At 44.9% G+C, this 57671-nt stretch carries 56 protein-coding genes and 2 riboswitches (2 of these 58 cut by a window edge); of the genes, 21 read left to right on the top strand and 35 right to left on the bottom strand.

The genetic code is table 11. The annotated features are described in order from the left end of the window. A protein-coding gene (gene nadA, locus HNP76_RS12710) for a quinolinate synthase NadA (protein WP_184661118.1) crosses the window boundary here: on the bottom strand, window positions 1-916 show its 5' portion. The gene continues 8 nt to the left of window position 1, outside the view; the window shows 916 of its 924 coding nt (coding positions 1-916); its start codon is at window positions 914-916; the stop codon falls past the left edge of the window. A gap of 280 nt (window positions 917-1196) precedes the next feature. Between nadA and HNP76_RS12705 the strand changes: the two genes are divergently transcribed. Further along, the gene (locus HNP76_RS12705) at window positions 1197-2192 is read left to right on the top strand and encodes a cobalt-precorrin 5A hydrolase (protein WP_184661116.1); all 996 of its coding nucleotides are present in this window, start codon (window positions 1197-1199) and stop codon (window positions 2190-2192) included. Window position 2193: 1 nt separating this feature from the next. Here HNP76_RS12705 and HNP76_RS12700 read toward each other — a convergent pair whose 3' ends face one another. Beyond that, entirely contained in the window at window positions 2194-2904 is a 711-nt protein-coding gene (locus HNP76_RS12700; protein ID WP_184661115.1) for a histidine phosphatase family protein, read from the bottom strand. Window positions 2905-2993: 89 nt separating this feature from the next. Between HNP76_RS12700 and cobJ the strand changes: the two genes are divergently transcribed. The 9 genes from cobJ (at window position 2994) to cbiB (ending at window position 12332) form a co-directional block, all read left to right on the top strand. After that, on the top strand, window positions 2994-3773 hold the full coding sequence (gene cobJ / locus HNP76_RS12695) for a precorrin-3B C(17)-methyltransferase (RefSeq protein ID WP_184661113.1): 780 nt from the start codon (window positions 2994-2996) through the stop codon (window positions 3771-3773). Further along, window positions 3770-4570, top strand: a complete 801-nt coding sequence (cobK, locus tag HNP76_RS12690; RefSeq protein ID WP_184661111.1) for a precorrin-6A reductase — start codon at window positions 3770-3772, stop codon at window positions 4568-4570. Before cobJ ends, cobK begins: the two co-directional genes overlap by 4 nt. Next, entirely contained in the window at window positions 4567-5853 is a 1287-nt protein-coding gene (gene cbiT / locus HNP76_RS12685; RefSeq protein ID WP_184661109.1) for a precorrin-6Y C5,15-methyltransferase (decarboxylating) subunit CbiT, read from the top strand. The genes cobK and cbiT overlap by 4 nt, the downstream gene beginning before the upstream one ends. Continuing rightward, window positions 5853-7343: a cobyrinic acid a,c-diamide synthase CobB gene (locus HNP76_RS12680; RefSeq protein WP_184661107.1), complete on the top strand. Its 1491-nt coding sequence runs from the start codon at window positions 5853-5855 to the stop codon at window positions 7341-7343. Before cbiT ends, HNP76_RS12680 begins: the two co-directional genes overlap by 1 nt. Then, window positions 7340-8653: an aminotransferase class I/II-fold pyridoxal phosphate-dependent enzyme gene (locus tag HNP76_RS12675; protein WP_184661105.1), complete on the top strand. Its 1314-nt coding sequence runs from the start codon at window positions 7340-7342 to the stop codon at window positions 8651-8653. Before HNP76_RS12680 ends, HNP76_RS12675 begins: the two co-directional genes overlap by 4 nt. 80 nt (window positions 8654-8733) lie before the next feature. Then, on the top strand, window positions 8734-9198 hold the full coding sequence (locus HNP76_RS12670) for a chemotaxis protein CheX (RefSeq protein WP_260309241.1): 465 nt from the start codon (window positions 8734-8736) through the stop codon (window positions 9196-9198). 23 nt (window positions 9199-9221) lie between these two features. Next, entirely contained in the window at window positions 9222-10298 is a 1077-nt protein-coding gene (gene cobT, locus HNP76_RS12665) for a nicotinate-nucleotide--dimethylbenzimidazole phosphoribosyltransferase (RefSeq protein WP_221301085.1), read from the top strand. After that, window positions 10295-11296: a bifunctional adenosylcobinamide kinase/adenosylcobinamide-phosphate guanylyltransferase gene (locus HNP76_RS12660; RefSeq protein ID WP_184661102.1), complete on the top strand. Its 1002-nt coding sequence runs from the start codon at window positions 10295-10297 to the stop codon at window positions 11294-11296. Before cobT ends, HNP76_RS12660 begins: the two co-directional genes overlap by 4 nt. Before the next feature lie 46 nt (window positions 11297-11342). Then, entirely contained in the window at window positions 11343-12332 is a 990-nt protein-coding gene (gene cbiB / locus HNP76_RS12655) for an adenosylcobinamide-phosphate synthase CbiB (RefSeq protein WP_184661100.1), read from the top strand. Window positions 12333-12400: 68 nt separating this feature from the next. On the opposite strand, the gene HNP76_RS12650 is transcribed toward cbiB, so the two are convergent. The 4 genes from HNP76_RS12650 to HNP76_RS12635 all read right to left on the bottom strand — a co-directional run bounded on the left by HNP76_RS12650 (window position 12401) and on the right by HNP76_RS12635 (window position 16719). Further along, window positions 12401-14374 carry an EAL domain-containing protein gene (locus tag HNP76_RS12650; protein WP_184661098.1) on the bottom strand — a complete coding sequence of 658 codons (1974 nt, stop codon included), beginning with the start codon at window positions 14372-14374 and terminating at the stop codon, window positions 12401-12403. 56 nt (window positions 14375-14430) lie between these two features. Further along, window positions 14431-14904, bottom strand: a complete 474-nt coding sequence (gene ribH, locus HNP76_RS12645; RefSeq protein ID WP_184661095.1) for a 6,7-dimethyl-8-ribityllumazine synthase — start codon at window positions 14902-14904, stop codon at window positions 14431-14433. 2 nt (window positions 14905-14906) lie between these two features. Continuing rightward, on the bottom strand, window positions 14907-16115 hold the full coding sequence (locus HNP76_RS12640; protein ID WP_184661093.1) for a bifunctional 3,4-dihydroxy-2-butanone-4-phosphate synthase/GTP cyclohydrolase II: 1209 nt from the start codon (window positions 16113-16115) through the stop codon (window positions 14907-14909). Window positions 16116-16176: 61 nt separating this feature from the next. After that, window positions 16177-16320, bottom strand: a riboswitch (FMN riboswitch). 60 nt (window positions 16321-16380) lie between these two features. Beyond that, window positions 16381-16719: a response regulator transcription factor gene (locus tag HNP76_RS12635; RefSeq protein WP_184661090.1), complete on the bottom strand. Its 339-nt coding sequence runs from the start codon at window positions 16717-16719 to the stop codon at window positions 16381-16383. 285 nt (window positions 16720-17004) lie between these two features. Between HNP76_RS12635 and HNP76_RS12630 the strand changes: the two genes are divergently transcribed. The 6 genes from HNP76_RS12630 to urtE all read left to right on the top strand — a co-directional run bounded on the left by HNP76_RS12630 (window position 17005) and on the right by urtE (window position 22732). Continuing rightward, window positions 17005-17373, top strand: a complete 369-nt coding sequence (locus tag HNP76_RS12630; protein WP_260309240.1) for a hypothetical protein — start codon at window positions 17005-17007, stop codon at window positions 17371-17373. Next, window positions 17364-17642: a hypothetical protein gene (locus tag HNP76_RS12625; RefSeq protein WP_184661087.1), complete on the top strand. Its 279-nt coding sequence runs from the start codon at window positions 17364-17366 to the stop codon at window positions 17640-17642. Before HNP76_RS12630 ends, HNP76_RS12625 begins: the two co-directional genes overlap by 10 nt. Before the next feature lie 132 nt (window positions 17643-17774). Beyond that, window positions 17775-18983, top strand: a complete 1209-nt coding sequence (urtA, locus tag HNP76_RS12620) for an urea ABC transporter substrate-binding protein (RefSeq protein WP_184661086.1) — start codon at window positions 17775-17777, stop codon at window positions 18981-18983. Window positions 18984-19204: 221 nt separating this feature from the next. Then, entirely contained in the window at window positions 19205-21193 is a 1989-nt protein-coding gene (gene urtC, locus HNP76_RS14280; RefSeq protein ID WP_221301084.1) for an urea ABC transporter permease subunit UrtC, read from the top strand. Further along, the gene (gene urtD / locus HNP76_RS12605; RefSeq protein ID WP_184661084.1) at window positions 21180-21995 is read left to right on the top strand and encodes an urea ABC transporter ATP-binding protein UrtD; all 816 of its coding nucleotides are present in this window, start codon (window positions 21180-21182) and stop codon (window positions 21993-21995) included. The genes urtC and urtD overlap by 14 nt, the downstream gene beginning before the upstream one ends. 41 nt (window positions 21996-22036) lie before the next feature. Then, window positions 22037-22732: an urea ABC transporter ATP-binding subunit UrtE gene (urtE, locus tag HNP76_RS12600; RefSeq protein WP_184661082.1), complete on the top strand. Its 696-nt coding sequence runs from the start codon at window positions 22037-22039 to the stop codon at window positions 22730-22732. Window positions 22733-22775: 43 nt separating this feature from the next. Here the strand turns inward: urtE and HNP76_RS12595 are convergent, their stop codons facing one another. The 7 genes from HNP76_RS12595 to ureA form a co-directional block, all read right to left on the bottom strand. Continuing rightward, on the bottom strand, window positions 22776-23621 hold the full coding sequence (locus tag HNP76_RS12595; RefSeq protein WP_184661080.1) for an urease accessory protein UreD: 846 nt from the start codon (window positions 23619-23621) through the stop codon (window positions 22776-22778). Between the two features lie 3 nt (window positions 23622-23624). Then, a complete protein-coding gene (ureG, locus tag HNP76_RS12590) occupies window positions 23625-24236 on the bottom strand; it encodes an urease accessory protein UreG (RefSeq protein ID WP_184661078.1) in 612 nt (203 codons plus the stop codon). Window positions 24237-24339: 103 nt separating this feature from the next. Next, window positions 24340-25017, bottom strand: a complete 678-nt coding sequence (locus HNP76_RS12585) for an urease accessory protein UreF (protein ID WP_184661076.1) — start codon at window positions 25015-25017, stop codon at window positions 24340-24342. Beyond that, window positions 25007-25531 (bottom strand): urease accessory protein UreE, encoded by a 525-nt coding sequence (locus tag HNP76_RS12580; RefSeq protein WP_184661074.1) that lies wholly within the window; start codon window positions 25529-25531, stop codon window positions 25007-25009. Before HNP76_RS12580 ends, HNP76_RS12585 begins: the two co-directional genes overlap by 11 nt. 9 nt (window positions 25532-25540) lie before the next feature. Continuing rightward, on the bottom strand, window positions 25541-27292 hold the full coding sequence (ureC, locus tag HNP76_RS12575; protein WP_184661072.1) for an urease subunit alpha: 1752 nt from the start codon (window positions 27290-27292) through the stop codon (window positions 25541-25543). Beyond that, window positions 27276-27611: an urease subunit beta gene (gene ureB / locus HNP76_RS12570; protein WP_184661070.1), complete on the bottom strand. Its 336-nt coding sequence runs from the start codon at window positions 27609-27611 to the stop codon at window positions 27276-27278. The genes ureC and ureB overlap by 17 nt, the downstream gene beginning before the upstream one ends. A 13-nt stretch (window positions 27612-27624) precedes the next feature. Then, window positions 27625-27936: an urease subunit gamma gene (gene ureA, locus HNP76_RS12565; RefSeq protein ID WP_184661068.1), complete on the bottom strand. Its 312-nt coding sequence runs from the start codon at window positions 27934-27936 to the stop codon at window positions 27625-27627. A 183-nt stretch (window positions 27937-28119) separates the two neighbouring features. On the opposite strand from ureA, the gene HNP76_RS12560 reads away from it, so the two are divergent. After that, window positions 28120-28782 (top strand): DUF6198 family protein, encoded by a 663-nt coding sequence (locus HNP76_RS12560; RefSeq protein ID WP_184661066.1) that lies wholly within the window; start codon window positions 28120-28122, stop codon window positions 28780-28782. Here HNP76_RS12560 and HNP76_RS12555 read toward each other — a convergent pair. The 13 genes from HNP76_RS12555 to HNP76_RS12495 all read right to left on the bottom strand — a co-directional run bounded on the left by HNP76_RS12555 (window position 28745) and on the right by HNP76_RS12495 (window position 44654). After that, window positions 28745-31408, bottom strand: a complete 2664-nt coding sequence (locus HNP76_RS12555; RefSeq protein WP_184661064.1) for a cobyric acid synthase — start codon at window positions 31406-31408, stop codon at window positions 28745-28747. The genes HNP76_RS12560 and HNP76_RS12555 overlap by 38 nt on opposite strands. Window positions 31409-31417: 9 nt before the next feature. Further along, complete coding sequence (locus HNP76_RS12550) at window positions 31418-31804, bottom strand: hypothetical protein (RefSeq protein ID WP_184661062.1); 387 nt, start codon at window positions 31802-31804, stop codon at window positions 31418-31420. A gap of 76 nt (window positions 31805-31880) precedes the next feature. Next, on the bottom strand, window positions 31881-32819 hold the full coding sequence (locus HNP76_RS12545; protein ID WP_184661060.1) for an ABC transporter permease: 939 nt from the start codon (window positions 32817-32819) through the stop codon (window positions 31881-31883). Continuing rightward, a complete protein-coding gene (locus tag HNP76_RS12540; RefSeq protein ID WP_184661058.1) occupies window positions 32810-33907 on the bottom strand; it encodes an ABC transporter permease in 1098 nt (365 codons plus the stop codon). The genes HNP76_RS12545 and HNP76_RS12540 overlap by 10 nt, the downstream gene beginning before the upstream one ends. Further along, the gene (locus HNP76_RS12535) at window positions 33907-35460 is read right to left on the bottom strand and encodes an ABC transporter ATP-binding protein (protein WP_184661056.1); all 1554 of its coding nucleotides are present in this window, start codon (window positions 35458-35460) and stop codon (window positions 33907-33909) included. Before HNP76_RS12535 ends, HNP76_RS12540 begins: the two co-directional genes overlap by 1 nt. A gap of 222 nt (window positions 35461-35682) precedes the next feature. Continuing rightward, entirely contained in the window at window positions 35683-36786 is a 1104-nt protein-coding gene (locus HNP76_RS12530) for a BMP family lipoprotein (protein WP_184661054.1), read from the bottom strand. 75 nt (window positions 36787-36861) lie between these two features. After that, complete coding sequence (locus HNP76_RS12525) at window positions 36862-37893, bottom strand: FecCD family ABC transporter permease (RefSeq protein WP_184661053.1); 1032 nt, start codon at window positions 37891-37893, stop codon at window positions 36862-36864. A 7-nt stretch (window positions 37894-37900) separates the two neighbouring features. Then, window positions 37901-39061, bottom strand: a complete 1161-nt coding sequence (locus tag HNP76_RS12520; protein WP_184661051.1) for an ABC transporter substrate-binding protein — start codon at window positions 39059-39061, stop codon at window positions 37901-37903. 10 nt (window positions 39062-39071) lie between these two features. Beyond that, the gene (locus HNP76_RS12515; RefSeq protein WP_184661049.1) at window positions 39072-40007 is read right to left on the bottom strand and encodes a carbohydrate kinase family protein; all 936 of its coding nucleotides are present in this window, start codon (window positions 40005-40007) and stop codon (window positions 39072-39074) included. A gap of 37 nt (window positions 40008-40044) precedes the next feature. After that, window positions 40045-40914 (bottom strand): hypothetical protein, encoded by an 870-nt coding sequence (locus HNP76_RS12510; RefSeq protein ID WP_184661047.1) that lies wholly within the window; start codon window positions 40912-40914, stop codon window positions 40045-40047. 17 nt (window positions 40915-40931) lie between these two features. After that, window positions 40932-41816 (bottom strand): sirohydrochlorin cobaltochelatase, encoded by an 885-nt coding sequence (locus HNP76_RS12505; protein WP_184661045.1) that lies wholly within the window; start codon window positions 41814-41816, stop codon window positions 40932-40934. 26 nt (window positions 41817-41842) lie between these two features. Then, a riboswitch (cobalamin riboswitch) is annotated at window positions 41843-42003 on the bottom strand. Window positions 42004-42054: 51 nt separating this feature from the next. Next, on the bottom strand, window positions 42055-42981 hold the full coding sequence (locus HNP76_RS12500) for a DUF2156 domain-containing protein (protein ID WP_184661043.1): 927 nt from the start codon (window positions 42979-42981) through the stop codon (window positions 42055-42057). 113 nt (window positions 42982-43094) lie between these two features. After that, entirely contained in the window at window positions 43095-44654 is a 1560-nt protein-coding gene (locus HNP76_RS12495) for an ATP-binding cassette domain-containing protein (protein ID WP_184661041.1), read from the bottom strand. A gap of 685 nt (window positions 44655-45339) precedes the next feature. Between HNP76_RS12495 and HNP76_RS12490 the strand changes: the two genes are divergently transcribed. Further along, window positions 45340-46950, top strand: a complete 1611-nt coding sequence (locus tag HNP76_RS12490) for a GGDEF domain-containing protein (RefSeq protein WP_260309239.1) — start codon at window positions 45340-45342, stop codon at window positions 46948-46950. Window positions 46951-47000: 50 nt separating this feature from the next. Here the strand turns inward: HNP76_RS12490 and HNP76_RS12485 are convergent, their stop codons facing one another. The 9 genes from HNP76_RS12485 to HNP76_RS12445 form a co-directional block, all read right to left on the bottom strand. After that, window positions 47001-47342 carry a putative quinol monooxygenase gene (locus tag HNP76_RS12485; RefSeq protein WP_184661037.1) on the bottom strand — a complete coding sequence of 114 codons (342 nt, stop codon included), beginning with the start codon at window positions 47340-47342 and terminating at the stop codon, window positions 47001-47003. After that, window positions 47343-48002 (bottom strand): DUF4405 domain-containing protein, encoded by a 660-nt coding sequence (locus HNP76_RS12480; RefSeq protein WP_184661035.1) that lies wholly within the window; start codon window positions 48000-48002, stop codon window positions 47343-47345. Between the two features lie 41 nt (window positions 48003-48043). Beyond that, entirely contained in the window at window positions 48044-48595 is a 552-nt protein-coding gene (locus HNP76_RS12475) for a flavodoxin (RefSeq protein WP_184661033.1), read from the bottom strand. Window positions 48596-48612: 17 nt separating this feature from the next. Continuing rightward, entirely contained in the window at window positions 48613-48942 is a 330-nt protein-coding gene (locus HNP76_RS12470) for a carboxymuconolactone decarboxylase family protein (protein ID WP_184661031.1), read from the bottom strand. A gap of 17 nt (window positions 48943-48959) precedes the next feature. Next, a complete protein-coding gene (locus HNP76_RS12465; RefSeq protein ID WP_184661029.1) occupies window positions 48960-50714 on the bottom strand; it encodes a 1-deoxy-D-xylulose-5-phosphate synthase in 1755 nt (584 codons plus the stop codon). 24 nt (window positions 50715-50738) lie between these two features. After that, entirely contained in the window at window positions 50739-51566 is an 828-nt protein-coding gene (locus HNP76_RS12460; RefSeq protein WP_260309238.1) for an aldo/keto reductase, read from the bottom strand. A gap of 81 nt (window positions 51567-51647) precedes the next feature. Beyond that, entirely contained in the window at window positions 51648-52124 is a 477-nt protein-coding gene (locus HNP76_RS12455) for a cyclophilin-like fold protein (RefSeq protein WP_260309237.1), read from the bottom strand. A 17-nt stretch (window positions 52125-52141) separates the two neighbouring features. Next, window positions 52142-53074 (bottom strand): DUF3737 family protein, encoded by a 933-nt coding sequence (locus tag HNP76_RS12450; RefSeq protein WP_260309236.1) that lies wholly within the window; start codon window positions 53072-53074, stop codon window positions 52142-52144. Further along, window positions 53032-54039, bottom strand: a complete 1008-nt coding sequence (locus HNP76_RS12445; protein ID WP_184661025.1) for an alpha/beta hydrolase — start codon at window positions 54037-54039, stop codon at window positions 53032-53034. The genes HNP76_RS12450 and HNP76_RS12445 overlap by 43 nt, the downstream gene beginning before the upstream one ends. 158 nt (window positions 54040-54197) lie before the next feature. Between HNP76_RS12445 and HNP76_RS12440 the strand changes: the two genes are divergently transcribed. The 3 genes from HNP76_RS12440 to HNP76_RS12430 all read left to right on the top strand — a co-directional run. Next, window positions 54198-55082 carry a LysR family transcriptional regulator gene (locus HNP76_RS12440; RefSeq protein WP_184661023.1) on the top strand — a complete coding sequence of 295 codons (885 nt, stop codon included), beginning with the start codon at window positions 54198-54200 and terminating at the stop codon, window positions 55080-55082. A 162-nt stretch (window positions 55083-55244) separates the two neighbouring features. Then, entirely contained in the window at window positions 55245-55739 is a 495-nt protein-coding gene (locus HNP76_RS12435) for a TRAP transporter small permease (protein ID WP_184661021.1), read from the top strand. Then, window positions 55736-57671 carry the 5' portion of a TRAP transporter large permease subunit gene (locus HNP76_RS12430; protein ID WP_184661019.1) on the top strand. It continues 392 nt past the right edge of the window, so the window shows 1936 of its 2328 coding nt (coding positions 1-1936); its start codon is at window positions 55736-55738; its stop codon lies off the right edge, out of view. Before HNP76_RS12435 ends, HNP76_RS12430 begins: the two co-directional genes overlap by 4 nt.

The raw sequence follows: 57671 nt of genomic DNA, 5'->3' as shown, positions 1-57671 counted from the left end.
CTATCTCCAACATTCTGGCCAGAGGCTTGCATGATTTTTCACGCAGTTCATCGGAACAGTGGGCCTGGGGCGTATTGTTTTTTAGACAATCTCTTATATTTTCAAGTGTAATTCTCTTCATGTTAGGACAAACCTGCTTTGCACCGACGAAGTAGAACTTCTTTTGAGGAGCGACTTTCTGCATTTCATGAAGGACTCCGCTTTCAGTGCAGACGATATATTCCTCTGCATCATCACTTTTGACGAATTCAATCAGTTCTTTTGTACTTCCGACGTAATCAGAGAGGTCAACGACTTCCTTCATGCATTCCGGATGAGAGATGACTTTTGCAGCCTGGTGCTCATGGAAGCATTTTTCAATTTCGGCAGCCGTGATGCTTGTGTGGACGTGACAGAAGCCCTTATTTAGAATCACGTTCTTTTCAGGAATCTGCTGGGCAACGTAGCGGCCGAGATTTCCGTCCGGGATAAAGAAAATATTTTTGTTTGGAAGTGATTTTACGATTTTAAGTGCGTTTGAAGACGTTACGATGACGTCAGAAAGAGCCTTGATTTCGGCAGTTGAATTGATGTAGCAGACTACCGCAAGGTCGTCATATTTCTGGCGCATTTCTGCGATTGTTTCCGGGTCGGCCATGAGGGCCATAGGGCAGACGGCGTTTGTATTTGGAACAAGGACTGTTTTGTCAGGATTGAGGATGCAGGCGCTTTCTCCCATAAAAGTAACGCCGCAAAATACGATTGTCTTGCGCGGGTCGTTTTTTGCGATTTTTGCAAGTGCGTAGGAATCTCCGACATAATCCGCAATTTCCTGAATCTGTCCGTCAACATAATAGTGAGCAAGAATTACAGCATCCCGCTCCGCCGCAAGTTTTTTAATCTCAGCCGTGATTTCGTTTGTGGCAGGATTTGTCATTTTGTACCTCTAAAGGCTCCGCAAGTCTGATTGGCGAAAACCGTGTAAAGAAAGATACCACTTTTCTTTACACCTGACAAGACACCTGTAAAAATTAGTGTAAGAATTTATCGACACCCCTGAAAAAACGGTTTCCCGCCGAGGACACGTCACCAAACATCGCAGTGAGCAAAGCTCAGGCGAGTTTGTGCCGTAACCTCGGCTCCAACCGTTTTTTCTGAATATCCGGCTACTTTTACACTGATTTTTACATTTAGAATATGATATAATCGGAATTAACATGCGATTACATATTATTTCCTTCACACAGGCGGGGTTTTCTCTTTCTGAGCGGATTCGGGATTCGCTGTCCCATGGCGATTCGGACGAAATTTCGCTTGCTTTTGGAGGGAAGATTGCGGATAGGGATTTGGCTTCTTTTGCCGTGACGCTTTCTGAATGGGTTCAATCTGGTTTTCACAGCGGAAACGCCCTTGTTTTTGTCGGAGCTGCCGGGATTGCTGTCCGATCGATTGCTCCATTCGTCAATGACAAAAAAACTGACCCAGCCGTGCTTGTGATAGACGAGAAGGGCGGATTTGTGATTCCGATTCTCTCAGGCCATATCGGCGGAGCCAATGAACTTGCACGCAAAATTGCGGATGCAATCGGGGCCCTTCCTGTAATCACTACGGCCAGCGACGTGAACAATCTGCCTGCAATCGATGTTTTTGCTGCCAAAAATAATCTTTCCATAAACGACATGAAGCTTGCAAAGGACTTTGCGGCAAAAATGCTGGCTTACAAGGACAAAAATGAAAATGACAGGCCGCAGTTTACACTTTCGGTATATATCAAAAATGATATACTTTCTCTGATTCCAAAATGCGTGATACTGGGAATTGGCTGCAAAAAAGGAAAATCCGCAAAAGAATTGGAAAATTTCGTAAAAGAAAATCTCGAATTATATAAAATAGACTACCGTTCGTTAGAATCTGTAAATTCCGTCGACCAGAAGAAAGATGAAAATGCGCTTATCTCGCTGGCAAACAGCTTGAAACTACCCTTCGTTACTTTTTCAGCTGAAGAATTAAACAAAATCACTCAAAAAGTCAGCCATTCGGACTTTGTAGAAAAAACTCTGGGCACGGACAATGTCTGCGAAAGATCTGTTTTCGCGGCCGGGGCGGATGAACTTGTCCTGCCAAAGATTTCCCGGGACGGCATGACCCTTGCCGTCGGAATCAGAAAGGCCGACCTGAAAATCCCGGAAGATCTTAAAAACTTTTTGATTTAGCCTATTTTTCAAAATGAAGTTTTTCCAGCTTGAAGGAATCGATGTGATTCATGTCGTTGAAAAGCTCCAGCCGTGGAATCGTTGTTTTTCCTTCTTCGCCTTCAAAATTGATGATTGAAACCGAGCAGACGCCGTAAGGCAGGGTTGTAAATGCAACCGGAAGGGGAAGATTTAAAAGATGTGAAAACATTATTCCGCCTGAACCTCCGTGGGCAAAAAGGGCAATCGTGTCTTCGCAGGCTTTTTCGCAGAAATAAAGGCCATTTTTTCTGATCAAGCCAAATTTTTCAAGGAATGAATCGAATCCCGTGGAAATTTTGTTGTAGTATTCCATGCAGATATTGTCCCTGAAGTAAGGATGACTTTGCCACTTGCCGTTTTCCGCATATTCCGGGTGCTCAGCCAGCAGTTCAACGCTCAATGTCCATGGATGTCCCTCGTAAGGTAATTTTCTTTCCTTTTCAGAAGGGCTTTTTGCGTCTCCCCAGTTGATTTCATGCATAAAATCAAGAATTTGAATATCATCAATGCCCTGTTCTTTTGCCGTATATGAAGCGGTTTCCCTGGCCCTGCCCATTGGGGATGAAAATATTGCCGAAATCTTTTCTTTTTTAAGCCGCTGGGCCGTGCTTTTTGCCTGAATTATTCCGTTTTCAGTAAGGCAGTCATTTTCGTAATCAGGTTCTCCGTGGCGGACAAATATAAGTCTCATTTTAACTCCAGAAAATACGTTTTATGATGTTCAAATTCTACATTAAAATTTGCGATGTCTCAATCAGAATTTTATGATATAATGGGCATATGAACGAAATTAAGGGCGGCAGTCTGACCGTCGCAGGCATTGGCTCAGGAAAGTTTTCTCAGATAACAGGTGAAGTCCTCGAAGCGTTGAAAATTTGTGACTGTATCGCAGGCTACGAAGTTTACATCAACCTTGTAAAAGACCATTTTCCCGGCAAGGAATTTCTTTCCACACCCATGCGAAAGGAAGAAGAACGCTGTCGACTCGCCCTTGAAAAAGCAAGTCAGGGTAAAAATGTCGTATTCATCTGCTCTGGAGACGCCGGCGTTTACGGCATGAGCGGCTTGATTTACGAAGTTTCAAAAGAATTTCCGGGCGTCCAAATCAATGTCCTGCCTGGAATTACAGCTGCCCTCAGCGGTTCGGCTCTTTTGGGTGCCCCTTTGATTCATGATTTTGCCGTAATCAGCCTCAGCGATCTTATGACTCCCTGGGAAAAGATTGCAAAAAGACTGGAATATGCCTCTGCCGCTGATTTATGTATTGTCCTTTACAATCCGATGAGCCACAAGCGTAAGGATTATCTTTTAAAAGCCTGTCAGATTCTCCTTAAAAACCTGCCCGAAGACAGGCCATGCGGTTATGTCAGGAATATCGGCCGGGAAGGCGAAGAGTGCAAAATCCTCACTTTAAAAGAACTTTCGACTGCTGAGCTTGATATGTTCACCACTGTTTTCATCGGGAATGAATCAACAAAAGTCCTTGAAACTGCAAATGGAAAAAAACTCGTCACTCCGCGCGGATATCAATTCGAAAAATCAGCTCTGGATGATAAATGAAGCGGATTTTCATTTTTGCCGGCACAACAGAAGGCCGCGAACTTTCCGACCGTCTCTCAAAATCCGGCTTTGAAGTAAGTGCCAGCGTTGCCACTGAATACGGAGCCCAGCTTCTCCCCAAATCAGAAAACTTGAAGGTTCTGCAAGGACGGCTGGATTCCGCTCAAATGATTTCTCTCCTTTCGCAGGCGGACTACGCCTATGTCATCGATGCCACCCATCCCTTTGCCACGGAAGTTTCAAAAGAAATAAAAAAAGCATGTAATTGCACGAAAATTCCCTATCTAAGACTGGCAAGAAATACTGAAAGCGAAGAAGAAGATGTCCCGGCTCAAAGCCAAAATCTCCTTTATTTCGATGATATTGCCCAGGCTTCAGAATGGCTCGAATCCCAGGGCGGAAAGATTTTTGTCACCACAGGCAGCAAGGAACTGAGCCAAATCTGCCGGAAAATCACTGACAAGTCCAGGCTCTTCGTGCGGGTTCTTCCGTCTCAGGAAAGCCTTGAAATTTGCCGGAACTGCGGAATTGCAGAAAGCCAAATCATAGCCATGCAGGGACCTTTTTCTCTGGAAAGCAATTTAAGTCATTTTAGGGAAGGGGGCGCAGAAATTCTTCTTACAAAGGAAAGCGGCTCAAAGGGCGGATATTTTGAAAAGATAAGTGCGGCTCAGGAACTTGGAATGAAAATCGCCGTGATTAAAAATCCCGAAAAAGCCCGGCAGAATGACGTCCAAACGGATCAAATTTTTCACTCAGTCGAAGAGATTTGTGATAAACTAGAATTTGAAAAATGAAAAGCTTGAATCTTATCGGACTTGGAACAGGAAGCGAAAATTTTCTCACAGACGAAGCAAAATCAGCTCTTTGCCAGTCGGAAATTATTTTCGGCGCAGAAAGAATGCTCGAAGCGGCAGAAAAAATCAATCCGTCCGCCAGACGAGAGTCCCTTTACAATGCCCGGGAAATCCTCGGCTTTTTGCAGGAAAATCCTCAATATCAAAAGATTTCCGTAGTTTTTTCAGGCGACCTGGGATTTTTCAGCGGTGCAAAGTCTTTTTATGAAGAATCAAAAAATCTGTCCGGATACGAGATAAACTCAATTCCAGGAATTTCTTCGGCCGTCTATTTTGCGGCAAAATTACATAAATCATGGCAAAAGTGGAAGTTTCTTTCGCTTCACGGCACAAAATGCAATGCAATCGAGCAGATTCGTAAAAATCCAGCCTGTTTTTTCATTCTTTCAGGCGGAGATGATTATAATTCTCTGGCAGAAAAAATCGAATCGGCCATCAACAGGGGCCTTCTTTCTTCCGTAAAGTGTTATGCAGGCAAAAATCTTTCATATGAAGATGAAGAAATCCGTCAAATTTCCTGCATGGAAGTGCTTAAAAGTGATGAGTGTCAGGCTTCCCAGTCACGAAAGGATTTATACGTTCTTCTCGTCGAAAACGAAAATGCCAAATCAGAAAGAGTGCTTTCCTTCCTTGATGACAAATTTTTTAGCCGTGACGAAAAAACTCCCATGACCAAAAAAGAAGTCCGTGCTCTTTCAATTGCAGCCCTGGGCCTTTCAGAATCTTCCGTCCTCTACGACATTGGAAGCGGAAGCGGCTCGGTAACAGTTGAAGCGGCCAGAATCGCAACAGACGGTCATATTGTCGCGGTTGACTGCAAGGAAGAAGCAATAAGCCTCACCCTCGCAAATGTCAGCAAGTTTCTCCTTGAAAACGTCACTTTGCTAATGGGGACTGCTCCAGCATGTTTAGAAAACTTGGATTCAGAGGGCAAACTCCCGCTTCCAAGCCACATTTTTATCGGTGGCAGCAAGGGAAATCTCGCTGAAATAGTAGAATATGCCCTCAAAAAAAATCCCCGCGTAAGAATAGTGGCAAATTTCGTAAGCCTTGAAAATCTCTGCGAAATGCAAAATCTTTTGAAAGCGCTCGAAGCACATAATAGAATCGAAAATGTTGAAATCACGCAGCTTGCCGTGAGCCGGGCAGAAAAGGTTGGCGATTTCCACCTGATGAAAGCCCAGAATCCTGTATACATCGTAAGTTTTTCAGGGAGAGGCTGATGTCAGAATCCTGTGGAGTCAAAAAGTCACAAATTTTCAACGCCCCGAGAATTATGATAGCCGCGCCCAAAAGCGGAAGCGGAAAGACCAGCATTACCTGTGCTCTTTTGCAGCTGCTTAAAAATCACGGTAAAAACCCGGTCGCCTTTAAATGCGGGCCAGACTACATCGATCCCATGTTTCACAGGCAGGTTTTGGGAATCAATTCGACAAATCTGGACAGTTTTTTTTGCGATGACCGGCTTTTAAAAGAAATTTTCCGGCAAAATACCGGAAGTCAGGAAAATTTTGCCGTGATTGAAGGAGTCATGGGGCTTTTCGACGGTCTGGGCGGCACTTCGGTCAAGGCTTCAAGTTACGACATAGCCCGGATCACAAGAACTCCGATTATTCTCCTGATTGATGCAGAAGGGGCAAGCCGCTCAATTCTCCCGCTGATAAAGGGCTTTCTGGACTACGACAGCGAAAATCTCATCAAGGGTATCTTTCTGAATAAGGTTTCAAAATCAACTTATCTGGTAGTAAAACCCCTTATTGAAGAAGAATTAAAGATCCCGCTTATAGGCTTTTTCCCAAAAGATTCAGAAAATGTCCTCAAGAGCCGCCATCTTGGGCTTGTCCTTCCAAATGAAATTAAAGACCTCAAGGAGCAAATTCAAAAATCCGCCGAAGTCCTGGAAAGCGGCCTGGATTTTAAAATGCTGGAAAATATCAGTAGGGGAGACGTCCTTGAACTTAAACGAAGGCCATTGACCTATATGAACGTGGGAATCTTAAAAGACGGCAACGGCGGCGAAAATGACAGGCAAAGTGACATCTCAGATGACAATTCTTATGACAGAATAAAAATCGCAGTCGCTTTTGACGAGGCTTTCTGCTTTTACTATCAGGAAAACCTAAAGCTTTTGGAATCTTACGGCGCAAAAATCGAATATTTTTCACCCCTGCACGATAAATCCCTTCCGGACGGAGCTAAAGGGATCTTGCTGGGTGGCGGCTATCCTGAACTCTACGCAGAAGAGCTTGAAGCAAATCTTTCCATGAGGAATTCAATCAATGGCGTCGTTCAAAAGGGAATCCCGCTGATTGCTGAGTGCGGAGGTTTTATGTATCTTCAGGAAAAACTCACGGCTCAAAACGGCAAGAGCTATCAGATGTGTGGTGCAATAAAGGGCGAGTGCCGTTACACGGGAAAACTGGTCCGCTTCGGTTACGCAGAATTCAGCTTAAAGGAAGAAAATTCCGGCGATTCTTCGGTCATAATCAAAAAACCGGTCAGGGGGCACGAATTCCACTATTTTGACAGCACCAACAATGGAGCCTGCTTCACGGCGGAAAAGCCCCTTTCAAAAAAATCCTGGGACTGCATGATTTTTAATTCCAAAATGCTGGCCGGCTTTCCTCATTTGTATTATCCCTCAAATCCTGAAATCGTCCGCTGGTTCATCGATGAGTGCAAAAAGGGCTGGAAAGGTAGGGCAAAAAAATGATTCAAAACTCGGCAAAATTCTTCAAAAACACAGACTGCTCATATTTTCCCTGCCACACAGGCTTGGACGAGGACTGCTTCAACTGCCTTTTTTGCTACTGTCCCCTTTATTCCAAAAATCCCTGTCCCGGGAACGCGACTTACATCAAAAAAGACGACGGCAGAATCATAAAGCGCTGTACCGACTGTACCTTTCCCCACAAGGCAGAAAATTACGAAAAAATCATGAAGCTCCTCCGCATAAAAAAAGAGCCTGTCTCAGGCCCAGAATATCATCATGGGGGAGAAGAGGGGCTTGCGGGCTGCTTTATTGATTTTTCGGTCAACACAAATCCCCTCGGGCTGCAAGAAAGTGTAAAGTCTGCCATAAAAGATTCGATTGACTCCTTCGAAAAATATCCAGATCAAAACTGCAGCCGATTGCGGGCTAAAATTGCTGAATGGAAGTCTTTGAAAGCTGAAGAAATCGTATGCGGTAACGGAGCGTCTGAGCTTATTTCCCTTACCGTAAACGCGATTTGCCCCAAAGACGCACTTATCATCGCACCGACTTTTTCTGGCTACGAGAGGGCGTTGAAAATTTGTGACTGTCGGATTCACTATCATCTTACAAAGGAAGAAGATAATTTCGCCATCGCTGAAAGTCTTTTTGACACAATCCAGAAAACTTCCCCGGACATGATTTTTCTCTGCAATCCGAACAACCCCACAGGAAGAATGATAAATCCCGGTCTTTTTGCAAGACTTCTTTGTCTCTGTGAGGAAAAGGGAATCTTTCTTTTTGTGGACGAGTGCTTTATTGATTTTACAGAGCGGATAGAGGAATCAGCCTTGCGCCTTACCGGAAAATCTTCCCATCTCATTGTCCTGAACGCATTTACGAAAATCTTTTCAATGGCCGGGCTGAGGCTGGGCTATCTGGTTTCATCAAATCAAGGCCTAATTCAAAAAATCAACTCCCTGCGCCCGGAATGGAATGTCTCGGAAATCGCACAGCTTGCAGGGCGGGCCGCACTTTCAGAAAATGATTACATTCAAAAAACACTGGATTTGATTAAAGAAGAAAGAATTTACCTCTCAAAAGAACTCAAAGCTTTAGGTTTTAAGGTCTGTCAGGGAGAGGCAAATTTCATTCTTTTTGAACAGGGAACTTTTGCAGCTGAAAATTTAAGCAAAATCCTGAAGGAAAAAGGGATTTTAATCCGAAATTGCAGTAATTTTATGGGCTTGGGCGGAAACTTTTACAGAATCGCAATAAAAAGTCACGAAGATAACGAAAAACTTATCGATACACTTAGAAAACTCTTATAATATGCGATAAATCATAAAATAATCTTATTTTTTACTTCTTTTATTTTACAAATTGAAAATCCTGCATTATCATTATTGTTATGGCAATGGACGCAAAAATCATCAACGCATTCCTCTCAGAAGGAATTAAAACTTTCCAGGAGATGTTCAACATTTCTGCAGAAAGCAAAGAACCGCATCTTCTCGATATTCATGCGGGTCATCCGTGGGAAATTTCCGGCTTGCTTGGTGTTACAGGCAGCATCAAAGGAATCGTCGCATTCAGGCTTCACAAAATTCTTGCGAACAAAATGCTTGAATTTTCCGGACTTGAGTGCAAGCCCCAAGATTATGAGGACATGGCTGTCGGCCTTGTAAGTGAATTCACCAACATAATCTCTGGACACGCCGTTACCGCCCTCAGCGATTACGATCTGGACATTTCTCCGCCATTCTGCGTAATGGGACACAACCACATGATTTCATGGCCGCGTAATTTCCCGGTTATAGCCATTCCTTTTATCACAAAGTACGGGCCATTTGAGGTTGACGTCTGCTTTAAATAATTTTTTCTGATATACTCACTTTTGTGAACAAGAAAATTCTCGATACGCTGCAAGAAATTGCTCCTTTAAATCAAAGTGCCCTTCTTGCAGCGAAAAAATATCAGTCCTCACTGGCAATGCCGCCCGGAAGCATGGGCGAACTCCTTGAAATTGGAGCCAGGCTTGCCGGAATCACAGGAAATTTGCACAATTCTCTCCCCAAAAAAAGGATTGTCGTTCTTGCAGCTGACAACGGAGTCGTGGAAGAGGGCGTTTCTTCAGCCCCCCAGAGCGTAACCGCAAGCCAGGCCGTAAACATGACGAAGAGCCTGACCGGAATGAGCGCCCTGGCAAAGCATTTTGGAAACGAAGTGCAGGTCGTTGACGTCGGAATCAAATGCAGTTACGACTGCCCGCAAATCATCAACAAAAATATCCGCAAGGGCACCGCTTCTTTTTTACACGGGCCTGCAATGACCCGCGAAGAAGCCGAAAAAGCCATCCTCATTGGAATTGAGCTTGCAAAAACCGCAAAAGCAGACGGAGTTTCTGTCCTGGGAGTGGGCGAGATGGGAATCGGCAACACCACGACTTCAACGGCAGTCCTTTCGGTCCTCACAGGCCTTAGCCCGGATGAAATCACCGGCCGGGGCGGCTGCATCACCGATGAAATGCTTTCCCATAAAAAAGAAGTCATCAAAAAGGGAATCGAGCTTAACAAGGCGAACAAATACGACGTAATCGATCTGCTTTCAAAGGTCGGCGGTCTGGATTTAGCCAGCATGTGCGGAGTCTTCCTGGGAGCGGCGGCAGAAAAACTACCGGTCGTTATTGACGGCTATATTTCCGTTGTCGCGGCCCTGTGCGCAGCGAGAATTTGCCCGAATTCAGCCAAATATTTCTTTTCTTCCCACTGTTCCGAGGAAAAAGGCTATAAAATCGCAATAAACGAACTATCGTTAGCTCCTTACCTCAATCTGAGGATGCGGCTGGGCGAGGGAAGCGGCTGTCCTCTGGCTTTTGAAATCATGGATGCCGCCTGTGTAATCATGAATGAAATGGCCACATTCGAAAAGGCCCAAATCAACGACTCCTATCTGGACGAAATCAGGAAGTCATGATGAAGGGCGAAAAATTTGCGGCTGGCGCAGCATTCCAACTTCCTCATTTTCTCCTGATCACAGGGGGCTGCAAGAACGGAAAATCTTCTTACGCCCAGGAAGCCGCCTGCAAGCTGGCAGAAAATGCCGGCTCCGCACCAGTTTACTTTGCCACAATGATTCCTCATGACAGCGAAGATTACGAGCGGATTAAAAAACACCGTGACGACCGCAAAAATCTCGGCTTTGAGACAATTGAAATCGCAGGAAATTTTTCGCAAATCGTTGAAAATTTGCAGCCGGGAAGGGTAATCCTTTTTGACAGCCTTACGGCCCTGCTTGCAAACGAGCTTTTTGAGGGGCGGACTGACTTTTCAATTAAAAAAATGCAGGAAGACGCTCCAAAAATCCTTGAAAGAATTGAAAAAACGCTGGAAAAACTGATTCAAAAGTCAGATTCCGTGATTTTTGTGAGTGATTCAATCTTCTGCGACATAAAATACGACGAAATTACGGAACTATATAGAAAAAACCTGGCGAAAATCGAGCAATTCCTTGCAGAAAAATGCGACGGGGTGGTGGAAATGAAAAACGGAAGGGCAGAAATCAAAAATCCAGAAGAAAATGGCGAAAAATCCTCTTGCGGACTGAAACTTGTTGTCGGAGGAGCTTATCAGGGAAAAACGGCTTTCGCCAGGGAAAAGTTCGCACTTTCAGACGAAGATATTTTTGTCTGCAGCGAGGATAGCGAACCTGATTTTTCAAAACCCTGCCTTTCACACTACGAAAATTATATTGCCTACTGCCTTAAAAAGAAAATCTCCCCCAAAACTGATTTTTCAGATTGTGCGGCTGGCGGTCAGGAGAAAGTCATCATTTGCGACGATATTTTCTGCGGAGTCGTGCCGGTTGATGCCTTTCAGCGTAAATTACGCGAGGAAACAGGACTTGCACTTCAAAAAATAGCCGGAAAGGCCGAGCTTTTCCGGGTTTTCTGCGGAAAGGGCCAGAAAATTTAAAATTTCCCAACTTTCTTTTTTTCAAATATTGATTTAGAATTGCGGCATGGATTTTTTTCTGAATCACCATATTGCTTTTTCTCTTTTAGCCGGATTTTTACTCGACTGCATTCTCGGAGACCCCCATTCTTTCCCTCATCCGGTGCGCTTTATGGGATTTTTGATTTCCTTCCTCGAAAAACGCCTGAACAAGCCGTCTGATTCTGAAAAAATTCAGCGCCTCAAAGGAAGTTTTCTTGTTTTTATCGTGATTTTTACATCTTTTTTGATTCCGTCAGCGATTTTGTATGCATGCAGACTGATTCATCCCTATCTTTTTCTGGCCGCAGAAAGTATTATCTGCTATCAGTGCATAGCCGCAAAATCTTTATGCGCCGAAAGCAGCAAAGTTTACCGGGAACTTAAAAAAAATGACCTCGAAAAAGCCCGGAAAGCCGTTTCGATGATTGTCGGGCGGGACACAGACATTCTTGATCAAAAGGGAGTCGCAAAAGCCGCCGTTGAGACAGTAGCCGAAAATGCCAGCGATGGGGTAGTTGCCCCGATTTTTTTCATGGCAGTCTTTGGTGCGACAGGCGGACTGGTCTACAAGGCGATAAACACAATGGATTCGATGATTGCATACAAAAACGAACGCTATAAAAATTTCGGATTCTGCGCCGCAAAGCTCGATGATCTTGCAAACCTGATTCCAGCACGACTTTCCGCAATCCTGATGATTATTTCAACGCTGATTCTGGCCATTTTCCCGGCAAAGCAAAGGTTTCACCCGATAAACGCAGTAAAAATCTTCCTTCGTGACAGATACAAGCACTCAAGCCCCAATTCCGCCCAGACAGAAAGCGTGGCGGCCGGAGCACTGGGCCTGCAGCTGGCAGGAGATACAGTCTATGAGGGCAAGGTCGAAAAAAAGGATTTCATCGGTGACAAGCTGCGTGAAATTGAAGCGAGAGATATTGTCCGGGCAAACGTCCTGATGTACGCGACGACAATCCTGACTGTAGTGATTTCAATTCTGATAAGGCTAGGGTACTAAGCGGCCAGTCCCACATGATAAATTCTTACAGTACAAGAAAATAATATTATTGGTAGACAGAACGTGCATTATGATAAGTTGGGGAGAATGAAGGAACTGTTCTGAATTTTTTCAATTACTTCTTCGCGAGGCATTGGTTTTCCGAAAAGGTAGCCCTGAATCCGCTCACAGCCGATTTCCTGAAGGAAGTCAAAGGCTTCGTTTGTCTCGACACCTTCGCTGAGGGTGTGCATTCCGATGTCCTTTGCAAGCGTAATGATATTCTTGAGGATAGGACGGGACTTAGGCGAGCTGGCAAAATCCTTGAGGAAGGCCATGTCGATTTTCATCATGTCAAATTCGAATTCTTTGAGAAGGTTGAGTCCTGAATAGCCGGAACCAAAGTCATCAAGCCAGAGGGAATAATCTTTTGTCTTGAGCCGGTGCAGGGTTTCGCGGAGATTTCTGTCATCTTCTGAGAGAGCGCTTTCCGTAACTTCGATATGGATGTTTTCCTTGCCGATTCCCTGCTTTTCAACGTACACTTCCAGCAGCTCTTCGATATTCATCAGCTCAAAGTCGATTTTGGAGAAATTTACTGAAACCGGGAAAACAGGTACATTTTTTGCCCTGGCATTCAAAATATCCCGGCAGACTTCCTGCAAGACATAGGCGTCAAGCTTGTGAATCTGGCGGTACTCTTCCAAAACCGGAATAAAGGTGTAAGGCGGCATAAAACCGTAATTTGGATCAATCCAGCGGGCAAGAGCCTCAAATCCGCACAGCTCTTTGTTTTTAGCCAGAACAACCGGCTGATAGTAAATCTGAATGTAGCCCTGGGAAATCGCCCGGTCTATGTTATTGATTACATACTGCTTTCGGGCAAAATCTTCTGCACTGGCAGTCGTATACTCGCAAAAATCAACGCCATACTTTTTGTTGATGCTCTCACAGGCGTAACGTGCAAAATCACAGGCAGTAATCGTATGGCACAAGACGTCTTCCGGCGTATATGAGCCGACTTTTAAGCCTAGTTTGACTTCGGGGTCTGAATTCATGATTTTCCTGCGGATTGAAGCAAGCTTTACCTCAAGTTCAGCGGTAGAATTTAAGGCATCCCGCTTTGCAAAAACGACGAAATGGTCATCGGAAAAGCGCGCTACAGGTTCCCCGGCAAAAGAATATTTGATTGTGTGGGCAATGGCATTTAAAAATCGGGTTCCTTCGTCAAAACCGTGCTTTTCGTTGTAGCTCTTGAAGTTAAGGATATCCAGAAAGAGGAAATTGCGCGAAAGGAAGTCAGCCTCGCTTTTACTGCGGATCTCCCCTACCTCATTCCTGAATGCCAGCATGTTTCCGATTCCGGTGGCTTCATCAGTGACCGCAACCTGACTGAGATAAAGGTTCATGTTCTCAATGTGCTCGGCATTTTTGGCTTCGATTGCCTTTTGATGAAAGCGACCGACCGTCGTAATAAGAATTGCCAGCCAGACTGTAAAAAGATTCATTTGCGTGGCATAAGTCGCTGAAATTGACGAGTCGCAGATAAAATAAAAAAGCAGGAAGGAACCTGTCACCAAGGAAATGGACGTTATCGGCCGCCAGATCATGATTCCCATGGTGATGATTTCGACTGTGATGAAAGCAAGGGCGTGCTCACCTTTCTGATAGTCCAGATAAGAAATAAAAATTCCGAATGCAAGTGCAACAACGGCAAAAAAAATCATGTAAATCTTGCCGATCCAGCGGTTTGTCATTCGATTCTTTAAGAAGTTGTATGAAAAAATATACAGTAAAAGGGCACAAAGGAAGAAAACCGCATAGGCGGTAAGGTGCTGGATAAGCCAGGCGTAGCTACGGATCTTTGAATCCATCAACATATGGTAAAGAACGTAGCAAATCATGTAAAATTCCAGAACCATGACGATACTTGAGACTAGAATTCCTGAGCGGGCGTTATCCCTGTCGACATATTTTTTGAACGAATCACTATAACCTGTGATTCCGAGAAATTTTAATATATTACGAAGACTTTTTTTAAAAAATCTTTTAGCCTTATCCATCAAATTCAATAATAAGGCTAAAAGATGATTCTGTAAATAGAGAATTTAATGTAAAATTAAAGCTGTTTCATGAGGTTGGCCATTTCGATTGCGCCCAAAGCACAGTCATAGCCCTTGTTTCCAGCCTTGCTTCCTGCACGCTCGATTGCCTGCTCAATGTTCTCGGTTGTGATTACACCGAAGAGGACCGGAACGCCGTTTTTGAAGCTTGCCTGAGCTACGCCCTTTGAAACTTCGGCGCAAACATAGTCGTAATGTGTTGTAGAGCCACGAATTACGGCTCCGACAGCGATTACGGCGTCATATTTTTTGCTTGCGGCGAGCTTGTCACAGATTACAGGGATTTCAAAAGCGCCCGGAACCCAGACGGCAGTAATGTTCTTTTCTTCGACACCGTGGCGGACGAGACCGTCAACAGCACCGCCGAGAAGTTTGTTTACGATGATTTCATTAAAACGGCTTGCAACGATTGCAACCTTCATGCCCTGCGGGGCAACCAATTTTCCTTCAATCAAATTAATTTCGTTCATATTTACAATTCCTCACTAAAAATATGTCCCATTCTATCACGTTTTGTGCGCAAATAAAAGGCATCGTATTTCTGGGCCGGGATTTCAATCGGAACCCGCTCGCTTACTTTTAGTCCGAAGCCGTCAAGTCCGTAGATTTTCTCCGGATTGTTTGTAAGCAAACGGAGAGACTTGCAGCCCAAATCCCGCAGAATCTGTGCGCCTATCCAGTATTCACGCAAATCCGGCTTAAAGCCCAGCCTGACATTTGCCTCAACGGTGTCCAAACCTTCTTCCTGCAGTTTGTAGGCCTTGAGCTTGTTGATTAAGCCGATTCCCCGGCCTTCCTGTCTCATGTAAAGGATTACTCCCCGACCCTCTTCATTCACGCGCTTCATGGCAGCCTGGAGCTGAGGTCCGCAGTCGCATCTTCGGCTTCCAAAAACATCGCCGGTAAGACACTCAGAATGGACCCGGCACAAGACATTCTCGCCGTCGCCCAAGTCACCCTTAACCAGAGCAACATGATGCTCGCCAGTGATGTCGTTGATGTAGCCGTAAATGTCAAAATCACCGTACTCTGTCGGCATCTTGGCCTTTGCCTCGCGAACGACATGCTTTTCGTTTACACGGAGATAATCCTGCAAAGCCTTGATTGTGATGTACTTGAAGCCGAATTTCTTTGCCATTTCCTGAAGCTTTTCGCCCCGCATCATGGTTCCGTCGTCGTCCATGATTTCACAGCAAAGGCCGCATTCTTTAAGGCCGACGATACGGCACAAGTCAACCGTTGCCTCAGTGTGACCATTTCGCACAAGAACCCCGCCCTTTTTTGCAATCAAAGGGAAGTTGTGGCCCGGACGGCGGAAATCTGTGGCTACTGACGCCGGATCAACGCATTTTTGAGTGGTGATTGCCCGTTCTTTTGCGGAAATTCCTGTTGTGGTGGAAATGTGATCGATTGAAACCGTGAAAGCCGTCTCGTGATTGTCGGTATTTTCGGCAACCATGGGATAAAGGCCGAGTTTGTGGGCAAGTGCCTCGCTCATCGGCATGCAAATGAGACCTTTGGCGTGACTTGCCATCATGTTCACGTTTTCCTGAGTGGCAAATTCTGCGGCACAAATCATGTCGCCCTCGTTCTCGCGGTTTTCGTCGTCTGAAACCAGGATGATTTTGCCTGCGCGAAGGTCTGCAACAGCTTCTTCGATTGTGTTGTAATTAAAAGACATAAAAAAAAGCTCCTTCAACAGGGCGAAAGAGCAAAGAATAAACCGCCGTTTGTGCGACAAAGTTTTACTTCTTTCATCCGGACTTTGTGGACCTGCCACTTACCGTCGGCTACGGATTTGCACCGTATCATGCTGAAAACAGCTCGCTGGCTTACGCAATGCGCTTACAGCCGGTGGGGAATCTCACCCCGCCCTGAAGTTAGTCTATCTTAACACGCAATTATATTTTATGCAATATGTTTTTATCGGAGATGTATAAATGTTTTTATAACCTGGGTTCGGCAAGGCTGAACACGAGATTCAACAGTTGGGTCCGGGAATTTACGCCCGCTTTATTGAAAATATTGTAGATATGCTTTTTTACGGTGGAAACGCTGACTTCAATCTGCTCGCTGATTTCGTTGTTGGAACGTCCGTCAGCAATCAGTTTTAAAACGTCAAATTCCCGCTCAGAAAGAGAAAAATCTGAAGCGGCCTTCTCCAGATACAAACCAAATTTGTCCTGACTTTCATCGATTTCAAGCAAGTCACAAATCATGTTCTCGAGTCTCTTCAATTCTGTAAAAATCGCATCGATTGCATTTTCATTCAATTCATGTTTCATGATTGCCTCCAAATCTTCTTCCGGAAAATAAAAAAAGTCGTTCTGGAAAGGCCCAAAACGACTTCATTGTCTCAAATAATAAAAATATATCATTATTTTACATTTTTTTGAAAAGTGTGGAAGACTTTTCCCGGGAAAAAATTGATTTTTTCTCACTTTCCGCTAGAACTAAAGTTGAAAAAAAGCAAATTGACACAAAATCCTCTGCCCGATATAGTTTCAACATCACTTAGCAAAGGAGCTTCGATTCACAAGTCGGGGCTCCTTTTTTCTTTTGGAGGCAACATGGCTTGTTTTTTGATTCCGCTCGGCGAAGCGCTTGTTCTTACAGTTGCAAAAAAACTGGCATTCAAAAAGAATGCTGATTCGGTAATCAAGGCCCGGCTGGGAAATCTTGAGAAAATGCTTTACGGAGGAAGTTTCCTTCTTGCGATTGAGCATATTTATCACGGTGAAGTCGTGCTTTATCCGCCATTTTTGACCGCGATGAAAAATCCCGAGGATATTCCGGAAATGCTTCATGAAATGGCGACCGTCGGAGTCTCTATGGCCGTGGTTGTAACGGTGGCTTGGGCAATAGCCGAAGTGACAGCGCATTTTATTAACAAAAAACAAGAAAATTCTAGCTTACAGGGGGCATCGCTATGTGTTTGATTCTTACGATTCTTGCGGCATTTGCTTTCAGCGGACTTTACTTCTATCAGAAGAGAAAATCTGCTGTTTCAAAAAGCGTATTCTCGACAATGCTCATGTTCTGGGCGGCAAGCCTAATGTGGAGCATGGACGGAGTGGCTTCAGTTCTTGAGGGCGAAGGATTTTTTGACCTGAGCCTGGAGGACACAATTCTGGGAGCAATTATCCTTGCAAGCGGAATCTTTGTTTTCGCATTTCTTTCTATTATACAGAAGCGAAAGACAGCATAATCTTCATCGATTAAAAAAAACATATTTAAAATAAATAAAGGCAATGGCGTCTGTTTTCTTGGCTGGCAAAGAGAGCAGGCGCCATTTTTTTATGAAAAAAAATTAAATATTGATGATTTGGAGGTAAAAATCATGAAAAAGACAGTTAATGGAATTATCACAAGCCTTTTGGCGGCTGGTGCCCTTCTCGGTACCCTCACCCTCTCTTCATGCGAGAAAAAAGAAGAGTCTAAGACCGTTAAAGTCGGCATCCTTCATTCTTTGAGCGGTACAATGGCTATCTCAGAAACATCTGTCCGCGATGCAGAAATGCTTGCAATCAAAGAAATCAATTCAAAAGGCGGCGTTCTTGGCAAACTGATCGAAGTCGTTCAGGAAGACGGTGCCTCAGAACCACAGATTTTTGCTGAAAAAGCAAGAAAATTGATTCAGAACAATAAAGTCGCAACAATTTTCGGCTGCTGGACAAGTGCTTCACGAAAGGCAGTAAAACCGGTCGTTGAGGAAACAGGCGCACTCTTGTGGTATCCGGTTCAGTACGAAGGAATGGAAGCAAGCCCTAACATCATGTACATGGGTGCGGCTCCAAACCAGCAGGCAGTTCCGGCAGTCGAGTTCTGCGCAGAAAAATTCGGCAAAAACATGTTCCTCGTCGGAAGCGATTACGTCTTTCCACGAACAGCAAATAAAATCATCAAGGCTCAGCTTGCAAACATCGGCGGTACAGTCGCTGGCGAAGAATACACCCCGATGGGACACACAGATTTCGCAACAATCGTAAGCAAAATCCAGTCTGCAAAACCTGACTGCATCATCAACACCCTCAACGGTGACTCAAACGTAGCATTCTTCAAGCAGCTCACAGATGCCGGAATCACAGCGGAGTCAATCCCGGTAATGAGCTTCTCAATCGCGGAGGAAGAAGTCGGTGGTGTTGGAATTGAAAACCTCAAAGGTCACTATGTCGCATGGAACTACTACCAGACAACAAAAACCGCACAGAATGACGCTTTCGTAAAGGCTTACAAGTCATCTTACGGCGAAAAGAGAGTTACAGACGACCCGATCGAAGCAGGTTACATCGGAGTTTACTTGTGGGCAATGGCAGCTGAAAAGGCAGGTTCATTCGATGTAGAAAAAGTCCGCACGGCAGCAAAGGGACTCACATTCGATGCTCCTGAGGGCAAAGTCACACTCGACGGCTCTAACCAGCACATCTACAAGCCAGTCCGAATCGGTAAAATCAACGAAACAGGCCTGATTGACGAAGTATGGGCAACAAGCGGCGCAGTAAAGCCGGATCCATACCTCTCAACATACGACTGGGCTAAAGGTTTGTAAATCACTGGCTGTATCAAAAAAAGGCTCCCAGTCGTGATAACGACTTAGCGAAACCGCAGGCTAGCCTGCTACACGCAGTTTGTGCTTGTAACTATATACGTTTGCCGCTTACGCGGCAGCACAAACTGAGTGTTTTCGTAAGTCGTTTCACTCCTTCGCGCCTTTTTTTGCAATATCCGTAAATTCCCAAAACCTGACATCCTTGTTTTAGAGGATTTTTTATGAATACATTTTTTACGATTTTGTTTAACGGTATTAGTCTCAGTTCAATTCTGCTTTTGGCGGCACTGGGACTTTCCATCACTTTTGGACTTATGCGCGTCATCAACATGGCTCACGGCGAGTTCATCATGATTGGCGCTTACAGCACTTTTCTTGTGCAGAATTTTTTTATCCGCTTTCTGCCTGCTTCGGCTTTTGATTTGTATTATCCTGTGGCGATTTTGGTATCATTTTTTGTTTCGGCAGGATTCGGAGCGGCACTCGAACAGCTTGTTATAAAAAGGCTTTATGGCCGCGAAACTGATTCGCTTCTTGCAACATGGGGCGTAAGTCTTGTCTTACAGCAGCTGGCACGTTCGGTTTTTGGTGCACCGAATGTCAATGTTTCAGCACCTTCCATTTTGAACGGAAACTTTGAAGTCGCCGGCGTCATTATGACCTACAAGCGGCTTTTCATCATCGTACTCGTAGCATTCTGTCTTCTTTTAATGTACCTTCTGATGTACAAAACTTCTTACGGAAAAAAAGTCCGGGCAACCATGCAGAACCGATCCATGGCTCAGTGTCTGGGAATTCATACAAACCGCATTGATACCCTCACTTTCGCAATCGGTTCAGGCCTTGCGGGTGTTGCGGGTGCAGCCCTCTGTCTTTTGGGACCAGTCGGCTCTTCACTCGGACAAAACTATATCGTCGATACATTCATGGTCGTCGTCCTTGGGGGCGTCGGAAAGCTTGCAGGTTCAATTGCAGGCGCCCTTTTAATCGGAATGAGCAATGCCGCGATTCAGTTCGGAACTTCGGCTAACATCGCAAAGGCAATTGTCCTCTTCCTCGTAATCATGTTCCTCCAGAAGCGGCCTCAGGGCTTGTTCACAATCCGCTCGCGAAGCCTGGATGAGTCAGAAAGCACGCCGACAATCGAAGGCCTCACTTTCAGACAGAAAAATCTTGCTTTCGCCGCAATAATGATGATTGTGGCCCTGCTCCCGCTTTTCCTTTCTCCATTCCGCGTCAGTCTGGTCGGAAAATACATCACTTATGCGATTGTCGCCCTTTCCCTCGACTTAATCTGGGGTCACACAGGCATTTTGAGCCTGGGACACGGCGTTTTCTTCGGTCTTGGCGGCTACGGCTTTGGAATGTACTTAAAGCTTGTTGCGAGCGGTTCATCCCTCCCCGACTTCATGAGCTGGAGCGGCAGGACAAGCCTTCCGTGGTTCTGGGATTTCTATAAAACTCCTTCAACTACGATTTTCATGGTCATCATGGTTCCGGCCCTTCTCGCCTTCCTTCTTGGCCTTCTGACCTTCACAAACCGAATCAAGGGCGTCTATTTTTCGATTCTTTCTCAGGCTCTGGCCCTGGTTTTCGTCACGCTTTTTGTCGGCTTACAGGAATACACCGGCGGCACAAACGGAATAACCGACTTTTCAACGCTTTTCGGTCTACCGATTGCAGGCAAAACCACGAAATACATCTGGTACTATGTTGCGCTTGCGATTTTGATTCTGACTTACGCCTTGTTTTCCTGGGTCATGCGGACAAGATGCGGAAAAGTCCTCGTTGCAATCCGTGACGGCGAAAACAGGACGAGATTTTCAGGCTATCAGGTAGCAAACTACAAGACCTTTGTTTACAGCCTGAGCGCGGTCTTCACAGGAATTGCAGGAGCCCTCTTCGTTCCTTTCAGCGGAATTATCTCACCGTCAGAAATGAGCATTTCCAATTCAATCGACATGGCGATCTGGGTTGCTGTGGGCGGACGGGGAAATTTAATCGGTGCGGTTCTGGGCGCATTCCTTGTAAACATCACAAAGACTTTAATCAGCGAGAACTTCCCGGAAATCTGGTCGTACTTCATCGGAGCAATCTTCGTTCTGGTCGTACTCTTCCTTCCACGCGGTGTGATGGGAATTTGCGTTGATGTTAAGAATCTAATAAAGGGAAAATTGGGACAAAGGAGGCAAAAAAATGAGCGAAACTAATTCAAAAATCACACCTGTCATCGAAATCAACGATATTTCAGTTGAATTCGACGGATTCAAGGCTCTGAGCGATGTGAACACAAAAATCATGCCGAACAAAGTGCACTTTTTCATCGGTCCGAACGGTGCAGGAAAGACCACTCTCCTCGACATCATCTGCGGAAAAACCAAGCCCTCAAACGGAAAAATCATCTATCACGGTGGCATCGACGTTGGTTTGAGACAGTACACGAACATGGATTTAACAAAAATGCGTGAGGCGGACATAGTGAATGAAGGAATCGGTCGGAAATTTCAGGCTCCTTCGGTCTTTACCAGTCTGACCGTCTGGGAAAACATGGAAATTTCCCTCAAAGGCCAGAAAAATGTGATTTCTTCCCTGCTCTTTAGAATTTCCGAAAAACAAAAAAAACGGATTGAAATGATTCTGGATTTTATCTCGCTCACAGAAAAAAAAGACGAAAAGGCAGCTTCCCTTTCCCACGGACAAAAACAGTGGCTTGAAATCGGAATGCTTTTGGTGCAGGAACCGGCGGTCGTTCTTCTTGACGAGCCAGTTGCGGGCATGGGAAAAGCCGAGACCGAAAAAACAGGCGAAATTATCAAAAAAATCGCCAAACAGTATGCGGTCGTTGTTGTGGAGCACGACATGGAATTCGTTAAAGCCGTCGCCGACACAGTGACCGTGATGCACGAAGGAAAAATCCTGACGGAAGGAAGCGCGGCACAAGTCCTTGCAGACGAAAAAGTAAAGGCTGTTTATCTCGGACGGGGAAAATTCCACAAGAGCGGCGTAGCATAATAGCACTGAGAGAAAACTCTAATCAGAAGGAGCGTAAAGAAATGCTAGAAATCAAAAACCTCAGCTCATATTACGGAGAAAGCAGGATAATTCCATCGCTTACGATGAGCGTTCCCAAAGGCGAAATAGTCTGTCTGGTCGGACGAAACGGCGTAGGCAAAAGCACTACCCTTAAAAGCATAATGGGAATGGTCAAAACACCCGAAGGAAGCATTCTGCTTGACGGAAAGGAAATAATCGGCAAAAAGACCTACGAACGCGCAGCCCTGGGAATCGGCTATGTACCCCAGGGCCGGGAAATCTTCCCTCAGCTCACGGTAGCTGAAAATCTTGAGCTTGGCTTACAGGTCAACGGCGGAAAAGGCGAAATCGGCGAGGAAATTTTCGAGCTCTTCCCTATCATCAAGACCTTCATGAACAGGAAAGGCGGAAACCTGAGCGGCGGCCAGCAACAGCAGCTTGCAATAGCCCGCGCCCTGGTCAGCCACCCCAAACTCCTGATCCTCGACGAACCGACCGAAGGAATCCAGCCGTCAATCATTGAGGACATAGCAAGTGCAATTGAACGAGTGAACAAGGAACTTGGAATCACGATTTTGATTGTCGAGCAGTACCTTGACTTCGTTCTCTCCGTAAGCGACCGCTACTACGTCATGGATAAGGGCGAAATCACGCTGAACGGCTTCACAAAGGACGCAGACTCACAGGCAATCCAGGCAAAGATGGCGATTGGGTGAGAGGGGAAATAAAATCATTTATTCGAGGAATAAGATTAGAATTTTATTCCTCGATTTTTGTTTTTAAATTAGAAAAGATTTCTTGTATTTTCTGGGCGCTCTTTCCAAGAATCCGCACGACAATATCTTCCGAATCAGTTTCACTTGCTTCAATCAAGATTTCTTCGTTCAGGCAGGATGTCTCCGCATTATTACGAAATTCTTCCGTATACAAAAGTTTTTCTTCGAGATTAAGAATTTTTCTCACTTCAGAAAGCGTCTTCCCGAATCCGAAAATCAGCATTGTGCCCGAATGTGTGAAATGACCGAACATCACTTCGCTCTGCAAGAGATTTTTCTTTTTTCCGCCCTCAAAGAAATTGTTTTCCCTAAAAATCAGCCTTCCTTCCCGCCAGATTTCAATCATATTCTTGTACTGCGTAAAATCAAAGATCTCACCGCCTGCAACACGGCCGGCACAAATGCAGTCTTCGTAAATCAGTCTCGCGTCTTTCGCAAGAGAAATTTTCGTGCTTGAAACAAAATTGCTTTTCGCAAATGGAATGCAGGGATTGGGAGCGTAAATAAGGGCCGCATCCTCGCCCACGCTTGCGCAAATCTTCCGTTCGGCAAGCTCGTTTTCTTCCATCTTGAAAATCTTTTCAAAGGACTGGCTTACAATTTCAAGACTGGCCGCTTTTTCTACTATTATATTATGCTCCTGTCTGTCTCCGGCAAGGATTCCGGGGGAAGCGGTCTGCTGGAAGACCGTAATTCCGCCGTCTTCTTTTTGGAAGGGCTTCATAATCTTAAAAGGAGAAGTAAAAAAACTGTCTTTTATGAAGGTTCTGCCGGATTTTGAGCTGGCGGCGGTGATTTCAAAGCGGGAGACTTTTCCGAACTGGTTCACGCGCTACCTCAAGTCCGTGAAGAAGACATTTCGGTCCAAAAAGGCAATTACCTCGTCAATTCCTTCGCCAGTGCGGATGTTCGTAAAGACGAAGGGCTTTTCTCCCCGCATCTTTTTTGAGTCACGCGCCATCACTTCAAGGCTGGCTCCGACATAGGGGGCAAGGTCGATTTTGTTGATGACAAGGAGATTGCTCCTCATGATTCCAGGACCGCCCTTTCGCGGGATTTTGTCGCCCTCGCTCACATCGATTACGAAAATCGTAGCGTCCACAAGTTCCGGGCTGAATGTGGCCGAAAGATTGTCGCCGCCGCTTTCGATGAACATGAGTTCAATGTCGGGGAAGCGGGCTTTAAGCTCGTCCACGGCCTCAAGGTTCATCGATGCGTCCTCGCGGATTGCAGTGTGGGGACAGCCGCCTGTCTCAACGCCGATAATGCGCTCTTTTGGAAGAACTGAATGTGCGGTAAGGAATTCCGCGTCCTCTTTTGTGTAAATGTCGTTCGTGATGACGCCAATCGAATATTTTGAAGCAAGTCTGCGGGTCAAAGCCTCAACAAGAGCAGTCTTCCCAGACCCAACCGGACCCGCCACACCTATTTTAGTAAATCGCATATTTCCTCCTTTCTTAATGTTGCATGGATGCAACGACTAGCGAGTTTTTGTTATCAACAAAAACTCGGCCATGAAAAAATTACATGGATGTAATTTTTTCATGCTAACTCATATACAATCTCGTGTACAAAAATTCATGCTGCATCGACAAGATTTCGCTCTGGGGACTGGATCGGCACAAATCTTCCTTTGAAAGCTGCATGACCTTTTCCAGAATTTCCCCGAAAAGTGCGAAAAGCGAGTGCAGGATTTTCTGACCTTCACTTTGCGAGAGTGGAACCAGCTTTACTGCCGTCACAACCCTTGCTGAAATCTGGCTGTACAAAAATGCCTTTAAAGCTTCGAGCTCGCTGATTTTTGAAAGGGCACAGTGAGAGCCGTAGACAGGCGGAAAATGCTTTGGCGCACAGGGATTTTCTTCATTTTCTTCGCCGCCATTCAGATTTTTCCACAGCCTCACGGTTTTTAAAAATCTCGCCGCAAGTTTTTTGCTTCCCTCGCGGATTTCCTTTGCATTTCTCGATGCGTTGTAGATTTCATCGATTTCAAGAAGTTCCTGCCAGTCTGACTTTTCCGCCGCCTCATAGGAAAGCCTTACGCACAAAAAATCATTGGTCAGGAAATTCGATTCAAGTTCAGCACGGAAATAAGATTCTGCTGATTCTGAATCGCGAATGATTCCTTTTTGAACGAAAGTTTCAAGCCCCCAGGAATGGGTATAGCTTCCGATTGGAAAGGCCGCATCGTTCAGCTGCAGAAGCTCGAAAAAATCAATGCTCATGGTGATGATGATTTTCTGAATGATGGTGACTGTGGCCGACTATCGAAGAAATCTGCTTTGAAAAGTCGAGTTTTTCCGTCCTTTTTTCAATTTCAAGCGAATATCCGCCGGAAGCAAGTCCTTTTAAAAGCCGCTCCATGGGTTCAGTGTAAATCGTAACAAGCTCACCGTCAGATTTTCCGAAAAAGAGGGGCGCATGGCAGTTTCCGATTTCGTAGGCAGCCTTTGCTCCGTTAAAGAAAGCCGGATTTCCAACTTTCACGCTGAGGATTTCAACCGGAAGGACATCAGCTGCAATTACGGTTCCGTCAGAATCAAGTCCAAGCACATCGCCGGGCTTAATTCCAATCTTTAAAATCGAATCGTCCAGGCTGATTGCAACGTCACGCCCTGCCCTTGAAGTCTTCCGGTGCAGTTTTGAATATGTTTCGTGCCATTCAAAATCAACATAATCGACCGTTTTGCCTGAATATTGAGGGTCACTTATTTTTCCAAGAATCTTTTCACAAATCATGTCTTTCTCCTAAAACAAGAAATATCTCTGCGCAAGCGGAAGGGATGCAGCCGCCTTGCTCACTATTGGCTCTCCGTCCGCCGTAACGTGATAATTTTCCGGATCGACATCGATTTTTGGAAGGGCATCATTGAATTTCATGTCCTTTTTACCGATTCCACGGCAATTTTTTACAGGCAGGCAGATTTTTTCAAGACCGAGCTTTTCAGGCAGTTTTTCGTCAACCGCAGCCTGAGACATAAAGGTGGCGCAGGTGAAATATTTTGCCTTTCCGTAGAAGCCGAACATGTTCCGATAGTAAACCGGCTGACAGGTCGGAATCGAAGCGTTTGAGTCGCCCATTTTTGAAAGAACGACAGCCCCGCCCTTAATCACGATGTCAGGTTTTGCTCCAAAAAATGCCGGATTCCACAAAACCAGATCCGCCATCTTGCCGACTTCAACCGAGCCGACATATTCAGAAATTCCGTGCGCGACCGCTGGATTTATTGTGTACTTCGAGACATATCTTTTTGCCCGGAAATTATCGTTTTCTTCACAGTCGCCCGAACTTTTTCCGCAAGAGTCAGCTTCAAGATGGCCCCGCTCTTCCTTCATTTTATGGGCCGTCTGCCAGGTTCGGGTGATAACTTCTCCAACCCGTCCCATGGCCTGAGAGTCGCTGGACATAATGCTCAATGCTCCCAGATCGTGAAGAACGTCCTCGGCGGCAATCGTCTCCGGGCGGATTCGGCTGTCGGCAAATGCAACATCCTCAGGGATTTTATTGTCCAAGTGATGGCAGACCATGAGCATGTCCAGATGTTCGTCGAGCGTGTTCACAGTAAAAGGCATGGTCGGATTCGTTGAGGCAGGAATTACATTTGCGTGCCCTGCAACCTTGAGGATGTCCGGTGCATGACCGCCGCCCGCTCCTTCCGTGTGATAAGTGTGAATTGTCCGGCCATTTATTGCGGCAAGAGTGTCCTCAACACAGCCGGCTTCGTTCAGAGTGTCAGTGTGAATGCAGACCTGAACATCGTACTGGTCGGCAATCGTAAGGGCAGCATCAATAGCCGCAGGAGTCGTGCCCCAGTCCTCGTGAATTTTAAGTCCGCAGGCACCGGCCTTAATCTGGGCGATAAGCTCGCTCTGAGCCGACTTGTTCGAGCAGTTTCCCTTTCCAAGATAGCCTATATTCATCGGGAAATCTTCCGCTGCCTTAAGCATCATCTCAAGATTCCATTTTCCCGGTGTACAGGTGGTCGCATTGGTTCCGTCGCAGGGGCCGGTTCCACCGCCAATCATCGTCGTAACGCCGGAGCAAAGGGCTGTCTCAACCTGCTCAGGCGAAATAAAGTGGATGTGTGTGTCGATTCCGCCAGCCGTGACAATCAAGCCCTCGCCGGCAAGAGCCTCAGTCGCAGCTCCTACAGTCATTCCCGGAGTAACGCCGTCCATCGTGTCAGGATTTCCCGCCTTTCCGATTCCGGCGATTTTTCCGTCCTTGATTCCGATATCAGCTTTGTAAATTCCAGTATAATCAAGAATTACACAGTTAGTGATTACAAGGTCCAAATCTCCGCCATCGCTCGTTGTGTTCACCGACTGCCCCATTCCGTCTCGAAGGGTCTTTCCGCCACCAAATTTTGCTTCGTCGCCGTAAACCGTAAAGTCTTTTTCAATCTGAATCAGAAGATTTGTATCCGCAAGCCTGATTTTGTCGCCTTTAGTCGGGCCGTACATCAGCGCGTATTTTTTTCCATCAATCGTGTAACTCATCTTTTCGCCCCCAGTCAGTTTTTCCGCAAGTCAGATTATTCAGTCCGTAAATCTCAGATTTTCCGCCAAAAGAACAAAGCTGAACAGCCTTCGTCTCGCCCGGCTCAAAGCGAACCGACATGCCCGAAGGAATATCAAGCTTAAAGCCAAAAGCCGCCTTTCTGTCAAAAGAAAGCATTTTGTTCACTTCATAAAAATGAAAATGAGAGCCGACCTGAACCGGTCTGTCGCCCTTGTTGGTCACATCTATCTGAATGGTCTTTCGCCCCAGATTCAATTCAATCGTCTTGTTACAGGAAATTACTTCACCGATTTTCATAAGCGCCCCCAAATTACTCAGCTTCCCGGATCGGATTGTGAACCGTAACGAGTTTTGTTCCGTCAGGGAAAGTCGCCTCAACCTGAACCTCGCCCACCATATCAGCCACGCCATCCATGACATCGTCAGTCGTCAAAAGTTTCGCGCCTTCCTGCATGAGCTGGGTGACAGTTTTTCCGTCACGGGCCTTTTCCATCAAAGCCGAAGAAATGTAAGCCACAGCCTCGACGTAATTAAGTTTCAAACCACGTTCTTTCCGCCTCTCAGCCACAAGTCCAGCATAAGAAAGCAGGAGTTTTTCAGTTTCTCTTGGTGTAAGTTTCATATTTTCCCCCGAAAATAAAAAAGCCGTCCTGACAAAATCAGAACGGCTTCGTTGCCATAAAATTCGATTAATTCTATATTTTAAATTGCTTTTTGTAAGCGACTTTTTACTTTTCTGACTGGAACTTTAGTTCTAAGGCACTCGCCACTAACAAAATTCCGGCATTTGCTGTATTATATACGAATGAAATTTACACTAAAACAGATTTTCGTTCCAAATTTTGCTAAAAGACTCTCATTTATGCTTCCGAGCATCATTTTGATGGGCGTTTTTGTCTCGATTCTCCTGGAAATCGGCTGGGGCACTGACCCGGCAAGCTTTATGAACCAGAACATATCCGCCCTTTTCGGCTGGAGCATGGGAAGAACCCAGGTTACGGTCTATCTCTTCATGCTCGTTTTTACGATTCTTTTTGGCGTGGAGATGATTGGACTGGGAACAATCACAAACATGGTCTTAATTGGCTACACAATCGACCTCTGCCGCTGGATTTGGAAAAACATCGGCTTCAACACAGTCCTTTCACAAGGAAATATCGCCCTCCGCATAGCAATTTTCGCTCTTGCCCTGCTTTTGTTCGCCCTCGCTGCCGCAATTTACATCAACGCAAAGATGGGAGTTTCACCTTATGACGCAATTCCAAACATTTTAAACAAATGGTTCACGAAAATTCCATTCATCATCATAAGGATTGCATTTGATTTCAGTGCGGTTGGAATCGGAGTTATCGCAGGAAAGCTGAATCCCAACGGAATTCAAGGCTCAATCCTTGGCTCGATCCTCATGTCAATTCTGCTGGGACCAATGATTACGCTTGTCGCCCGCCCTCTAAAGAAGATTCTCTAGAAAGCCCCATAATTTCATAAATTTTCTTCATATCTAGATGCTTGCGAAGTGTCTCGGCAAGAATATTGTACTGTGATTCTTTAAAATCCTGAAGGGAAGTAAACTTTTCGCCCGAAAATGGGCCATCTGTCCTGTCAGAAGCAGCTAATTCTGAAGATTTCTCCATGCCAGATGCACTTTTTCCGGCATCGTTGGAAATTTGTGACCATTTTTCAGCAGGAATTCCCTTTTTGACCGCAAGCATTTCAACAAATTTACGGCAGAATTCAGCCTCGTCAAAAAGGCCGTGAATGTAGGTTCCGAAGACATTGCCCGAAACCGCTCCGTCAAACTTGGACTCCCCGGAAACCGAATCCCGAATCTGAGAGAAATAAGCCTGCTCCGCACCTTCAGCAAAGTCAGTCTGTCCCATGTGGATTTCATAGCCCGAAAGCAAAAGATTTGCCAGCGGAGAGAAAATCGATTTTTCCGCCATATCTTTTTCGCTCTCATTTTCCCCGCCGAGGACTTTTCCCGAAACGCGGGTTCGGATTTTCTGAGAAGAAAAGACGGTTGAAACAGGCAGGAGCGAGAGCCCGGAAACAAATCCAGAACCACGTCCTTCTTCATCGGCAGCTGTTTCCTCATCACGCAATTTTTCGCCTAACATCTGGAAGCCGCCGCAGATTCCGACTATCGGCGTGCCGTTTTTTGCCTGAGCCTGGATAAGTTCTGCCAGGCCGGATTTTTTGAGCCAGTCCAAATCTTCGGGAGTGTTTTTGGTTCCGGGAATTATGATGCAGTCTGGGGAACCTAAGTCTTTGGGTTCTAACACATAATACAAATTAACGTTAGGCAGATTTTGAAGGGGAATGAAGTCCGTGAAGTTGGAAATGTGAGGCAAACGAACGATAGCCAGTTGAATTTCGTCTTTTTTATCTCGAAATTGTCTCAAAGTGTGCAAATTTGTAGACAAAGAATCCTCGTCATCGAGCTGAATTTTCATGTACGGGAGAGTTCCGACACAAGGAATGCCGGTTTTTTCTTCGAGCATGGTGATTCCGCTGTCCAAAATCGACTTGTCACCGCGGAATTTGTTGATGACAAAGCCTTTTACCCGCTTTCGTTCTTCCGGCGTAAGAAGCTCGATTGTTCCCAAAATCTGGGCGAAAACTCCGCCCCGGTCTATGTCCGCAACCAGAATCACAGGGCTGTCAGCCATAGCTGCCATTCCCATGTTCACGATGTCGTTTTCCTTGAGGTTGATTTCGGCCGGGCTTCCCGCCCCTTCGAGCACGATAACCTGATTTTCAGATGCAAGCTGATTGTAGGCTTTCATGATGTGAGGCACTAGATTTTTCTTGAAGGCAAAATATTCCTTTGCCGCCATGTCGCCTAGGACTTCGCCGTTTACGATGACCTGACTTCCTGTGTCGCTGTTGGGCTTGAGCAAAATGGGATTCATGAGAACACTTGGCTCCACTCCGGCCGCCTCTGCCTGCATGACCTGAGCCCGGCCCATTTCCAAACCTTCGTTAGTTACAAAGGAATTAAGGGCCATGTTCTGGGATTTAAACGGCGCGACAGAAAATCCGTCCTGCTTGAAAATCCGACACAAGCCAGCAACAAGGAAACTCTTTCCCGCGTTGGACATGGTTCCCTGCACCATAAGAGAATTAGCAAAACCGTCTTTACGAGTCACCAAAGAATCATCTTTTGGGGTTTTAGGGGCGTTGCCCCTAGGCGATGAGGGTGTGGGTGAAAGCGTAGCTTGAACCCTAGGGGGTAGGGAACGGCACCGCGTAGCGGGGCAAAAACTCACGAGGTGAGTTTTTAGTGAGTCTCCCGGAGAGCTGTGCTCGTAGGGCGGTTTTTCTCCCTTCCTTTCACAAAACTTCTTTACAAGGCCTGCATACAGAGTTTCGTTGTAATCTTCTTCAGACAGATTGTAGAGCGCGCAAATCTGATTCTTGCATTCGGCTTCGTTCCTGGAAAGCTCGGAAATCTGCCCTTTGCCGATGCAGAGGATGCGGTGGGAAATTTTTAGCGCAAGGTCGATTTCGTGCATGGACGCAATCACAGTCACGCCCTGCCCGCTCAGATTTTCCAGGATTTTTAACAGCTCAAGCCGCCATTTGATGTCGAGAAAGCTTGTCGGCTCATCCAAAACCAAAAGCCTTGGGTTCTGACAGAGGGCTCTGGCGAACATTATGCGCTGCTTCTGGCCGTCGCTCACCTTCATAAAATCCTTGTGGGCATAGTTCTGGGCCTGAACGAGGGCAATCGCCTCATCTATCTTTTTTTCATCATCTTCCTTGAGAAGGGCAAAAGGACCTGTAAAGGGATAGCGGCCTGAAGCAACAACATCACGGCAGGTCATCAGCTCGGGTTTTACAGGAACCGTAAGCAGGGCCGAGACTTCCTTAGCCAAATCCTTGAGGGAAAGGGAATTTAAATTCTTCCCATCAAAAAAAACAGAACCCTGAACGGGAGAAAGTTCTTTAATCAGAGTTTTTAAAAGAGTGGATTTTCCAGAACCGTTCGGTCCGATGAGCGTAAAAATCTCGCCCCTCTCAATCTTAAGGGAAAAAGGCTTTTGAAGAGGGGCTTGGTCATAACCAACGGAGAGATTTTTAAATTCCAGCATTTTTTGGAGTTATTTCTTCTTGATGATAAGGTTGTCGTTAGAGTCGATTGAAATGTCATTTGCCTTGAAAGCGACAGAATGGATGTCACTTTCATCTTTCTGGATATTTCCGAATCCGATTGCAGAGATTTTCTGGTCGTAAACCTGGATGTCAGCATTGACGAAAAGCAGGCCTACGCCTTTTGACTCGCGCAACTCAAGATTCTTAATCTTATCACGAGGTATATACAAAACGATAGCATTATTTTCGACTGTAAATGAAGCTTTGATATAGGAACCTTTTCCGTTGAGGAATTTTTCTGTGCTTGATGCAATTGATTCCTTTGTAATTGGCTCTGCAAATGCAGTAAAAGCAGACAAAGCAGCTAAAGCAGCAAAGATGATTGATTTTTTCATAATTTCCTCCATCAAATGGTATGTCACTGTCTGACTTAAGTAGACAATCTAGTTTAATGCTATTTTTAGAAAAGGTCTAGCGTGTACTTTTATCGTAAGGAATACCCTCTGCCTTTGGAGCCCGGGATTTCTTAGACGTAAATGCAAGAACCACCAGCGAAATGATATACGGAAGCATTTTGTACATGTCACCCGGCACGAGATGAGTCAAAAGGTCGAAAGCAGAATATGTGTCGGCTACAGCACGGAAAGCACCGAAAAGAAGGGCGCTGGCTGCAATCCGCAGAGGATTCCACTGACCGAAAATCATGACGGCAAGGGCAAGGAAGCCTGCACCGGCAACTCCATACATAAAATCCCACTGGGAATTTGCGGCCGTAATATAGATGACGCCACCGATTCCGCCGCAAAATCCTGAAAGAAGGACTCCGGCATAACGCATTTTATAGACGTTGATTCCGGCACTGTCTGCTGCCTGGGGGAATTCACCGCAAGCCATGAGCCTGAGTCCGAATCTTGTTTTGAAAAGAATGACGTAAGCAGCTGCAATCAGGAAAATCGTGAGAATCATGTAGATGTTGAATTCAGAGCCGAACGCTTTAATCAAAAAAACTTTGCGAGTCTGAATATAGTCAATGATTGCAGAAGGATTCTGACCAGCCGACTGGGCGTTATTGAAAGCCTTGACGATGACGACAGCCGCCGCCGTTGCAAGCATGTTCATAGCCGTACCGACCAGAGTCTGGTCTGCCTTAAAGTTGATTGCCGCAACTGCAAGTAAAAGCGAATAAAGCATACCGAAAAGGACACTGACAGTCAGCGTAAGAAGGATAATGACAAAGCCGGGAAGATTTGGAGAAAGGGCATGAAGCACGAAGGCACCGCCCAAAGCTCCCATGACCATAACGCCCTCAAGACCGAGGTTGATGGTACCGCTTCGCTCACAGAACATTCCGCCGAAAGCGACAAAAATCAAAACGGAAGCATAAATCAGCGTGTACTGGACTAACAGCATTTTTCTTTCTCCCCTATGAGTTTAGAAATCAATGTCTTTAAAAGGAACATGAAGGCACATGAATAAATGATTATCGAAGAAATCAAATCAGCAATCTGAGGGTTAAAATACTTGGTGTCGATGAAGCTGCCGCCCTGAGTGATGTGCTGGATGAAGAATCCTGCGAAGATTACGCCGATCGGATTGAGGCCGCCAAGGAATGCTACTGCGATTCCGTTAAAGCCCATGCCTGGAACAACCGAAGCCGTCTTCCAGGGCTGAATGTCAGTGAGGTAATAAAGGGCTGCCGCAAGACCTGCAATGGCACCGGAAACAGCCATGGTGAGGACGATATTTTTCTTGTCCTTCATGCCGGCATATTTTGCAGCGTGTTTGTTGAGGCCGGTTGCACGAAGCTCATAGCCGATTGTCGTTTTTGAAAGAACGATATGAATGATAACTGCAACAATGATTGTAATCGGGATTGCAATTGAAACATACTGATTGTCATGAAAGAGGGAGCCGAGCCCCAAAGTCGGGATAATCGAAGAAGCAGAACGCTCTGCAATTGAATAAGTCTCCGAGCGGGAAATATTCATCGTAATTTCATTTTGAAGAAGGACGTTGACCAGATAAAGGGAAATCCAGTTGAGCATGATTCCGGCAATTACTTCGTTTACGTTGCAGAAAGCTTTTAAAAGGCCTGCGATACAAGCCCACAAGGCAGCGCAAAGCATGGCAAGAAGGATGCAGACGAACCATGGGAGCTGGAAAGCAAGGGCTCCCCACAAAGAAATTCCGATTCCGATACAATACTGACCGGCGATTCCGATGTTGAAAAGGCCAGACTTATAGGCAAAAAGAACGCCGATTCCGCACAAAATGAGCGGGACTGACTTTACCAGGGTTTGACCCAGATAGTAAAGCTGTTTGCCTCCGTTCCTATAATATAGAAAGTTTTTGAGGATTACGCTGATTGCCTTGGGAGCGTGCTCAGCATTGATAATCAAAAGAATTAAAAAGCCGACGATGATACCGATTATAGAGCAAAGAACAGCCGCCATAATCGAGCGGAAGGCTTCACTTTCGAGGATTTTTCTTAGTCTCATTATGCAGTCTCCTGATTTTTTTTCTGGCGTTTTGCACCTGCCATATACAGACCGAGCTCTTCTGGAGCCGTAGTTTTCGGGTCAAGTTCACCGACAATCTCACCCTCATACATGACGAGGATGCGGTCGCTGAGGTTGAGGACTTCTTCAAGCTCATAAGATACGAGAAGAACGGCCTTTCCGGCATCACGGTCAGCGATAATTGCCTTGTGAAGATATTCGATTGCACCAACATCAAGACCTCGCGTTGGCTGAACTGCAATCAAAAGCTTGTGGTCTTTTGAAAGCTCACGGGCTACGATTGCCTTCTGCTGATTGCCGCCCGACATGGCTCTGGCAATAGTTTTGTTGCCCTGCCCGCTTCGGACGTCAAAAGCATCGATTAATTTTTGTGAATAGTCGGAAACGGCTTTATTTTTGATGAAGGTAAAATGCTGGAATTCCTGAGTCCAGTAACGCTGCAGGACCATGTTCTGTTCGAGGGTGTAGTCAAGGACAAGACCGTGCTTGTGGCGGTCTTCCGGAACATGGCTTAAGCCCGCAATACTTTTATCGCGGATTGATTTTTTGGTGATGTCTGTGCCGTCAAGCAGGATTTTTGTATTGTGATTTGGAAGGATTTTTTCGAGACCGGTGAGTCCCTGAATGAATTCTGACTGTCCGTTGCCATCGATTCCGGCGATACAGACAATCTCACCGGCACGAACCTGAAGATTTACGTCATTGACTGCAAGCATTTTGTGGAGCTTGCTTTCTACGCAAAGATGCTGGACGTCAAGAATGACTTTGCCCGGCTCAGCCGGCTTTTTCTCAACAGTGAACTGGACGTCGCGCCCAACCATCATGCGGCTTAATTCTTCTTTGTTTGTCTCCGGGATATTTACCGTGCCGATATAGCGGCCCTTGCACAAAACTGAGCAGCGGTCGGCAACTTCCATAATTTCATTAAGTTTATGTGTGATGAAAAGAATTGACTTTCCTTCTTCGGCCAAAAGCTTCATGACGCTCATCAATTCTTTAATTTCCTGCGGGGTAAGAACAGCAGTCGGCTCATCAAAAATCAGGATGTCATTGTTGCGGTAAAGCATTTTAAGAATTTCAACACGCTGCTGCATTCCGACTGTAATGTCTTCGATTTTTGCATCCGGATCAATCTGCAGACCGTAAGTATTACTGAGGGAAAGGATTCGCCTTCGGGCCGTTACCCGGTCAACGAAACCATGCTTGGTCGACTCACAGCCAAGAATAATGTTGTCCAAAACTGAAAACACTTCGACCAATTTGAAGTGCTGGTGGACCATGCCGATGTGGAGGGCTGTAGCATCATTCGGATTTTTGATTTGGACTTTCTGACCGTTCTTGCGGATTTCGCCCTCTTCCGGCTGATAAAGACCAAAAAGAACGCTCATTAAGGTTGACTTGCCCGCGCCATTTTCGCCAAGCAGGGCATGAATCTCACCTTTTTTCAGCTGCAAAGTTATATCATCATTAGCAACAATCCCAGGAAAGCGCTTGGTGATATGCAGCATTTCAATAATGTATTCATCGCTCATATAAAAAACCTATCCTTACCATTATATCCGAAAGTCAAAAGAAAAAAAAGGTAAATTTTTGAACATAGGGTAAATGTCGAGTTTTACTAGCAGAATATACAAAAAAGACGGTCGGAGTCGAAGTTCTGGCACGAACTCGCCTGAGCTTTGCTCACTGCGATGTTCGGGACAGGTCTTCGACGGGAGACCGTCTTTTTTAATTTATCCAATAGACTATTTAGACTATTTAATGTTCTGATATGTATTTACTTTTACAGAAACTGCAGGGAGAGCATCGATTGAGTCAGAAATTGCGATTGATTTTGAATAAACTTCTGTAACGAGCTTCTGATAGTCAGAAACTGTGAAGTTCTTCATTGACCAAGTGTTAACCGGGAGACCGACATAGTTTGCAGAAAGATCTGAACCAGAAACGAGACCAAGTGAAGAAACCTGACCTGCGTAAGTATCCCAGCTGTTGTTCTGAATTGCTGTAAGGACAGCGTTTACAGTAGCACCCAAGCCCTTCATTGCAGAAGTAACGTGCATTCCCTCGCCGTAGCTGTTAATCTGAGCAGTCTGATCGACATCAACACCGATTACCTTGCCGTTAACTTTTGCAGCAGCCTCACAAGCTGAAGTCCAGATACCGCCACCACAAGCGAAAACAACCTCTACGCCGCGATTTTTGTACCAGCCGTCCATTGTAGCTGTGATTGTCTGATCACCGTAGAACTGACCGCCGTAAACATATTCAACTGTAACGTCGTTAGCAACTCCAAGCTCTTCTGCAGCCTTGTTTGCACCCTGAACGAAACCGAATCCAAAGCGAATTACAGCAGGAACAGCCATGCCGCCCAAGAATCCGAGATGGCGGTAGCCCTCTTTTACAGCTGCGTAACCAGCGAAGAATCCAGGGATTTCCTCAGCGTAAACAGCACAGAAAACGTTTGATGGAACTTCACTTCCACCCAAGTCGCCCTTGCTGATATCAAGACCGATGAATTTTGCATCAGAATAATCTTTTGCAACTTTTGTGATTGCCTCACCGAAAAGGAAGCCCGGGAGAACGATTACATTGTAGCCGTCCTGATAAGCTGCGTCGATTGAAGCGATACGGTCAGCTGTAGAATCGCCAGCTGGCTTGTAATACTGGAAATCAAGCTTAGCAGACTCTGCATAATCCTTACATGCCTGATAAGTTGTCTGGTTGAAAGACTGGTCTGTAATGTCTCCAGAATCTGTAACCATTGCGATGCGGATAGCTGTTTTGCCTGCTGCTTTTTTGTTGCATCCAAAGAAGCAGAGTGAAGCTGCCATCATCGCGAAAAGCATAATCTTTTTCATTTTTTCCTCCAAGAAGTGATTATGAATTTTTCAGTAAATAATTATACCGAATAAAAAGATGCGTGTCATTAAAAACTATCGCCCTTCCCGCCTTCGCCTTACAATCATAAAAATCACGATTGGCGCACCGAAAAATGACGTAACCGTGCTGATGCTGAGTTCCAGCGGCGAAAAAAGACTGCGGGCAATCAAGTCAGAAAAGATGCAGAAAACCGCCCCGCCCAAAAATGAAGCGGGAATCACGACGAGCGGTTTTGCGGTTCGTAAAAGCTGCTTGACCAGAAAGGGAACTGCGATTCCGACGAAGGAAACAGGACCGGCAAATGCGGTGACTGTGGCAGAAAGCAGGCTTGAAAGAAGAATCAGAATGGGACGGAAAATTTTTGTGTTCACGCCCATAGTCCGGGCATAGGTCTCGCCCATGAGATAGGCTCCGATGGGCTTTGCCAGCAGAAAAACACAGATGAGGGCGACAAAAATTATCGAGCCGGAAACAGCACAGTCCGCCATGTCAAAGCCCGAAAAGCTGCCCTTTGACCAGCCGTGAAGATTGGCGATGTCAGAATCTTCAGCAAAGGCAATGAAAAAGTCAGTGATTGCTGAAGTGACGTAGCCAATCATGATTCCAGAAACCAAAAGTGAGCCGATGTGATTGACCTTTCGAGCCACAAGCAGGATGAATGAAGTCGAAAGAAGGGCACCAAAAAAAGCCGCTCCCACAAGCGAAAATGAAGAAAGAGAAATTCCGTTTTTAAGGAAGAAAATCATGCTGGCAGCCACGCACATTTTTGCACCCGAAGAAATGCCCAGAACGAAAGGACCTGCAATCGGGTTCTGAAAGTAAGTCTGAAGAAGGAAGCCTGAAAGTGAAAGCGCCCCGCCCAGGACTCCAGCCATAATCACGCGGGGAAGACGGATTTTTGTAATGATGTTGATTTCCTGAATGGAAAATGCGCCGAAATCAGAGCCAAAAAGAATCCCGAAAATACGGAGAGGCGGAATCGAGACGTTTCCCGTGCAAAGCGAAAGAATTACCGCCACGAGCAAAAGGCTTAAAAAAAGCGAGAAGATTAGAATGTAACGTGATTTAGCTGAAAGTAATTTCATTTGAACCTCACTCTACCCGCTCCAAGAAAGTCAGATTTTCCGCCTGACCATTGATAATGGCGCTCAAGTCAAGAATCATGTCGCCAATCCGGTCAGTCGCCTGATAAAGATATTTTCCTGTCGTCCAAATCTCGCCATTTTGCACGGCCTTGAAATCGGCAAATAGCGGGCTCTTTGAAAGAAGGTCGGCCTTGCCGTGGAGAGTGTTGTCTATCGAAGAATTGTAAATCAAAATGTCAGCATCGGCGCACTGGGAGTAAAACTGCTCCATTGAAACCGAGACCGAGGGCGAAGAAGTTTTTCGCGTGTTTTTGAAAGTGTAGTCACCGCCAGCCATTTCAATCATCTTTACGATATAGTCTTCGCTCCCCCGGACTACGACCATTCCTGTAGCAGTTATATAGAAGAAAGCTACTGATTTTGGAGCTGATTTTTGGGAAGTGACAGTGCTTTGGATTTTGGCAACCTGTTCATCAAAGAAATTTTCGGCCTGCTCCAGTTTTCCGCACATGAGGGCGTAGAGCTTAATCCATTCCATGCGGCCCAGTGGATTTTCCTCGTAGCTGGATTTATCGACAAAAACCGGGATTCCAAGAGACTCCAGTTTTTCCTTGATTTGCGGCGTGTGATAAATCATCGTGGATTCAATTGCAAGGGGACAGTTTTCTTTAAGCAAGAGCTCGAAGTCGGGCGCGTTGTATTTTCCGGCATAGATGATTCTGCCATCTTCCATAGCCTGAAGGGCACTTTCGACATACCAGTCTTTTTTTTGAACCGCGGAAAATTTTATTGATTCCAGGGAGTCCAGCCTGTTCCACAAGGCCATGGCCGATGAGGCGCAAAGATAGACGTTCGAGACCGGAATAGAAATTACCGCGACCTGGGCAGGAAGATTTTTGGGAAGGGCGGCTTCTTTTGGAAGAAAAAGATAGCGGTCGCTTCCCGCCACAGTGACGAGATAAGCTCCCGAAGAATACTGGTCGATTTTGAACTCTTTGGCATAATATAATAGAAGAGATTTTTCATAATTATAGCCTTCGAGTTGCAGCGGAGAATCTGACTTGGGAAGAGTGCGAGTGCATGAAAGAAAAAAGGCCGGCAAGAGGAAGAGAAGAATTGCAATCAGAGCTTTTTTGAGAATCAATTTGAAGCCGGTATTTTTTTTCATATTAAAACGCTTAATCCCACTTTTCGGCAGCCAGTTTCTGAACGAATTCCCGGCTCAAAAGCTCGCTGACAGTTCCGCGGGTGAGAAGGGTTTCTTTTGAACAGACAAGACCGTAGCGGATGCAGTTTTTGACAGGTTCCTTTTCCAAAAATCCCATCAAAAAGCCTGAGGCAAAGGCATCACCGGCTCCGATTGTGTCCACGACCTGAACCTGCATGTAAGGCGGCTCAATGTAAGTGTCCTCACCGACAGCGACAAGAACGCCCTTTTCGCCGAAAGTGACAATGAAATCCCTGTAACCAAGGGAACGGAATTTCTGAACGGTGGTAATGTCCATGAGCGGCTCTTCGCCCAAAATTGCAGCCGCCTCAAATTCGTTGCAGGCAAAAAGATCAATCAGGCTGACATAAGGCAAAGTCTTTCGAGCCAAATCAGGAGAGGTTGCGTTCTGAAAAATAAAGAGTGACGGATGAGATTTTTTGTATTCGTAGATTTGTGCGAAAGTTTCCAGAGAAAGATTTGAATCAAGGGCAAGACTTTCAATCTTCTCGCTCTCGATAAATGACGTGATTTCGCTTCCAAAATCGATGTGGCGGAGAATTCGTGTTGAATAAATGCAGGAAGCCCGGCTGCCCGCACTTGCCATGACAGAAAAAAGCGAAGTGCTTTCACCGGGAACTTTTCGCAGGAGAGTTGTATTAACGCCCTCAGAATGCATTCCGTGACGCAAAAAGTCGCCGAAAATGTCATCGCCGACAACTGAATAAATGTAGGAATCGAGCCCGAGATGACGCAGATTCATCGCCATTCCGCGCGCGACTCCACCCGGCACAAGGTCGACTGTTCCATCACGATAGGCCTCGCTGGTGTCTTCTTCCATGCTGTAGGCCTTAATATCGACGGAAACATTTCCAATGCTCAAAATTTTATGCTTTTTGCTGTTCATTGTATAAATTTAAATGGCGAAAAGATGTCTGTCAAGACTAAAACTTTTTGCGGGTCTTTTTGGCTGATTTTGAATCGAATTCAAGCCAATAGTGAATTTCGTGAGCCTTGCTCATGGCAACCGTGTCAGCTGTAACAGGAACTTTTTTGTCGAAAGCATAGACCGGGATTTTAAATGTGGAATTTCCGCCCTGCTCCAGGATTTTTGAATCAGCATCGAAGCGCTCGTGATTTACCTTCATGTAGTCGAAATTCGGGCTAGACCACTCGAGGATTGCAAAAGCCCTTCCGCCCTTTACGCTGACTTTTACCGGGCTGGTGATTTTTGCTCGTCCGCTGCCGCCAGTCAGTTCAGCCTTTACAAGATAATTTCCGTCCTTGAGCTTGATTTGCTCAATCTTTGGACTGACCAAAAGCTTTTCTGATGGAAGACTTGAAGCATCAAAAAGAATCTCGCGGTCGTACCACTTGCCCTTTTTTTTGCTGAATGCGGCACATTTAATAGAAGAATTTAGCGCAGAAACCGGAATTTCAAAGGCAACCGGCCCCTCAATCTGCTCCAAAGAAAGAGGAAGAATCTCCCCCTCGCCTTTTGAATCACTGGCTTCTTCGGCAGTGCCAAGGAAGAGCTTTGAATAGCCCTTCCCGCTCATCGTCAGTCTTGCGCTCATTTTTCCGTCTTTTACATGAAGGACGCTCTGCACAATTCTGAACATCGATGAACTGGACTCAACCTCAATCTCATAATCTCCTTCCAAAATGTCATCCGCCAAAAGAGGCAGCATGTCGTCACTGCCAACCTTTCGCGCAGGAAGAGCCTCCGAAGCAGAGGCAACCTGAGCATTTAAAAATGAGGAATTAGCAATGAGCAAAGAGCAAAGAATTGCAAGAAAGAAAGATTTTTTCATGAGGCGAGTCCCTTTAATTATTTAGTAGCTTCTTTTACGTGGTCAACGTAAATCTGCTGGATTGCTGCATCCTGACCGAGGCCTTCGAGAACGCACTCTACTTCGAATCCGGCTTTCTGGAAGATTGATTTCCATGAATCATCCTCGTCGCCAGCCATATCGTTGTTTGCGTGATCACCAGCTACAACCATGAGAGGATTGAGGACGACTTTTTTGTATGAGCCTTTTGCCTGGATTGCTGCGAGCAAATCTTCTACGCTTGGTTTAGCCTCAACTGTGCCGACATAGTAGTTGGCATAGCCTTTTGAAGCCAAAACTTCCTGCATTTTTGCATAAACGCCGTTTGAGGCAGCCTCTGTACCGTGACCCATGAAACAGATTGCACTTGTTCCGTCGTCGAATTTCTTTGTTTTTGCAGTGATTGCATCAGCTACGCGTGAAAAATCCTCGTCGCTTGTAAGAAGTGGTTTTGAGAGTACAACCTTGCTGAATTTGCTTTCGTATTTAGCGAGTGTTTTCTGCAAGTCAGTGTACTCGAAACCATTCATCAAGTGAGACGGCTGAACAATCAAAGTTTTTACGCCATCATTTGCGGCGCGTGTCAAAGCCTCGTCAACATTGTCGATTGCGATATTGTCACGCTCTTTGAGGATTTTGATGATTGTGTCTGCTGTGAAAGCGCGGGCAACTTTGTAGTCCGGGAAAGCTTTTGCAATTGCACCTTCAATTCCACCGATTGTGAGCTCGCGGGAATTGTTGTAGCTCGTTCCGAAAGATACTACGAGGATTTCCTTATCGCCAGAAGCGGCAACTTTTGAACTTCCACAAGATGTGAAAACTGAAGAAAAAAGAACGCTTGCACTCAAAGCTGCGAGTGCGACCAATTTAGAACATTTGTTCATCTAAAAACTCCTTTGTCTCGAAGAAGACTTTTAATATATTCCGGGCTGGTGTCTGGCTCAGAAAGGAAAACTTTCAACACAGTAGCGGCACTGCTTGGGATTTTCACCCAATTCCCAGTTAGGCCCGCCCCCAGACTTCGCATTCAGACGCAACTGTTATGCGGGCACCCAGAATTGCTAAATAATTTACCACACAAGAAATGATTGTTCAATATTATTTTATTTTCACTTTCTTCCATTATATAGGAATCTCCACCGTAAATTTCTCAAGCACTTGTTCCGGGTAATAAGAAAGTTTTGCTTTTCGAAGGCCTTCGATTCCCAGGTCTTCCTCGCGATTAAGGAATTCTGTTGAGGCGGTTTTTGAAAACTCGTTGTTAATCACGGTATATCCGCCGTCATGGTCAAAGCCAGCAATGCATTTTTCAAAATGAACGTCCATCACTTTCCGGCTCAGAATGCTTGCGATACAGAATGCCACGGGATTTCCAGAAACAAAAAGAATTCCGCCTGTCATTCCGCATGATTTTGTGAAGGCTTCTAAATTGTCCAGAGCGAAGGAAATGATTTCTTTTTCGGCTTCTAAATCAGAAAGAGTTCCCGCTTCAATCGCAAGGGCTTTATTTTCCGCCAGCCATTTTTCTTCGATTTCTTTGACCAGAGAAAGATTCTGCATGGTCAAAGGCTCGTAAGAAAATTCCAGGTATTTTTTTTCAAACTGATGGATGTGATTGCGCTTCCGGCTCAGTTTTTTTCCTGCAAGTGTCGCAAGCTTTTCCGTGAGGTAAACGTAATCACCTGATTCTGGCGTGGCAGTGACTTTTGCTTCGGGATAAAGCTCAAGAAGAATATCCTTTTCGCTTGCGAGAATGTTTTCAAAAGCAAGAATTTTACAGTGAGGACACAACTCTTTTCTCAAAGCTTCAACAGCCTTTTTGGCATCATCCAGCTTGCCATGAATATTGTGCGGAAAACTGAAACAGGCTTTCTCATCTTCAAAGAATTTCTCGTAAATCCACTCACCTTCTATTGAAATTTGAGAATGAAATTTCTTTTCGTAGAGAATAGAATTTACTGCCCCATAATTGTTTGCAAAGAAATTATTGTTCAACGCACATTCTTGAAGAATCGCTGCATCTGCAAGGGTCGGAGTTCTCCAATCCATTTTACCACCTTATTTATTTTGAACGAAAAGCATTTTCAGGACACCACATTCAATGAAAGTAATTGCGCCTGAAAGCCCGATATGCCACATAATATGACGAAATCAAGCAAGAATCAATTCATTTTTATTTCTCCTAGGTTTCCATTTCTTTCTGCGACAAGACTTGCGTTTGATATTTTTTCAAGAAAAACCTTGTCATGGCTCACTACAATCATTGCACAGTCCAAAGAAGAAAGCGCATTCTCCAAAGCCGTTACGCTTGTGATGTCCATGTGATTTGTCGGTTCGTCCAGAATCAATAGCGAAAGAGGCCTTTGAACTGCAAGCGCAATCATCATTTTCCTGAGCTCACCGGGGCTAAGACTGCCCGCATCCGTCATTTCTTTTTCGGAATTTTCTGATCGGAGAAAGGTCAGCCTCTCAACTTCGCTTCCAAGCCTATAGAGTGTGGAAAGAACTTCCCCGCGCTCGCTTTCTTCCAGTTTGTAAAAGTCTGAGAGAATAGTTTTTTCCTGCTCCGAAGAAATTTCCTGAGGAAGATAAAGCATTTCGTTCTGACGGCCAGCTTTTTCGAGCAGAGAAATCACGTGCTTTACAAAGAGAGTCTTCCCGCTTCCGTTTTCTCCTGTAAGGGCAATTTTTGTTCCGCCTTTAATTTCGATGTGAGGAATCTTTAAGCTGTAGGAATCCGCGCGAACAACTGTTTCCTGAACAACGACTGACTTTGAAAAGTCCGTTTCGTTAAGAGAAAAACCTTCCTTTCGTTTGAGAGATTTTTTTATCGAATCGCGTTCATTTTCGGTCTGACGGATTTGACTTGCCAGGCGGGCCTTTGCGTCTCCTGTTGAACGGTCTTTTCCTGAGATTCTTGCCACATCGATTTTTGCCTGCGCGTCGTGGTCATGCGGATCAATTGCCTTTTTTGAAAGACGCGACCTTGTCTTCTGGTTCTGGGATTCAAGTTTTGCACTTCTCGCCTTCTCAGAACTTGCTTTGGAATTAAGCCGCTCCCACTCCCCGCGCGATTGTTCCGCACCGTTTTGCCTTAATTCCAGAGCTTTTGAAAGCCCGCAAGGATATGTGTCAAAAACGGTACACTCTCGCCCACCAGCAAATGCCGAGGCTTCGTTGTAAAGATAAATTGTTTTTGTGCAAAGGGAGTCCGCAAAATCACGGTCATGACTTACAATCAGACCTGTGCCTGTAAATGTTTTAAGCGCGCTGCAAATCATTGCCTTTGTCTTTGCGTCAAGATGATTTGTCGGTTCGTCAAGTAAAAGCACGGCCGGATTTTCTGCAAGTGCCGATGCAATCTGAATTCGTTTTTTTTCACCGCCAGAAAGAGATTCGTAGCGTTCGAGCATTTCTTCAGTTACGCAAAGAATTGAAAAAAATCTTCTCACCTCATTGTCGTCTGACCAGAAAGCATTGTAAAGGTTGTCCGGGATTTCGGAACAATCCTGCGCACAATAAACAGAATCTCCACCAGCTGCAATTTTGCCGCCGTCCGCGCACAGAATTCCTGCAATCAGTTTAAGCAGAGTGCTTTTTCCGCTGCCGTTACTTCCGGCTACGCAAGTCCAGCCGTCCTGAATTGAAAGAGAAAAATCTTCGAATAAATTTGTGTTTGAAAAAGGATAAGAAAAATTGAGTTTTGTGATTTGAATTGACATTTTGGCCTCTCAATAAAAAGAAGCCAGTTACAGCAAGACTATCGCCTGAACCGACTAAAAAATGAATTGAACTGCAACTGACTTCCAGAATTATTCTCATGCGAGAAATTGCTTTGTTTGCGGAAATCAGATTTACAGTATCATCGGCTACGCGACTCCTAAATTGTAAGATAATTTCATGCTACAACCTTAAGTTTATTTTGTCAATTGTTCCAGTTAAATTTGTAAAAAAATCTTAAAATATGCTATAATTGTATTGAAAATATGGAGGTTATAAAAACTAATGCTATACGCGATAACCCCAGCATCAGTGCTGATATTAAATTTAATATTGAACTGGGAATTATTTACAAATTACGGATTTAATGTCAAACAGCAGGACAAACAGAAAATAGTTCACGTCCGTTACAACTGGTTTCTGCTCGCTGCAAATTGCTACCTTATCGTGGATATGACTTGGGGGCTTTTATATGAGCACAAGGAAGTTCAGTTTTTTTTTCCATATATATACTATTTAACTGTCTTTTATTTTATGTTCATGCTCCTCACTATGCTCACGTGGACCCGGTATATGGTCGCCTATCTCGACAATAGCGGCCGCCGCAGTAATATGCTGATTCATGTGGTATGGACGTTGTTTATAATTGGAGTCGTATGCCTGATACTCAACCGTTTTTACCATTTCATGTTTTCGTATAATGACGCGCACGAATATATCGGTGAAGTCGGCAGGAACATTTCTTTTCTTCTTCAGATTGCCTTTTATACCCTAATTACCATTTACATGCTGTATGTTACCTATAACAGCACAGGAGTCGAAAAAGTCAGATACAAGGCAGTGGCCTTGACAAGTATGGTTTTGGGACTTTTTCTTACATTTCAGATTATAAATGCGTTTTTCCCCTTTTATGCCGTTGGTCTTATAATTGGAATATGTCTGATTCACTCTTTTGTTCAATCTGGCGAAAAAAAGGAAAAAAGAATTCATGACAATATTGCTTCTGCAATGGCGGAAGATTACGAAGCCATTTTCTATATAGACATAGAAACAGGCGAATATCTGAATTTCTCTAAAAGCCCAAAATATATGTCGCTGAATGTAGTTCCTCTAGGCAAAAACTTTTTTAAGGAAGCTCTGGACGGTGTTGAAACTTGCACTTATCCTGATGACCTGGAATATGCAAAGCAGTTTTATAACAAGGAAACAATGCTCAAAAGTCTTGAAGGCAAGCGTTCTTTTTCATTCAAATACAGAGTTTTGGTAAACAATGAACCGCGCTACTTCCTGTTCACCGTTATGCGTGACAGAAACGAGCAATATCTTATCTTCTACGAAAAAGACATAGAAGACGAACTCAGGGCAGAAAAACTTAATAAAGAAAACCAAAAACAGACGATTACATTCGGTCAGATTGCTGAAAGTCTGGCTTCTATCTATGATGTAATCTACTATGTAAATATCGCAGATTCATCTTATGTATGTTATCAGACCAATGAAATTTTTGGTAAGCTTGAGGTTCATGATTCTGGAGATGATTTTTATAGCGAATCGCTCGCCACTATTCCACAAATTATTCATGAGCAGGATTGTGAAAGGCTTGTCGAATTCTTAAATAAAGACAACATGATTTCCACAATGGAAAATCACAAAGACTGCAGCATAAATTACCGTATTGTTGTTTCCGGGAATCCTCAATATACCCGGCTGACGGTTCGAAAAAGCAGCGACGGAACGCATTTTATCATCGGCGTTGAGAATATCGATGACGAAGTTAAAAAGGAAAAACAGCATCTTAAAGAACTGAAAACTGAAAAAGAGCTTGCAAGACGAGATGAACTCACTGGTGTCAAAAATAAAACTGCCTACAAGGAGCTTGAAGCGTCAGTTCAGGGGAACATCGACAACGGACTGGATTATCTGAATTTTGCTCTCGTTGTTTGTGACGCAAATAATCTTAAACAGATAAATGACAGTCAGGGGCATAACGCAGGAGATGAATATATCCGGGCTTCATCTAAGCTTTTGTGCAACATTTTCGTTCACAGCCCAGTGTTCAGGGTGGGCGGCGATGAATTCGTAGTCTTCCTTCGCGGGAACGATTATTCGGCAAGACACGAGCTTATGAACAAATTGCGGAATCAGGTCCTTGAAAATAAAAAGAATGGCTCCGGGGTAACATTAGCTTCGGGAATGGCAGACTATAATTCTGAAACCGACAGTTTTGTTTCGGAAATATTTGAGCGGGCCGACAAAGAAATGTACGAGGACAAAAAGAAGCTCAAATCACTCGATTAAAAGTTTGCTGACCTAAACTAATTTTCTGGCAAAAGAGCTTCTACAAGCGCTTATTTTCTTATAAACGCCCTGTCACTTTCTGGAACGCCGCCGTCATCAGAGACAAAACGCTCCACGGTCATGTGTAAATCGTATTTTTCACGAAGAGCGGCAATTGTCTTCATCATCGGGCTTGCATGATGAATGTCTATGGCTTCTTGATTTTCCCACTGGTCAATCAGAAGAACGGTTTTGTCAGAACTGTCATCAAAAAGTGGCAGATAATATTCATAGCGTAAGTTACCCTTCTCTGCCCTGATTTTTTCTACAGTGCCGCTTTCAGTCATTTCTTTTGCAAAATCGATTGCGGCGTTGCCCTTGCCCGTGTACCTGAGATTTACTGTTATGCTCATTTACGCCCCCTTTTGAAGAAGTTTATTTATGTAATGAATGACTGTCGCAAAAAGAATTATAATTGAAATATAGTCCAAAGCAAACAAAAAATATCCGCGCTCAAAATCAAGGAAGAAGAACTTCTGTTGTAGAATCAGATAACGCCAGATACCACGGATGATGAAAGCATAAATGCCGTAAAGAGAAATTAAAATAAAAATAACGCGTAATATAATAGAAGAAAAACCTTTGCGTGGAACTTTCATTTTGCCTGCAATCATCTGAACATGCATTCCGATGTGCAGCGACATAAACAAAAAATACCAGTGACTTGCCAGAAGATGTGCGGTACGCGCAAAACCAAGCCCGCTTTCAATTCCCAAAAAAGTAAAAACATGATTTGAAAGAATAATTCCGCTTATCATCAGAAAAATGACACAAATCAGGATGGAGCAATTTATGACGGTCTGCATGATACGGCGGGCATTGTATTTTCCGCGGAAGATTGAACTGTACCAGCGGCGGTTCAATGTGATATGCACTGCCCAAAGAAGAAACAGTGCCATGCCCAATATTTCATGAATGATGTCCGAAGGAAAGAGATAGGCTCCTCCCATGAGAATTATTGAGAGAAGAGTCATCGTAATATCGACAGGCATTCTGATTTTACTGGCATTCATTTTCACATCAATCCGTTTTTATTCAACCATTTTGCTGCACCTTACTTGAGCAAACCTTCAACATATTTTTTGATGGCCGCTCCGCTTCCGCGGGTAAAATCTTTTCCGCCCTTAAAGTCTGCGTCTTTTGCAAATTTTGCAAGGTCGCTGCCACTTCGTCCAAGTCCGCTTCCACCGCTTGTGCAGAGGGTGACAAGGCGTTTGCCGCCCCATTTCTGGCTTTCAACAAAAGTATACATTATTTTTGGCGCGTATGCCCACCAGATAGGATAGCACAAAATCACAGTTTCGTAAGCAGATATGTCAAAATTAGCGGTCGAGTTTGTTGAAACCACGGATTCAATGGCAGGACGACACTTGGGGTCGTTACATTCGATTGTGGTGAGAGATTTTTTGTCATGCCAGTTTAAGTCTGCGTCGGTGTATTTGTGAACCGGCAGAATTTCAAAAATGTCGGCTCCCATTTCTTTAGCGGCATTTTTGGCCATGCGCTCTGTTGTTCCTGTTGCACTAAAGTAAACGACTGCTGTCTTTGCAGAAAGTCCTGTCATCATTAATCCTCCGATTAAAAGGGTAAGAATAAGTTTTTTCATTGTAATCCTCCATAAATTTAATTTTCCTTCCAGACTTCCTTTGCCAGACGGAATACTGCCCAGCCTTTTGGCCAGCCTGTGTACATTGTAGCATGCGTGATGATTGCGGCGATTTCTTCTTTTGTAACTCCGTGAGTCTTTGCGTTCTGCAAATGGTATGTGAAGGAAGAATCTGTAATTCCGCTTGCCATGAGCGACACCACTGTTATGATGCACTTTGTTTTTATATCGATTGCCTCTGCGTTCCATACTTCGCCGAAGAGTACATCGTCGTTCAGGTGAGCGAACATCGGAGCAAAGTCTCCAAGTTGTTCACGTCCTGCTGTCTGTGTAATTTTCTCTGCCATATTTGTCTCCTTTTTTCCTATAAAAGAGATTTGACCTCTTCCACAATCTGCTCGGTCGTCATGCCGCAGTCGAGTAAAAGTTCATCGGGATTGTAGCGGTCGTAGAATTGCTTTTTAAGACCGTAATTTTTTACCAGCATTTTGTTTGGTCCATAGAACGAAGCAATTTTTTGACCAAATCCGCCTTCAAGAATTCCGTCTTCCAGAGTAATTACAAGCTGATGGTCTTTTTCGAGTTCCCGCAAAAGTGCCTCGTCCAGACCGGAAGCAAAACGAGGATTTATCAGAGTTGGTGTAAATCCGCATTTTTCCTTGATTGCAGAGGCAAGTTCTTCTCCTTTCTGGAAAAAATCACCCAGGGCGAGGATGGCAACTTTTTTTCCCTGCTTTTCAATCTTGAAGCGGTTCAGTACGCCGTAGTCTTTATCTGCAGGGCGGTGGCTCACGTCATTGCCGGGAATCAGAATGAGGACAGGATTTTCCTTCTGGTCAATACTCCAGTCCAGCATGGAAATGTATTCTTCTGCGCTTGAAGGGCAGAGCACTACAAGATTCGGAATATTTGTAAAGGCTGCAAGACCGAATATGCCAAGATGGGTTACATCTGTAAGTCCGTCAAATGATGAATAATTCATAAGCATGGTGACAGGAGTTTTGTTGATGCACACGTCCTGGGAAATCTGATCATAGGCTCTCTGCAGGAATGTCATGTTGGTCACAACAAGAGGTTTTGCACCCCGGCGGGCAATTCCCGACGCGATGGCAACAGCCGCTTCTTCGGCAATGCCTGTGTCAATGTACTGACTTCCAAGCTTAGCCCGCTCTTCAGGACCAAGGCCGACAGACATCGGCATTGCAGGAGTTACCACAATAAAATCCTTATCTTTTTTTGCTTTTTCTACTATATATTGGCTTGTCATGCCAAAGTACGATTCACCGCTTCCAAAGTTTACTGTTGGTTTTCCGGTTGCCCGGTCAAAAGGCATAGTCCAGTGCCAGCCTTCCTTGTCCTTTTCCGCCAGCTCATAGCCCTTGCCTTTCTGAGTGTGAATGTGAACCACAACCGGACGATTTGAATCCCGGACTTTTTCAAAAACCGCAATCAATGAAGCAATGTCATTTCCGTTTTCTTCGTAGATATAGTCCAAGCCCCATGCCCTGAACATATTGTTTTCAGATTTGCCGTTAGAGTCGCGGAGGGCCTTTAGATTTTTATAAAGCCCGCCGTGGGTTTCAGCTATTGCCTGTTCATTGTCGTTTACCACCACAATGAAATTTGAATTAAGTTCGCTTCCTGCAACGCTCAAAGCTTCCAGTGCCTCTCCGCCAGAAAGAGATCCGTCTCCAATGATGGCAACGATATTTTCCTTTTTGCCGAGTATGTCTCTTCCTTTTGCAAGACCTAAAGCCAGTGCAATTGAAGTAGAAGTGTGCCCGATGTTAAAAAAATCGTGTTCACTTTCATCTGGATTTGTATAGCCAGAATCTTCTGAAAAGCGGTTGTCGTCAAAGTAGCCGGCCTTTCGACCTGTGAGCATTTTATGGGCATAAGCCTGGTGGGAAACGTCAAATACAAATTTATCATTTGGAGAATCAAAAACATAGTGCAGGGCAATTGTTGCTTCTACAAAACCAAAGTTCGGTCCAAAGTGTCCGCCTATTTTTGTAAGGCGGTTGAAAAGACCTTCGCGGATTTCATTTGCTACTACTGGAAGTTCTGAAACAGAAATCTTTTTCAAATCTGCCGGTGAATTAATCTTATCTAAAATCATAATAATCTCCTTATGTTAAATCTATTACCAGTTTTCATAACGACGCCCTGTATCGAGTGCGTTTAGTTTTTTCATTTCATTCTCAGTAAGTTCAAAATCCCAAACATCAAAGTTTTCTGCAATGTGATCAGGGTTTGAACTTCCGGGGATTGCGATGTAGCTCGACTGCAGGTGCCAGCGGACGATGATTTGTGCAGCCGACTTGTCGTGGGCCCGAGCGATTTCCAGCACGGTCTCATTTTGCAGGTGCTCTTTTGTGTGGCCGCGACCGCCGAATGGATAATAGCTTTCGATATAGATTCCCTTTTTGGCTGCCCAGTCACGCAAAGAATTATTCTGATACTTCAGATGGTTTTCATTTTGAATGACTGCCGGCGGAATTTCAAAATCCTTTATGAAATGTGAAACAGTTTTTTCGGTGTAAAAATTTGAGATTCCGATTGAACGGATTTTTCCGTCTTTAACTGCACGAATCATAGCTTTGTAAACTGCATCATCACCCGAAGCCGATCCATGCTGATGAAGCAGACAAAGATCAATATAAGAAAGACCAAGCTGTTTAAGCGAATCGTCAATATCACGATCAGGATTGTTTGACCAGGGAACAAGTTTTGTAGTTACAAAGATTTCTTCCCGCTTACAGATTCCGTCTTTTATAGCACGACGAATTGCGTTTCCAACTTCGCTCTCGTTGCCATAATATTTTGCAGTATCAATCAAACGGTAGCCAGATTTGAGCGCGGCATAAACGGCGTTTTCACAAGTCTCGCCTGTAAGCGTCCATGTGCCCAAACCGAGCACAGGCATATTGAAACCCGAATTCAGCCGGATTGTATCTGCGTTTTTTTTCATGTGTTTTTCCTCAGCCATAACAAAAGCCATCATAAGCAATACCACAAAAATCAGAAATAGTTTTTTCAAAAGCATTTCCTCCTATTCCATTACAGAAAAGACTGCCGTCACGTTGCCTTTACCAAGAATCTTTTTGAGCTCGGTCTGAGTCGTGCCGTCAATTTTCCCAAGCCGGGTAAAGTTCCAGCTGTTGACATCGTAGTAAATCGTTATCTGATTTCCCTGATACAAAATGATGTCGCCTGCGCTGGTCGTAATTTGTGTGTCATTTCGTGGAAGAGAAGTACCAAGAGCGCCGACTTTTTCAAAGCCACCGTAATCGTGCATATCGACTGTAACTGCCCTTTTTCCCAAAAGCTCGTAAAAGGCCGTAGCCGAAGAATTGGCTGCTAATGTCGCCGTGAGCGTGTGATTTCCACTGTCGTTTGTGATGTCGATTTGTATTTTCATGTTCCCTGCTCCTTGTTTTTCAGTTGATGTTGTTTCGACATTCCCTGCCGCACAGGCGGGAAGAAAACTAATCAAAAAAGCTAAAAGTAATGTAAATGTCTTTTTCATGATTCAATCTCCATTTTTCAGGCGCATTTGCAGCTGCTGATTCTTGCCATGATTTCAGTTTTGCCCGCATCGCAGATGTCTTTTTCAAAAATCACTTCGCCAATTTCATCAGCAATGATTTTTCCTTCGAGCGGATTTTTTACACTGTCGATTCTGCCAGCGACTTTTACCTGCACAGAACTTCTTTCAAAAGCAAGGTCGCAGTTTTCCATCGTGCAGTTTTCGAGAACAAGATTCTTGCAGTAACAGAATGGCTGAGTTCCAATAATCTCGCAATTAATAAGCGTGAGGTTTTCAGAATACCAGCCCAGATACTCGCCCTTCACAATGCTGTCGCGAACCGTTACATTTTTCGTGTGCCAGAAGGCGTCTTTTGTATCCAGCTCTGAATCAGTAATTTCAACATTCTCGTCGTACTGAAAAGAATACTTTCCCTTCATTTTGAGCTTTGAAATTTTCGCATTTTTCACCTCAAAGAAAGGATATTCCGATTCTTTGATTTCAACATTTTCGACGGCAAGATTGCTGCACTTCCAGATAAACTCAGGCGAGCTGACAGAAGAATTTTTAAGCGTAATGTCCTGGCACTCCCGCAATGCTTTAATGCCATTGAACTTGCAATCGTCAATCGTGACATTCTTATCATACCAGAGAGCCGCCCGACAATTTTCAGTGAATTCAGTTCCGCTGATTTTTGCATCAGTTACATGCCAGAAAGGATAGCGCAGATTCATAAAACATCCGCTCACTTGGAGCCTGCCCGCTTCTTTGAGGGCAGATTCTCCGTCAGCCTCACCGTCAAAGCGACAGTCTTTTATAGTCGCATCGCGCAGGCCGTATAAAGCTCTTTCCTGGTCGAATGTCTGGTTTTCAAAAATCATAACAGAACCTCCATCATCGGCAAGTTTTATTTCAGATTTGCCGCAAAAAATTCCTGTAGCTTGTTCCATGGAATATAATTGTCCTTGCCGCCGTCATAAAGATCGCAGTGGGTGGCGTTCGGAATAATCATAAGTTCCTTGTTGGCCGCATATTTGCTGCCCTTTACCATGTCGTTGTAGGCAGTCTCGCCCATGTAGCGGCTGTGAGCCTTTTCGCCATGAACGATGAGCACAGCTGAACGGATTTCATTTGCGTAAGTAAAAAGGCTTGTGTTCATCAGACTTGTTGCGGCGGTCAAAGCCCAGCCCATGTTTGAGTTGAGCGAGCGTGGATGATAGCCGCGGTCTGTCTTGTAGTAATCCCAATACTGGCTGAAGAAAGTGTCTCCTTCCGGGCGCTGGTCTGGGAGTCCGCCGACTGTCGGATATTCGCCTGTTTCCTGAGCCTTTGCAAAATTTTCTGTGCGGGCCTTGTTCACGGCAACGCGAGCCTGATAGCGCGATTCTTCGCTGTCGTTTTCGTCGAAGTAGCCTTTGTTTGTTACGCGGCTCATGTCGTACATTGTCATTACTGCGGTTGCCTTGATTCTTGTGTCGATTCCCGCAGTGTTGAGAGCCCAGCCGCCCCAGCCACAGATTCCGATAATACCGATTTTTTCAGAATCAACGTTTGGCAGGTTTGAAAGAAAATCTACCGCTGCCTGAAAGTCTTCTGTGTTGATGTCCGGGCTGTTCATGTAGCGTGGCTGTCCGCCAGATTCTCCGGTAAAGCTCGGGTCAAAGGCAATGGTGATGTAGCCGCGCTTTGCCATTTCGTGGGCGTATAATCCGCTGGCCTGTTCCTTCACGGCTCCGAAAGGTCCTGCGACTGCGATTGCGGGAAGTTTTTCGCTGCTAAGTGAAGCCTTTGGTGTGTACATATCCGCCGCCAGCGTAATTCCAAAATGATTGGTAAATGCTATCTTTTTGTGATTAACTTTATCTGAAAGCGCAAATGTCTTGTCCCATTTTGTGTCGAGTGTAAGTTTTTCCATGTGTTTCTCCTTATGTGGGGCGGTCTTTGCGCAGGTCGCTCCCTGCCTCACGCTTTAAAAATATACGAATTACGACCATATTACAAATACTTTGTTTTTATGACATATTATGCCTTTTAGGCATAGCGTATTTCCGGTCGCAATGTTATACTTTTTCCATGGAACTTCGCGTATTAAAATACTTTATCACAATCGCAAACGAGCAGAATATTTCCAGGGCGGCAGAGATTATTCACATCACTCAGCCTACACTCTCCCGCCAGATTATTGAGCTTGAAGAAGAGCTTGGCGTTCAACTTTTTGAACGGAACAAGCAGAACCGCAAATTCATTCTCACCGACGAAGGTGTTCGTTTTTACAATTACGCAGTTCAGATTACTGAGCTTTCAGAAAAATCAATTGAAGAGTTCAGAACGAATTCCTCTCAGATTTCAGGCAAAATCTACATCGGGGCGGGAGAATCAAAATCAATCTCAGACGTTGCAAGGGCTTTCAAAAAAATCCGTGGAAACCATCCAAAAATTGAAATCAGTCTTTTTTCAGGAAATGCCGGAATTATATGTGAACGCCTCGACCGTGGCTTGTGCGACTTTGGAATTTTTATCGGATTCAAGAATGTCGAAAAATACAATCACCTCACCCTTCCGCAAAAAGACCGCTGGGGTCTTCTGACACGAAAAGACAATCCGCTTGCAAAATACAAATCCATTAAAAAAGAAAATCTTCTGGAACATTACGAGCCGCTGTTTTTATCGGAACAGGCTTCACGTCACCGAGAGCTTTTGCACTGGTTCGGCGGTTCAATGGAAAAATACAATATAATGGGATCTTATAATCTTATTTACAACGCAGGTATTTTCACAAAAGAAAACATCGCCTCATGCATCACGCTGGAAGGGCTTGCTGATATTTCTTCTGAAAGCCCGCTTTGTTTTGTTCCGCTGGAGCCTGCCATTTACAGCGAAGTTTATCTGGCCTGGAAAAAAGACCGGGAACTTTCAAAGGCCGCAAAGGTGCTTCTGGAAGAAATCAAGAAAGCGTAAGACCGCAAAGCTCTACAAGCCTCATTTCAAATACATCACATAAATCGTGCAAAGCTGCAATGTTTCTATGGAGCTGATTGTGTTTCTGGAAACGCCGGGCTAGTACAGAATAGGATAAATTATTATAATTCTATATCACAAAAAAAATTAAAGGGGTTTCTCATGTTTAAAAAAGTCATGAGTGCGGTTGCCGTGGTAGAAAAATACCTTCTGGCAATCACGATGTCCGTTACGCTTGCCTTTACTTTCGCAAACGTTATCGGAAGGTTTGTTTTCAATCATTCACTGGCCTTTGCTGATGAGCTTGTGATTGCATTGTTCGTTCTTGTTTCGCTTATGGGTGCGGCTCTCTGTGCCCGCGAAAATGACGGTCTGATTGGTCTTGCCCTTGTTTCAAGCCGTCTCAGCGGAACTAAAAAAACTGTCCAGAAATTGTTTTCTGGCATCATCTGCATTATCTACTGTATAATTCTTACATGGCAGGGATTTATCCGCATGGTTTCAAGTATGCAGCAGGGCGAGCACACTTTCGTAATGCATCTTCCACGCTGGATTTTCTGGTCTTTTGTTCCTGTTTGCGGCATCTGCCTTATCCTTCACTTTATCGAAAATCTTTCGGATTTTATCAAATCAAAAAACAAGGAGACTTCTAAATGATTACAGCTATCCTTTTTGCAGTCTTCTTTGTTCTTCTTATCGTTGATGTACCTATTGCAATCTGTTTGGGCGCTTCTTCTGTAGCGGCAATCCTTGCAGCAGGCCAGAAACTTTCTGTCGTTGCCGTAAACACTTATTCTGGTATCAGTAAGACTTTGCTTCTTGCCATTCCTTTCTTCGTTTTAGCGGGAAACATCATGGCTAAGGCCGGAATTTCTAAGCGTCTTATCGCATTCGTAAATGCTTGTATCGGTCACACTCGCGGAGGCATTGCCATCGTCTGCGTTATCGTTTCTTGTCTTTTCGGTGCAATTTCTGGTTCAGGTCCTGCAACTGTTGCGGCTCTGGGTGCGATTTTGATTCCTGCAATGATTGAGGCCGGCTTCTCGGCTCCTTTCGCAACTGCCCTCATGGCGGCTTCTAGCTCTATCGCAATCATCATTCCACCGAGCATCGCTTACGTCGTATATGCTTCGATTACAGGCGATGATGTCGGAAAGCTTTTCATGGCTGGTGTTGTTCCTGGCATTTTGATGGGTGTCGCTTTGATTGCAGTTGTTTTGATTGAAGTTCACCGAAAGAACATTCAGTCTACAAAACCCCGTTCAAGCGCAAAAGAACGATGGGATGCATTCAAAGACGCTTCATGGGCTTTCTTGATGCCGGTCATCATTTTGGGCGGAATTTACGGCGGCGTTTTCACACCGACTGAGGCTGCGGCTGTTGCGGCTGTTTATGGTCTTATCGTTGGCATGTTCATCTACCGCGAAGTAAGCCTTCGTGACATGGCTCGAATTCTTGTTGAATCAGCAAAGACTACGGGAAGCATCATGATTATCATCGGTTCAGCTACCCTTTTCTCTTATGTCTGTACGCTTTTTGGCATTTCTCATGCCGCAGAGGAACTTCTTGCCACCGTTTCAGCAAACAAAATCGTATTCCTTCTGGTCATCAACATCATTTTCCTGATTGCAGGATGTTTTATCGACGCAAACAGCGCAATGTACATCTTCATTCCGGTTATGATTCCTGTCTGCCGTATGCTTGGATTCAATTCAATCGCATTCGGAATTATCGCGACTGTAAACCTTGCAATCGGGCAGGTAACACCACCGGTCGGAATCAACCTTTTTGTCGCAATCAGCCTTAAAATCAAGAACACAGTCAAAGTCACTTTGCCGCAGATTTCTCATGCAGTTCTCCCGATGATTTTCGCAAGCCTTGTTGTTCTGATTGGTTACACATACTGGCCGCGGGCAAGCGTTGCCGTTCAGAAAGCAAACAGTATTGCAGGAGACGGAAGTCAGATTGCACTTTATGACAGCGAGCAGTACGACGCTTCAAAAGATGCCGCCCCTGCTACCGTTGAATGGAAGCCGATGACATGGCACTTTGCCTGCTCTCCGGGAGAAACCTGTACATGGGCAAAAGCCGGACGATATTTTGCAGCACTGATGAAAGAATCAACCGGCGGAAAAGTAACTGTTCTGGTAGACGGATTCTCTGATCAGCTTACAAACGGAAGCCAGCCGGACGGTATCGCCGCCCTTCGCGAAGGTGACCCGATTCAGCTTTCTATGCACTCAAATTTGATTTATTCGGCACTGGACGACCGTTTTAATGTCGTTTCTCTTCCATATATTTATGACAGCTACGAAGATGCCGACGCAAAATTCGACGGCGAGGCAGGAGCTCAGCTCAAAGAAATCCTCGAAGGCTTGAACCTCCACTGCTTCGGTATTGCAGAAAACGGTTTCCGCCAGCTCACAAACTCACGCCGCCCGATTAAGAGCGTTGATGATTTGGCAGGCCTTAAAATCCGTGTAGCAGGAAGTAACCTTTTGATGCAGGCATACCGCTCATGGGGTGCAAACGCAACCAACATGAACTGGTCTGAGACATACACTGCCCTGCAGCAGAACACCGTCGAAG

Source organism: Treponema ruminis, from assembly GCF_014201975.1.
Classification (GTDB): Bacteria; Spirochaetota; Spirochaetia; order Treponematales; family Treponemataceae; genus Treponema_D; species Treponema_D ruminis.
Note: the sequence above shows the minus strand (reverse complement) of the source record. Positions and strands in the feature narration are given on the sequence as shown.

Coding starts and splice junctions, on each gene's coding strand:
- HNP76_RS12705 (WP_184661116.1), top strand. CDS start 1,197: ATGCGATTACATATTATTTCCTTCACACAGGCGGGGTTTTCTCTTTCT.
- HNP76_RS12700 (WP_184661115.1), bottom strand. CDS start 2,904: ATGAGACTTATATTTGTCCGCCACGGAGAACCTGATTACGAAAATGAC.
- cobJ (WP_184661113.1), top strand. CDS start 2,994: ATGAACGAAATTAAGGGCGGCAGTCTGACCGTCGCAGGCATTGGCTCA.
- cobK (WP_184661111.1), top strand. CDS start 3,770: ATGAAGCGGATTTTCATTTTTGCCGGCACAACAGAAGGCCGCGAACTT.
- cbiT (WP_184661109.1), top strand. CDS start 4,567: ATGAAAAGCTTGAATCTTATCGGACTTGGAACAGGAAGCGAAAATTTT.
- HNP76_RS12680 (WP_184661107.1), top strand. CDS start 5,853: ATGTCAGAATCCTGTGGAGTCAAAAAGTCACAAATTTTCAACGCCCCG.
- HNP76_RS12675 (WP_184661105.1), top strand. CDS start 7,340: ATGATTCAAAACTCGGCAAAATTCTTCAAAAACACAGACTGCTCATAT.
- HNP76_RS12670 (WP_260309241.1), top strand. CDS start 8,734: ATGGCAATGGACGCAAAAATCATCAACGCATTCCTCTCAGAAGGAATT.
- HNP76_RS12660 (WP_184661102.1), top strand. CDS start 10,295: ATGATGAAGGGCGAAAAATTTGCGGCTGGCGCAGCATTCCAACTTCCT.
- cbiB (WP_184661100.1), top strand. CDS start 11,343: ATGGATTTTTTTCTGAATCACCATATTGCTTTTTCTCTTTTAGCCGGA.
- HNP76_RS12650 (WP_184661098.1), bottom strand. CDS start 14,374: ATGGATAAGGCTAAAAGATTTTTTAAAAAAAGTCTTCGTAATATATTA.
- ribH (WP_184661095.1), bottom strand. CDS start 14,904: ATGAACGAAATTAATTTGATTGAAGGAAAATTGGTTGCCCCGCAGGGC.
- HNP76_RS12640 (WP_184661093.1), bottom strand. CDS start 16,115: ATGTCTTTTAATTACAACACAATCGAAGAAGCTGTTGCAGACCTTCGC.
- HNP76_RS12635 (WP_184661090.1), bottom strand. CDS start 16,719: ATGAAACATGAATTGAATGAAAATGCAATCGATGCGATTTTTACAGAA.
- HNP76_RS12630 (WP_260309240.1), top strand. CDS start 17,005: ATGGCTTGTTTTTTGATTCCGCTCGGCGAAGCGCTTGTTCTTACAGTT.
- HNP76_RS12625 (WP_184661087.1), top strand. CDS start 17,364: ATGTGTTTGATTCTTACGATTCTTGCGGCATTTGCTTTCAGCGGACTT.
- urtA (WP_184661086.1), top strand. CDS start 17,775: ATGAAAAAGACAGTTAATGGAATTATCACAAGCCTTTTGGCGGCTGGT.
- urtC (WP_221301084.1), top strand. CDS start 19,205: ATGAATACATTTTTTACGATTTTGTTTAACGGTATTAGTCTCAGTTCA.
- urtD (WP_184661084.1), top strand. CDS start 21,180: ATGAGCGAAACTAATTCAAAAATCACACCTGTCATCGAAATCAACGAT.
- urtE (WP_184661082.1), top strand. CDS start 22,037: ATGCTAGAAATCAAAAACCTCAGCTCATATTACGGAGAAAGCAGGATA.
- ureG (WP_184661078.1), bottom strand. CDS start 24,236: ATGCGATTTACTAAAATAGGTGTGGCGGGTCCGGTTGGGTCTGGGAAG.
- HNP76_RS12585 (WP_184661076.1), bottom strand. CDS start 25,017: ATGAGCATTGATTTTTTCGAGCTTCTGCAGCTGAACGATGCGGCCTTT.
- HNP76_RS12580 (WP_184661074.1), bottom strand. CDS start 25,531: ATGATTTGTGAAAAGATTCTTGGAAAAATAAGTGACCCTCAATATTCA.
- ureC (WP_184661072.1), bottom strand. CDS start 27,292: ATGAGTTACACGATTGATGGAAAAAAATACGCGCTGATGTACGGCCCG.
- ureB (WP_184661070.1), bottom strand. CDS start 27,611: ATGAAAATCGGTGAAGTAATTTCCTGTAACAAGACGATTGAATTGAAT.
- ureA (WP_184661068.1), bottom strand. CDS start 27,936: ATGAAACTTACACCAAGAGAAACTGAAAAACTCCTGCTTTCTTATGCT.
- HNP76_RS12560 (WP_184661066.1), top strand. CDS start 28,120: ATGAAATTTACACTAAAACAGATTTTCGTTCCAAATTTTGCTAAAAGA.
- HNP76_RS12555 (WP_184661064.1), bottom strand. CDS start 31,408: ATGCTGGAATTTAAAAATCTCTCCGTTGGTTATGACCAAGCCCCTCTT.
- HNP76_RS12550 (WP_184661062.1), bottom strand. CDS start 31,804: ATGAAAAAATCAATCATCTTTGCTGCTTTAGCTGCTTTGTCTGCTTTT.
- HNP76_RS12545 (WP_184661060.1), bottom strand. CDS start 32,819: ATGCTGTTAGTCCAGTACACGCTGATTTATGCTTCCGTTTTGATTTTT.
- HNP76_RS12540 (WP_184661058.1), bottom strand. CDS start 33,907: ATGAGACTAAGAAAAATCCTCGAAAGTGAAGCCTTCCGCTCGATTATG.
- HNP76_RS12535 (WP_184661056.1), bottom strand. CDS start 35,460: ATGAGCGATGAATACATTATTGAAATGCTGCATATCACCAAGCGCTTT.
- HNP76_RS12530 (WP_184661054.1), bottom strand. CDS start 36,786: ATGAAAAAGATTATGCTTTTCGCGATGATGGCAGCTTCACTCTGCTTC.
- HNP76_RS12525 (WP_184661053.1), bottom strand. CDS start 37,893: ATGAAATTACTTTCAGCTAAATCACGTTACATTCTAATCTTCTCGCTT.
- HNP76_RS12520 (WP_184661051.1), bottom strand. CDS start 39,061: ATGAAAAAAAATACCGGCTTCAAATTGATTCTCAAAAAAGCTCTGATT.
- HNP76_RS12515 (WP_184661049.1), bottom strand. CDS start 40,007: ATGAACAGCAAAAAGCATAAAATTTTGAGCATTGGAAATGTTTCCGTC.
- HNP76_RS12510 (WP_184661047.1), bottom strand. CDS start 40,914: ATGAAAAAATCTTTCTTTCTTGCAATTCTTTGCTCTTTGCTCATTGCT.
- HNP76_RS12505 (WP_184661045.1), bottom strand. CDS start 41,816: ATGAACAAATGTTCTAAATTGGTCGCACTCGCAGCTTTGAGTGCAAGC.
- HNP76_RS12500 (WP_184661043.1), bottom strand. CDS start 42,981: ATGGATTGGAGAACTCCGACCCTTGCAGATGCAGCGATTCTTCAAGAA.
- HNP76_RS12495 (WP_184661041.1), bottom strand. CDS start 44,654: ATGTCAATTCAAATCACAAAACTCAATTTTTCTTATCCTTTTTCAAAC.
- HNP76_RS12490 (WP_260309239.1), top strand. CDS start 45,340: ATGTTTTCGTATAATGACGCGCACGAATATATCGGTGAAGTCGGCAGG.
- HNP76_RS12485 (WP_184661037.1), bottom strand. CDS start 47,342: ATGAGCATAACAGTAAATCTCAGGTACACGGGCAAGGGCAACGCCGCA.
- HNP76_RS12480 (WP_184661035.1), bottom strand. CDS start 48,002: ATGAATGCCAGTAAAATCAGAATGCCTGTCGATATTACGATGACTCTT.
- HNP76_RS12475 (WP_184661033.1), bottom strand. CDS start 48,595: ATGAAAAAACTTATTCTTACCCTTTTAATCGGAGGATTAATGATGACA.
- HNP76_RS12470 (WP_184661031.1), bottom strand. CDS start 48,942: ATGGCAGAGAAAATTACACAGACAGCAGGACGTGAACAACTTGGAGAC.
- HNP76_RS12465 (WP_184661029.1), bottom strand. CDS start 50,714: ATGATTTTAGATAAGATTAATTCACCGGCAGATTTGAAAAAGATTTCT.
- HNP76_RS12460 (WP_260309238.1), bottom strand. CDS start 51,566: ATGAAAAAAAACGCAGATACAATCCGGCTGAATTCGGGTTTCAATATG.
- HNP76_RS12455 (WP_260309237.1), bottom strand. CDS start 52,124: ATGAAAAAGACATTTACATTACTTTTAGCTTTTTTGATTAGTTTTCTT.
- HNP76_RS12450 (WP_260309236.1), bottom strand. CDS start 53,074: ATGGAACAAGCTACAGGAATTTTTTGCGGCAAATCTGAAATAAAACTT.
- HNP76_RS12445 (WP_184661025.1), bottom strand. CDS start 54,039: ATGGAAAAACTTACACTCGACACAAAATGGGACAAGACATTTGCGCTT.
- HNP76_RS12440 (WP_184661023.1), top strand. CDS start 54,198: ATGGAACTTCGCGTATTAAAATACTTTATCACAATCGCAAACGAGCAG.
- HNP76_RS12435 (WP_184661021.1), top strand. CDS start 55,245: ATGTTTAAAAAAGTCATGAGTGCGGTTGCCGTGGTAGAAAAATACCTT.